Raw genomic sequence first — 56,928 nt, 5'->3', positions numbered from 1 at the left:
TCCTCTTATGGGTATGGGTGCTGCGCCCACTCAGTGCGGGAAGGGCCACAGGCGCAGTTTTTCCTTGGCGATCTGCCACAGGCGCGCCAGGCCGTGGGGTTCGACGATCAGGAAGAAGATGATCAGCCCGCCGAAGATGATGAGCTGCAGGTTGGACGCGAAGCCCGCACCCAGCGCATCGCCGAACAGCGCCGGCACGAGATTGTCGAGCAGGATGGGCAACAGCACGATGAAGGCCGCACCGAGGAAGGCGCCGAGGATGGAGCCGACGCCACCGATGATGATCATGAACAGGATCTTGAAGGACAGGTCGAGGTTGAAGCCCTCCGGCTCGACGGTGCCGATGTAAGTGTAGGCGTACAGCGCGCCGGCCACGCCGCAGTAGAAGGAACTCACCGCGAAGGCCAGCAGCTTGGTGCGCATCAGGCGGAAGCCGATCACCTGGGCCGCCACGTCCATGTCACGCACCGCCATCCAGGCCCGCCCGGTGGCCGAGCGCACCAGGTTCTTGGCGGCCAGCGCCAGCACCACGACGACGGCGAAGGTCAGCAGGTACTTGGCCTCCGGCGACACGAATGCATAACCGAGGATGCTCACCTCCTGGGCCGTCACCACCCCCGACGAGGAATGGTTGGAGAACCACGGAAACTTGACCAGCACCCACACGATGAAGAACTGGGCCGCCAGCGTCGCCACCGCCAGGTAGAAACCCTTGATGCGCAAGCTCGGCAGGCCGAACAGCACGCCCACCAGCGCTGCCGCCAGGCCGGCCAGCGCCAGTGCCAACAGGAAGGGCATGCCGTCCACGCGCAGGATGAAGTTGTAGGCCGCGAAGGCACCCACCGCCATGAAAGCCGCCGAGCCAAGGGACAGCTGGCCCGCGTAGCCGGTCAGGATGTTCAGGCCGATGGCGGCCAGCGAGAAGATCAGCACCGGCGTGAGGATCGCCTTCAGCCAGTATTCGTTGGCCAGCAGCGGCACCACCACGCCGAACACCAGCATCAGCAATGCAAAGCCGATCCGGTCCTGGCGGATCGGGAAGATCCGCCCGTCCTCGGCGTAACTGCTCTTGAACTGGCCGGCTTCACGGTAAAGCATGCATGCGCTCCCTGTTACTTGCCATTCGCTTACACCCGGTCGATGTGCCGTTCGCCGAACAGGCCCTCGGGCCGCACCAGCAGGAAGGCCAGCGCCAGCATGTAGGGAAACCAGCCTTCGATGCCGCCACCGACCAGCGGCCCCACATAGACCTCGGCCAGCTTCTCGGACGCGCCGATGATCAGCCCGCCGACGATGGCGCCCGGCACCGACGTGAAGCCGCCGAGGATCAGCACCGGCAGCGCCTTCAGCGCGGTGAAGGTGAGCGCGAACTGCACGCCGTTGCGGGCCCCCCAGATCATCCCGGCGACCAGTGCCACGAAGCCGGCCACCGCCCACACCACGCGCCAGATCGTCTGCAGCGGAATACCGATGGACAGGGCCGCCTGGTGGTCGTCGGCCACCGCCCGCAGCGCCCGGCCGACCTTGGTGTACTGGAACAGCACCGCCAGCAGCGCGACCAGCGACGCCGCCACGCCGGCCGCGAAGAGGTCGAACTTCGACACGCCGATCCCGTAGTCGTCCATCAGCCAGGCTATCGGCTCATCGACGATGCCCAGGTCGAGGCCACGCACGTTGGCGCCCCAGGCCATCTGGGCCAGCCCCTCCACCACGTAGGTGAGCCCGATAGTGGCCATGAACAGCGTGATCGGCGGCTGGTTGACCAGCGGCCGCAGCACGATGCGCTCGGTGGCGATGCCGAGCACCACCATCGTCGCGAAAGCCAGCAGGAAGGACAGCCAGAACACCGCCGCGCTGCCCGCCTCCATGCCGAAACGGGCCGGCAGCACTTCCTGGAAGCCGACGAAGCTCAGCGCGGCGAAGAACACCATCGCCCCCTGCGCAAAGTTGAAGACCCCCGAGGCCTTGTAGATCAGCACGAAGCCGAGGGCCACCAGCGCATACATCACGCCGGACAGCAGGCCGCCGATCAGCACCTCGATGAAGAACTGCATGTCCGCTCCTCCTTTCCGCCGCCAGCCGGGATGCGCTCGTCACGCCTCAATGGGCGCCGCCGAGATACGCCCGGATCACGTCCGGATCGTTCTTGACCTCATCCGGCAGGCCGTCGCCGATCTTGCGGCCATAGTCGAGGACCACCACCCGGTCGGAGATGTCCATCACCACCCCCATGTCGTGCTCGATCAGCACGATGGTGGTGCCGTAGTGATCGTTCACGTCGAGGATGAAGCGGCACATGTCCTGTTTCTCCTCCACGTTCATGCCGGCCATCGGCTCGTCCAGCAGCAGGATGTGCGGCTCGGCGGCCAGCGCGCGGGCCAGCTCGACACGCTTCTGCAGGCCGTAGGGCAAGCGGCCGACCGGCGTCTTGCGGATGGACTGGATCTCCAGGAACTCGATGATCTCCTCGACCTTCAGGCGGTGGGCAGTCTCCTCCCGCTGGGCGGCCCCCCAGTAGAAGGCGTGCTGCAGGAAATTGCAGCGCATCTTCAGGGCCCGCCCGGTCATGATGTTGTCGAGCACGGTCATGCCCTTGAACAGCGCGATGTTCTGGAAGGTGCGGGCGATGCCCTGCTCCGCCGCGTGGTGGGGCTCCATCCGGCGGCGCAGCTGGCCGCGGAAATGGATCTGCCCCTCCTGCGGGTGATACACGCCGTTGATCACGTTGAGCATGGAGCTCTTGCCGGCGCCGTTGGGGCCGATGATCGAGCGGATCTCGTGCTCGCGCACGTCGAAGCTGATGTCGGTGAGCGCCTTCACGCCGCCGAAACGCAGGGAGATGTTGCGCAGATCGACGATCACGTCGCCGCTTTGCCGGGCCATGGGCATGTCCTCCGGCTCAGGCGGCCTTCCGCGCCTGCGGCGGGAAGGTCTGCGCGTCCTCGATGCGCAGCTCGGCGGCCACCATGTTGCTGCGCCCGTCCTCGTAGCTCACCTGGGTCTCTATGTACTGGCTGGCCTTGCCGGCGTACAGCGCATCGACCAGCACCGCGTACTTCTCGGCGATGAAGTTGCGGCGCACCTTGCGAGTCCGCGTCAGTTCGCCGTCGTCGGCGTCCAGCTCCTTGTGCAGGATCAGGAAGCGGCAGACCTGGGCGGCGCCCATCGCCGCATCGCCGGCCAGATCGGCATTGACCTGCTCGACGCAGTCCTTCACCAGCGCATACACCGCCGCCTGGCCGGCCAGGTCGGTGTAGCCGGCGTAGGCCAGCCCACGGCGCTCGGCCCAGTTGCCGACCGCGTCGAGGTCGATGTTGATGAAGGCGGTAACGTGCTCGCGCCCGTTGCCGAAACACACCGCCTCCTTCACGTAAGGGAAGAACTTCAGCTTGTTCTCGATGTAGTTGGGGGCGAACATGCCGCCGCCGTTCAGGCGCCCCACGTCCTTGGCTCGGTCGATGATCTTCAGGTGGCCGTCGGCATCGAAGACGCCCGCATCGCCGGTCAGGAAGTAACCCTCGGCGTCGATCGCCTCGGCGGTGGCCTCCGGACGCTTGTAGTAGGCCTTCAGCAGCATCGGCCCGCGCACCAGGATCTCCCCGTTGTCGGCCAGCTTGACCTCCACCTGGGGCGCCGGCGTGCCCACCGAGTCGAACTTGATCTTCCCGTCCGGCTGCAGGCACACGTAGGCGCAGGTTTCGGTCTGGCCGTAGAGCTGCTTGAGGTTGATGCCGATGGAGCGGTAGAAGCGGAACAGGTCCGGCCCGATCGCCGCACCGGCAGTGTAGGCGACACGGATGCGGCTGAGGCCCAGCACGTTCTTCAGCGGCCCGTAGATCAGCACCTTGCCCAGCGCATAGCGCAGCCGGTCGGCCGCGGACACCGGCTTGCCGTCGAGAAGGTCCGCGCCGCAGCGCCGCGCCACGTCCATGAAATAGCCGAACAGCGCGCGCCTCGGACGGCTGGCGTCCTCCATGCGGATCATCACCTGGGTCAGCAGGTTCTCGAAGACCCGCGGCGGTGCGAAGTAGTAGGTCGGCCCGATCTCGCGCAGGTCGTTCATCACCGTCTCGGCGGATTCAGGGCAGTTGATCGTAAAGCCGGCCACCAGCGCCTGGGCGTAGGAGAACAGGTGGTCGCCGACCCAGGCCATCGGCAGGTAGGACAGGATGTCCTCGGTCTCGCCGAGCCGGTCGAAGGCGCAACCGCCCCGCGCCGCAGCGATGAAGGCCGCGTGGCTCTGGCACACGCCCTTCGGCTTGCCGGTCGTACCCGAGGTGTACAGCATCACCGCGATGTCCTCGGGGCTGCCCTTACCTAGTTCCTGATCGAAGAAGTCCGGGTGATGCTCGTCATGGATGCGACCCATTTCCAGCGCCTCGTCCATGCCGTGCAGGAAAGGCTGGCTATAGTGGCGCAGGCCGCGCGGGTCGTCATAGATGACGCGCTCGAGGCTGGGCAGGTCCGCCGCGATCTCGAGCAGCTTGTCCACCTGCTCCTGGTCCTCGACGCAGGCGAAGCGGATGTCCGCGTCCAGCATCACATAGGCCATCTCCTGGGCCACCGCATCCTGGTACATCATCACCGGGATGCCGCCCAGGCACTGGCAGGCTGCCACCGACCAGTACAGGCGCGGCCGGTTGTCCCCCACCACGGCCAACCGATCGCCGCGCTTGAAGCCCAGTTCAGCCAGCCCGCTGGCCAGCGCACGCACCCGAGCGGCGACATCCGCCCACGTGTAGGTCTGCCAGATCCCGTATTCCTTCTCGCGCATTGCCGGCCGCAGTGGCCGCTGCCGGGCATGCTCCATCAGCAGGCGCGGAAAGGTATCCAGGCTGGCGACGTCCGCAGCTGCCGCTCGGGTCGTGGCCATGCCCCCTCCTCCGGTTTGTCTCGATGTCGTCCCCCGCCGCTTCTACCGCCAATGCCCGTGGGCACCGCCGGTGGCTGCGAGTGGTCGTTTCGTCTCGGGGAGCAGTCTGGCAAAGCAAGTTTGCGCAACTGTTTTTCAAATGTACGGAATTGTGGCCGGGTCTGCGGCCCGGCTCAGGCCACCGCAGCGAGGCCGTTGCAATGGGGCGCAATGACGTAGCGGCCCCGCCCCTGGCCCTTGGCCACATACATGGCCTTGTCGGCGGCGAGCAGCATGCATTCCGGCGTACATTCACCGTCGCTGATGGCAATCCCGATGGAAACACCCAGCGTGCGCAGGCTGCTCTTGATGGCCAACGGATGGGACAGGGCCTCGATACAGCGGTTCGCCAACACTGCCGCCCCTTCCTCCGGACGAGATCCCAGATCGGTGGCCAGCATCACGAACTCGTCCCCTCCCACGCGAGCCAGCGTATCGCTCTGGCGCAGCACTGCCGACAGGCGCCGGGCTACCTCCACCAATGCGGCGTCGCCAGCCTCATGCCCAAGGCTGTCGTTGATCGGCTTGAAGCCATCCAGATCCAGGAACAACACGGCCATCTGCGTTCCGTTGCGTGCGGTGCGCGCCAGCCCCTGACGCATGCGGTCATCGAGCAGCATGCGGTTGGGCAGGCCCGTCAGGCCGTCGTGGTGGGCCATGCGCTGGAGCTCGGCCTGGCTGCAGACCAGCTTGTCGAGCAGTCGATTGAAGGCCTTGGTGAGGTGGCCGACCTCGTCATCCCGTACCACCGGCAGCGGCTTGAGCGGGATCTCGTCCTGGGTCATACGCTCGGCCAGGGTCGCGGCCCGATGCAGCGGACGCAGCGTAAACCGCACGAATACCCCTCCCACCAGCAACACAAGGGCCATCGCGGTGAAACTGTGGCGCACCACGTTGTCCTGGGCCCGGCGCACCGGAGCAAAAGCTTCCGTCGTCGGCATACGCGCCACGACGAACCAACCGGCACTCGGTACGCTGGCCATCGCCGACAATTCTTCGACCCCCTTGGCATTGATCGTCACGCCACTTCCACGGAAACCGGTCATCGCCCGATCGTGCAGCAGGTTGACGCCAGGCGGTGGCGTGGGCTTCAGCACCAGATCAGGATCGCCGGCGGCGACGAACAGCTTGTCGGCCGGGGAAACCAGCAGGAAGCCGCCGGTTTCGCCGATCCGCCCCTGGTTGATACGATCGAGGAAGTCCGGCGTACTCAACGCGGTCACGCCAACCAGCACCGCCTGGACATGGCCACTGCCATCCTTCAGCGGCACCCCCATCGGCAGCACCGGCTGTTTCGTGAATGTGCCGAACAGCGGTGCACCGACGCCTGCCTTGCCCTGCATGGCCCGCTGGAAACCGGGGTTATTCGCCGCCGAGGCGCCACGCCGGCCGGACACCCGCGGAAAATCGACGAGCACACGGCCATCGGTGGCGATCACCAGCAAACCAAGGTTGAACACCGGGTTCAGCTGATGCCGCTCGGCAAGCCAGGCCTCCAGCCTGGCAGGCTGGCCGAGCAGTTCCCGGGGCAGCGTGACCGCCAGCTGGTCAAGAAACTGACGGCGTTCGCGGATCTTGTAATCGACCTCCCGCGCCACTTCGTCGGCGAGGGCCATCTGTTGGGCCGAAACCAGTTGAGTCAGATCTTCACGCAGGTAGCGGGTCTGCATCACGTAGCGCGCCAAGCCGCCACCAATGACCAGCAGCATGCCGAACAGCACAAGACGGGTAACGAGACTGTTGGAGATGCGCCTGAGAGCCATCGGGCTATGTTAGCGGAGGGACGTGACAGCCTCCCCAACAAAAGTCATTCTTTTATCGAGAAAACACGGAGATATGGATCAGCCCGTCTATTCGGCGACCTCCGCCCAACGCTCGGAACGCAGCGCCCGGGCAATGGCCACCGCCCGTGCTTCCAGCAAAGCGTCGGCAGCACCGGCGGGGTCGTCTTCGTAATCGGCCAGCACGGCCGCTTCGTCGAGGACTTTGCAGGCATCCAGTGCCGTAGCGAGCATGGCGGCTTTCGGATAGGGACGGGTCGCCCGGCCGGGATAAGCCCGGAAGTCACAGGTACACAACAGCATCAGCTGTTCAAAGCGCTGTAACTGACCGAAGGCGTCGACCCGAACCAGCATCGCGGCAATGGACCCGGCCCGCATCTCCGCGGCGCGGTGCACACGCTCCACCTCCAGCAAAGCCAGCACGGCCAAGTCCCGGAACGCGGCCGGCACGCGGCAGCGCTCGGCAATCGCCTCTATGCGCGGCAAGCCGCGCTCCATGTGGCGGTAATGGGCCGGCAGGTGCTCCGGTGGTGAATCGGACTTGCCGACGTTGTAGAGCAACGCCGCGAAACGTACCGCCAGCGGTGCCTGGCGACGGGCCGCCTCGTCCACCACGCGGAACTGGTGCTCGCCAATATCCACGGTCGGCGGGTCGTCGGCGCTCTGGGGCATGCCGAACAGCGCATCCAGCTCAGGCAGCAGCACCTGGAGCGCCCGACTCTCGCGTAGCACCCACAGCATCCGCGACGGCGCGTCGCTCATCAGCCCACTCGCCAGTTCGGCCCAGGCCTGTGCGGGATCGAGATCGGCGAGCAGACCCTCGGCAACTTGGCGGCGCATCAGGGCCACCGTTTCCCGGTCCACCTCGCCGTCCTGGCTGGCCGCCGCCGCCGCGATGCGCAGCAGATTGACGGCCGGGCTCACCAGCAGGGGCGCGATGGGGCTGCGAGGCAGTTGAAAGCTCATGGATGGTCTCGCGAGGAATGACGGGTTTGCGACAGATGCCGGACGAATGTGTCGTGGGCACGCCCAAAAACCCATCACGACAGCATCGTGCGGGTGTTTGGAAAGACTCGCGGGAGCTAGAAGCAAGAAGAGGACCCAATGGCCCGCGTACGAAGCAGCCACGTTGCCCGGCGGCTCACGGCGATCGCCACCCCGCTGCACAGGGGTGGCGTCGCAAACATGCAGATGGCTATTCGCTACCGATAGGGCCGAGCTGCTTGCGGAGTTCGTCCCAAATGGACGGCGGCGGCGCGGAGGTCATCCCCATCCGTTCCTTGTCCATGTCGGTACGCACCGGACCCTGGGCCCCGTACCACTCATCAGCACCGTAGGACCGCGACTCCATTCCCTTGCTGGAGTCCGGACTGTGCATGGTTCCCATCGAGCGGCTGTCAGTGAGTTCCTTGATGCTGTCATTGAGGTCGGCGGCCTGAGCGGTGGCCAGCGGAATCAGCGCAAGGATGCTTCCGGTCAGAAGGCCAGCACCGATCTTGATCCAGTGATTGGATTTCATTTTGCCCTCCGTTGTGGTGATCCTCCCCGGAAAGAAGCAAGCAAGTGAGCAGTGCGCCACCGCTGCAGAGCGCATGGCCCATCGGCGGTGGTGTGCACGTCTTCATATTAGTCGACGAAATCAGTCGGATAAAACAACCGTTCGCCTTCGATCAGCGAGGGGCGTCCGGCGCGAGTGCATCTCCCAGCTCCAGCATGGCCAGCACGTCTCCCACCAGGGCACGATGCTCCTGCGGGGCGTTCCGGTACCAGTGGGTCAGGTAGGCGCGCAGGCTGCTGCGCGCATCGGCCGGGTCGAGGTTGAGGTAGGCCAGAGCCTGCCAGTTCTCGGGATTGCCGTCGAACAAGGGCAACAGCAGATTGGCCAGCACCTCATTCTTGTCACGCAGATAAGGGTTGCTGCGCAGCGCCTCCTCGTTGTCGCGCAACCAACCGGCCAACGGCGCGTTAGGCGGTAGCTGGCGGTGCCCTTCGGAGATCAGCAGGTCGAAGAAGCGGCGCAACGTGGCGGCCTCCCCCACCCACTCGGGTCCGGGCGGCGTGCTCTCCCAGCGCTGTGCAAGGCGTTTGAGGGTGAACAGCGAAGCCGTCTCGCACAGGGTCTCTTCGAACCACTGATTGGAGCGACTCGGCGCGGCCCCCGGCGCCACGTTCTCATCGTAGTTGGACAGCACATGGCACAGCTCGTGGGCGAACTCGTAGGCGTACAGGTGCCAGTTGTCGCCGCGCGCATGCAGGTGAATCCGGTATTCGCCCTGCGTCCCGCGGCCGTACAGCGCCACCGGCGGCCCGTCGGTATGGGTGACGACGATGGGCACCGCGAGGCGGCCCGGCAGGTTCGCCAGCAACTCGTCGGCCACCTCGTTGAGCACCGTTTCGATGGCCTCCTTGCGGGCACTGCCCCAGCCACCGCCCTGCACCTGGATATCCACACCGGGCTTGCGCAGCCCGGCCGCCTTCTTGGCCGCCGACGTCTCCATGCCGCTGCCGGCATGGGCCAGCGAGCACAGGATGGAAGCCATGATGAAGGGCAGGCGCATGCCACGCCGCAACCAGGCTTCCGGCACGCCCGCACGAAACGGCATCCGCTTCTTCTTGTGCATGAGACATTCCACTCCACATAGGCAAGGATGGCGCCCCGCTTCTTCAGGATAGATCGACAGCCGGTGTTCCGCGCTATCATCCGCGCCGCCGATGCAAACAACATTCCTCCCGATCCGATGAAGAACCGACTCCTCCGCTGGCTGACATTGCTGGCCCTGTGCTTGCCCTGCCTCCTTTCCCAGGCCGCCGACGCCCCGGCCACCGATGGCCACGCCCGCTTCGAAGCGGCGGCACAGAGCGCCCTCGCCGCCGTCCAGCCGGGTCCACGGGACATCCCGCTGGGCGAGCAAGGCAAGCTGCACCTGCCGGCCGGCTACGGCTTCATCCCGCAGGCCGAGGCGTCCGCACTGCTGGCCGCCCAGGGCAGCCACACCGGCCCCGGCTTCTACGGCCTGATCGTCAGCGACAAGCTGGAAGGCTTCCTGGCCCTCGAATACGAAGCCGCCGGCTACGTGAAGGACGAGGACGCCAAGGACTGGGACGCCGCCAAGCTGCTCGACAATCTGAAGGAAGGCACCGAGGCCGCCAACGAGGAACGCCGTAAGCTGGGCGTACCCGAGTTCAGCGTGGTCGGCTGGGTGGAGGCCCCCAACTACGATGTCGCCACCCACCGCCTGGTGTGGTCGGCGACCACTCGCGTCAAGGACGCCCAGGCCGGCCAGGACGGCGTGAACTACAACACCTACATGCTCGGCCGCGAGGGCTATTTCTCGATGAACCTCATCACCAGCCTGGCCCGCGTCGACCAGGAAAAACCCGCCGCCCGCGAACTGCTGGCAGCCCTCGAATTCAACGACGGCAAGCGCTACGCCGACTTCAACTCCTCAACCGACAAGGTCGCGGAGTACGGCCTCGCCGCTCTGGTCGGCGGCATCGCGGCAAAGAAGCTGGGCCTGCTGGCCTCCCTCGGCATCTTCCTGGCCAAGTTCTGGAAGGCCGGCGCGCTGACCGTCGTCGGCCTCGGCGCCGGCGTGCGCAAGCTGTTCGGCAAGAAGGACAGCGCGTGAAGCTGCTCCTGCTCCTCCTCAGCGGCGCCAAGTTCGGCAAGCTGCTGACCACCGGCGGCACCATGCTGCTGTCCCTTGGCGTATATGCGCTGATCTGGGGCTGGCGCTACGCCGCCGGTTTCATCGTGCTGCTGTTCTGCCACGAGATGGGCCACTACATCGCCGCCCGCCAGCGCGGCCTCAACGTCGGTGCGCCGACCTTCATCCCCTTCGTCGGCGCCTGGATCAACCTCAAGGAACAGCCGATGAACGCCGAGACCGAAGCCTACGTAGCGATGGCCGGCCCGCTGGCGGGCACCATCGCAGCCCTCGCCTGCTATTTCCTGGCCCGCTCGGAAGACAGCACGCTGCTGCTGGCGATCAGCTATTCCGGCTTCTTCCTGAACCTGTTCAACCTGATCCCGGTGCCGCCGCTGGACGGTGGGCGCATGACCGGCGTGGTGTCGCGCAAGTTCTGGATGCTCGGCGCACCGGCGCTGGTCGGCCTGTTCCTGTGGCGGCCGAGCCCGATGCTGATCCTCATCGCCTTCCTCGCCGCACCCCACGTGTGGAAGGCCTTCCGCGGCGAAGGCAGCGAGGCGCCCGGCTATTACGACACCCCGCCGGCCAAGCGCTTCGAGTACGCCGTGCTGTACCTGGGCCTGCTGGCCTACCTGGCGGTGATGACCTACGACGTGCACGAGATGCTGGGCGGCCTGCGCGCCCAGCACTGAACACCAACCTCAGGTCGTCGCTGTCGCGCGGGTGCGCAGGGCCTGCTCGATGTCGTCGGCCCACGCCAGCGCCTCGCCCCCGGCAGCCCGCACCGTGCGGATCAGCGCCAGGTTGCGGGCGGTGCTTTCCGGCTCCCAGTTTTCGCGCACCGCGGCCAGCGCCTTACCGGTCGCGGCCTGCGCGGCAGCCTCGTCACGGGCCAGCACGGCCAGCTCGACCAACGTGGCGAAATCCCAGTAATCCGGCGCGCCTCTGGCGATGCGCTGCTTCACCGCGTAGGTGACTACCGGCAGCAGTTCGACACGCCGCGGGTCCGGCGGGCTGGCCAGCTCCATCAGCTTCACCGCATTGATGCCCGGAAAGGCGTCGCGCCAATCGGCTTCGAAGCCCTGCAGATAGGCGTCGATGGCCTTGCCCAGCCAGCCGCAGGCAGCCATTGCGTTGCCGGCCTCCGTCTCGGCCTCCCAGCGGTCCTTGTAAACGCGCCCAAGCAGACTATTGGTTTCGCTGCTCGGACCGCAACGGGCGATCAGTTCCAGGAAGATGGCCTCCGCCTCGTCCCTACGGCCCAGGCGATTGAGGGCAAAACCGTATTGCTCCCGCACCAGCGTGCTATGGGCCAGCGGCTTGGCCATGTCCGCCACCAGCGCCACCATGCCCTGCCAATCTCCGACCGCCCGGTAGGACAGCAGCAGGTCGATCACCACGCCAGCCTCGGCGTCGGACAAATCGCCGAGGGTCAGCGCCGCCGCCTGCACGGCATCCTTGCCGGCACGCCGCGCCGCCGCCAGCGTGTTGCGGGCCTCCAGGGCATAGCACACCTGGTCGCGGAAAACGTCGGTCTTCAGGCGTGCGATGTCCGGCACCACATGGTCCTCCAGCAACTGGAACACCCGGCTGTCGCAGCGCGGCGCGTCCTGGCCGTGCCGCGCCTCGTCGAGGAGACGGGTCAGCGCTGCGGCAGCGGCAGCCGGATCGGCCGGCACGCCGCCGGCCACCAGCTCATAACGGAGCGTATGCAGCGGCGCCACGTCGAAGGGCAAGGCGCCCGTGTCGCCGAAGAGCATCACCGTCGTCGCCGGCCGCCTGCCGTGACGCAGCCCCAACTCGTAGAAGACGTTCGGGCTGGCCAAGGTCAGGTCGGCCACCGCGAAGTCGCACAGGATCAGGCGTTCGTGCGCCGCCTTGTGGATCGTCCCACCGACGGCCCCCCCATCCTCCCGCAGGGCTTCCATGCCGGCCGCCTCGATGGCAGGCCGGATCAGCGCGCTGTAGACGGCGTCGAAATCCACCGTCCGGCCAGAAGGAGTGGTCTTCCTGCCAATGGGTATCAACACGAAGCACAGCGGTCTCATCATGCCTCCTTCATGCCATACAATTAAAACGTAAAGACATACAACATCACCATAAAAAACAACCGCGCAACTCAAGGCTACGGGTCTGGCCGGCACATCGCAGGACTCAACCGTAATCCGGGCCTTCCTGAAACAATGCCCATTTTGGGCATTTAAAAATGCGGCATCGCACAAAACACATCCTGCCGATTCTAAGCATCGTGTAATGTATGCAAACGACCTAACGCTGCAAACAGGAAGTGTCGCCGCCGCATCGCCCCCCAGTTTCTTTCCGAGGAGTTCCCATGTCGATCGCTTCGTCGCCGAAAGCACCTCCCCTGCCTGGTTTCAAGAACGTGGATCTCAGCCAGAGCTCGGTTTCGGGCCTGTCGTCCGGTGCCTTCATGACGGTCCAGCTCCATCTGGCCCACTCGTCCACCTTCGTCGGCGCCGGCGTCATCGCCGGCGGCCCCTTCCGCTGCGCTGAAACCTACCGCGCAGCAGCCATCGCGGAAGATTCGGCGATCCTCAATGCAGTCTCCATCTGCATGAATCCGCTCATTCCCCAGACCGCCCCCGATCCGGCCCGGCTGGCGCGCAACGCCCGGGCCTGTGCCGACAAGGGCGAGATCGACCCGGTATCCCACCTGGCCAACGACCGGGTCTATATCTTTACCGGCAGCCGGGACACGGTCGTCAATTCCACCGTGGTGGACACCACCCGCCGCTTCTACGAACACCTGGGCGTCGCAGCGGACAACATCCGCTACGAAAGCGGCGTACCCGCCGGCCACTCGATCATCACCACCAATCCCGAGGATAATCCCCTCGCCGCCAACCGGCCGCCCTACATCAACCAGGGCGACTTCGTGCAAAGCTGGCGGATCCTCGAGCACATCTACGGCCCGCTCAATCCCCCCAGTGAGCGCCTGTCGGGCCGCATCATCCGCTTCGACCAGCGCGAGTTCTTCAACGGAGAGTCCCGGGCCAGCATGAGCGACTACGGCTACGCCTATGTGCCCAAAGCCGTGGAGGAAGGGGCTCCGGCCCGCGTGCATATCGCCCTGCACGGCTGCAAGCAGGGCTACGCCTACGTGAACTACGTCAACGGCCGTCCCGACCTGGAAAACGGCCTGCCCTACGGCAACCGCTACTTCACCACCACCGGCTACAACGAGCTGGCCGACGCCAACGATCTGATCATCCTCTACCCCCAGGCCCAGGGCACCGACAACGGTGCGACGCAAAATCCCGAAGGTTGCTGGGACTGGTGGGGCTACACCAGCACCAGCGCCCGCGAGCCCGACTACTACTCCCAGCAGGCCATCCAGATCCGGGCCATCCACGGCATGCTGCAGCGCCTGGGCACCCCTTGAACGAACCTCCGCAAAGGACACCACCATGCTGCAAGCCCTGACCCAGTTCGCCCATGCACCGGTCGACCAGTTACAGACCCTGCATCACCTCCAGGCCGACCTGATCCGCAAGTTCATCGCCCCCACCGCCGGCACCGACAGCCACCCCGTACCGGCATTCGCGCTGGGCAGCCATGCGGAGCACATCCGGCAAGCCCTCGGCGACGTGGCCCTGCGCCAGCTGAGAAACCTGCAGAACGTACTACCGGCCGCCGTCAAGCTCAGTCAGGACGTCGGGGTCTGTTACGACCTGTTCGCCTTCCAGAAAGCCTTCCTTGAACGCCTGTCCGGCCTGCAGACCCAATGGTTCGAAGGGCTCGAGAGCATCGCCCAGGAGGCCGGCGAGATCCGGCAGGTGAATACGGCCTCCAAGTTGATCGCCCAGGAATACAACCTGTACGCCCAGTTTTCCGCACTGCTGATGGGCCAGGTGAGCGCCGTCGCCGAACTGGTCGAGAACGCCCAGATCGATTTCGGCTATCTGATAGCTCAGACAACGGAAGAAAACTGAGGCGGCAGAGGCAAACGGACGCGCATCCCATGCGGTGCGTGTCCCGGAAAGAGCGGCGGCATTGGCTGATGCCCCCACCGGCTATCCCCGCAGCCTCGACACCTCAGGCGCGGCAGCGCAGCCAGGTGGCAAGATCGGCCGCACTCAGCGGCGGCGAGTAGAAATAGCCTTGCGCGATGCCGCAACCCAGCGCCTTCAACAGCGCAGCCTGCTGTGCGTTCTCGACACCTTCGGCGATCAGGGCCAGGCCCAGGCTCTGGCCGAGGGCGACGATAGTGCGGACGATCTCCGCATCCTCTGCGTCGCGGTCCGCGGCCATCACGAAGGAGCGGTCGATCTTCAGCACGTCGAGCGGCAGGCGCCGCAGGTAGGCGAGACTGGAGTAGCCGGTGCCGAAATCATCCACCGCGACGCTCACGCCGAGCTCCCGCAGGCGGCCGAGGAGGACGGCGGCGCTGGCCGGATTGGCCATCACCGTGCTTTCGGTCAGTTCGATTTCGAGGTCGGCCGGCGCGATACCGTGCCGCCGCACCAGGGCCGCGATGCGCTCGGCCAGGTCACCGCTGTCGAGCTGGCGGGCCGACACATTGACGGCGATCGGCAGGCGCCAGCCCTCGTGCTGCCAGCAGGTGGACTGGCGGCAGGCCTCGTCGAGGACCCAGTCGCCGAGGGCGACGATCAGGCCGCTTTCCTCGGCCACCGGAATGAACTCGGCCGGCACCAGCAGGCCATGGTCCGGATGGCGCCAGCGCACCAGGGCCTCGACGCCGACCACCTCCCCAGTGCAGAGCGACACCTTGGGCTGGTAATGCAGCACCAGCTGACCACCGGCGACCGCCCGACGCAAATCCATCTCCATGTTCAGGCGGTGGCTGGTGCGGACGAGCATGTCCTCCTGGAAGAAGCGGTAGGTGTTGCGGCCAGCGGCCTTGGCGGCATACATCGCCATATCTGCGCGCTTCATCAGCTCGTGCGGATCGGCGCCGTCCTCGGGGAAGAAGGCCATGCCCATCGACGCGCCGATTTCCACACTATGGCCGCGCAACTGCATCGGACGGCTGATCTCGGCGATCAGCTGCCCGGCCAGGCTGGCACAGTGGCGCGTCTCGTCGAGATCTTCCATCAGCACCACGAACTCGTCGCCGCCGAGCCGGGCCACGGTGTCCATCGCCCGCAGGCGGCCCTGGATGCGCCGCGCTACCTCCTGCAGCAGCAGATCGCCGACGTCGTGGCCGAGGCCGTCATTGACGCTCTTGAAGCGGTCGAGGTCGATGAAGGTCACCGACAGCCGGCGCCCCTCGCGCTGGCTGCGGTGGATTGCGTGCTGCAGGCGCTCGAGGATCAGTGCACGGTTGGGCAGGCCGGTCAGCGCATCATGGAAAGCCAGGTGCTGGATCCGCTCATCCTTGCGGCGCATGTCGGTAACGTCGTGGAAGACCGCCACGTAGCGCACCGGCTGGCCGTCGTCATCATCGATGCGGTTGATCGTGGTCCATTGCAGGTAGGCTTCGCCGTCCTTGTTGCGGTTCCAGACTTCGCCCTGCCAGTGCGCCTCGTCGTGCAGCCGGCGCCACATTTCGCGATAGAAGCCGGCGTCATGGTGCTCCGAGCGCAGCAGGCTGGGCTTCCGCCCGAGCACCTCGGCGGCGCTGTAGCCGGTGATCTTGCCGAAAGCCGGATTGACCGACAGGATGACGCCCTCTGCGTCGGTGATCATCACCCCCTCGGCGGAGTTGTGAAAGACGCTCGCCGCGAGGCGCAATTGCTCCTCGGTCCGCTTGCGGTCGGTCATGTCGCGGCCGACGCCGAGCACGCTGACCACGCCCTCGCTCTGCGCCCGCTCCGGCACCATGCGGATCATGTGGTAGCGCGGCCGCCCGTCCGGCCCCGGAAAGATCAGGTCGAAGTCGCGGCTCTCGCCGCTACGGGCCACCTCGCGCACAGCCTCGAGCAGCCCGTCGAAACGCCCGTCCGGCCACAGAATCTGCGGCGACTGGCCCAGCACCTCGTCGACTGCGAAGCCCAGGGTCTTTTCCAGCGAGCGGTTCGCGTAAATGATCCGCCCTTCGCAGTCCCAACGCGCGATGTTGTCCGGCACGTTGTCGGCAAGGGAACGGAAGGCCCATTCCCTTTCAACCAGTTCCTGCGCCGCGCGGCGCGGCTCGGTGACGTCCTGCAACATCAGCAGCAGGTGAGGCTCGCCGCAGCTGAAGAAGGGTGAGCATTGCGCGCGAACCCACACCTCCTTCCCGAAGGTGCTGACGAAACGCGACTCCGTCTCGAGCCTGCCCCCTTCGGCCTGCACCCGGGTGACCAACTCGTACAGACCGCCCCGGTGCCAGGAGGCAATGTGGTGGAAATTCTGTCCCAGCAGCTGCTCCCGCGTACCGCCTGTCAGCTGAGCGACGGCCGGGTTGGCCAGCACGCACTGCCCGTCCTGGCGATAGGCGAGCACGCCGACCGACGACGTCGCCAGGATGTTCTCGTTGAGCGCCAGCGCCTCCCGTAGTTGTTCCTTGGTCTCGTGCAGCTTGCGGGTGCGCTCCTCGACGCTCTGCTCGAGGCGCTGGTTGAAGGCACCGAGAGCCGCCTCGGCGAGCTTGCGCTCGGTGATGTCGGTGGCGATGCCGCAGACGGCGTAGATCTGGCCGGCCCTGTCGCGCAGCGGCACCTTCAGCGACAGCATCGTGTGGATGCCGTCGTCCATCGGCACGAGTTCCTCGAACTCACGCGCCTCACCGCTCTCCAGCACCGCCAGGTCGGCCGCGCGCACCGCCTCGGCGACTTCGGGCGCGAACAGGTCGAAATCGCTGCGGCCACGCAGGCTGTCGTTGGTGACGTGGTGCAGGTCGCAGTAGCGCCGATTGACCAGCAGGTAGCGGCCGTCGCGGTCCTTCACGAAAATCACCGCGGTGGTGTTGTCGATGATCGAATTCAGCAGCTCCTGGCTATGTGCCAGCGCCTCCTGTGCCCCCTTTAGGTCGCTGATGTCGGTGCAGATGCCGAGGACCTTGTCACACCGCCCGTCGTCCTCGATCAACGGTGTCTTGGTGGTGCTGAACCAATGCACCGAGCCATCGGAGAATGACACCGGCTCGGCGACGATCAGCTTGCTCCGCCGCTGGTCGATCACCTCGCGATCGTCGCGCAGGAAGGCTTCCAGCTCCTCGGCGTTGGAATGGAAGTGGGCATTGCTGCGCCCTTCGACATCCGCCACTCCCAGGCCGTAAGCCGCCGCCAGCGCGGCATTGGCGAGCAGGAAGATGCCGTCGCGGTCCTTCACGAAAATCATGCTTGGACAGCTGTCGATCACCTGGCGCAGGAAATCCCGCTGCTGGCACAGGCCGTCGCCGATGAGTTTTTCGTTCGTCATTCTGCCCTTGCGCTCGAATGCCCATAATGGTTTTCGGCCCTGATCTTCATGCCTATTCCACCCCCCAGGCAAGCAGCGCCGCGCGCCGCCCCTGCAATCGGTCACACTATGACACTCGGCCCGGCCCTTCCCAAAAAGAAAAAGCGGCGCCGATCGGCGCCGCTTTCTCCTGCTGTTCCCCTCTTGCCGAGAGGTCTTCTTGTAAGCCTTACATGCTGCGGCGGTACTGGCCGCCCACTTGGTACAGGGCACCGGTGATCTGGCCGAGGGAGCAGTATTTCACCGCCTCCACCAGCACTGCGAAGACGTTGCCGTTCTCGATGACGGTCTGCTTGAGCTTGGCCAGCCACTTGGGCGCTTCCTCGGCGTTGCGGGCCTGGAAGTCGGCCAGGCGGGTGAGCTGGCTCTGCTTCTCGTCCTCGGAGGAACGGGCCAGCTCGATTTCCTGCTGAGCCATGCCCTTCGGGTTAAGGAAGGTATTCACGCCGATGATCGGGTAGGAGCCGTCGTGCTTCTTGTGCTCGTAGTACAGCGACTCTTCCTGGATCTTGCCGCGCTGGAAGCCGGTTTCCATCGCGCCGAGCACGCCGCCGCGGGAGCTGATGGCTTCGAACTCCTTGAGCACCGCCTCTTCGACCAGGTCGGTGAGCTCTTCGATGATGAAGGCGCCCTGATTCGGGTTCTCGTTCTTGGCGAGGCCCCATTCGCGGTTGATGATCAGCTGGATCGCCATTGCGCGGCGCACCGATTCCTCGGTCGGCGTGGTGATCGCCTCGTCGTAGGCGTTGGTGTGCAGCGAATTGCAGTTGTCGTAGATGGCGATCAGCGCCTGCAGCGTGGTGCGGATGTCGTTGAAGTCCATTTCCTGGGCGTGCAGCGAGCGGCCGGAGGTCTGGACGTGGTACTTCAGCTTCTGGCTGCGCTCGTTTGCACCGTACTTGTTCTTCATCGCCACAGCCCAGATGCGGCGGGCGACGCGGCCGATCACCGAGTATTCCGGATCCATGCCGTTGCTGAAGAAGAAGGACAGGTTCGGCGCGAAATCGTCGATATGCATGCCGCGGGCCAAGTAGCTTTCCACGTAGGTGAAGCCATTGGACAGCGTGAAGGCGAGCTGGCTGATCGGGTTCGCACCGGCTTCGGCAATGTGGTAGCCGGAGATCGACACCGAGTAGAAGTTCTGCACCTTGTTATGCACGAAGAACTCCTGGATGTCGCCCATCATCTTCAGCGCGAACTCGGTGCTGAAGATGCAGGTGTTCTGGCCCTGGTCTTCCTTCAGGATGTCGGCCTGCACGGTACCGCGCACGCTGGCCAGCACCCATTCGCGGATTTTGTCGGCTTCCTCTTCGGTCGGCTCACGGTCGTTCTGGGCCTTGAATTTGGCCAGTTGCTGGGCCAGCGCGGTGTTGAAGAACATCGCCAGGATGATCGGCGCCGGGCCGTTGATGGTCATCGACACGGAGGTGGTCGGGTTGACCAGGTCGAAGCCGTCGTACAGCACCTTCATGTCGTCCAGCGTGGCGATGGACACGCCGGAGTTGCCAATCTTGCCGTAGATGTCCGGACGCGGATCCGGGTCGCAGCCGTACAGCGTCACCGAGTCGAAGGCGGTGGAGAGGCGGTGCGCCGGCATGCCTTCGGACACCTTCTTGAAGCGGCGGTTGGTGCGGAAGGCGTCGCCTTCGCCGGCAAACATGCGGGTCGGGTCCTCGCCCTCGCGCTTGAAGGCGAACACGCCGGCGGTGTAGGGGAAGGAGCCGGGGACGTTTTCCTTCATCAGGAACTTGAGGGTCTCGCCGTCATCCTCGAAGCGCGGCAGGGACACCTTGCGGATCTTGGTGCCGGACAGGGATTCGCTGGTCAGCTGGGTGCGGATCTCCTTGTCGCGGATCTTCACCACATACTCGTCGGCAGCGTACAGCTCGACGGTCTTCGGCCACATGTCGAGGAGCTTCCTGGAGGTGCCGGTCAGCTCACCGTCCTTCCACTCGATGAGCTCATCGAAGCTTCCCGCGTCCTTCTTGCAGCCTTCGAAGAGCTGTTTGGAAATGCGCAGGGCCTGGCGCTCGCGGGCCACCTTGGCCTGGTCGGCCGTGTGTTTGTGGTAGCCGCGCACGGAATCAGCGATCTCGGCCAGGTAGCGGGCACGCTCGGCGGGAACGATGGCACGGCCGCGGCTGGAGGCCTTGACGCTGACCAGCGGCAGCTTGGGCGCAGCCAGCTTGAGGCCCTTGGCGGACAGCAGCGGGGCGATGGCCTGGTACAGCGCGGTGACACCGTCGTCGTTGAAGCGGGCGGCCATGGTGCCGAACACCGGCATCTGCTCGGTGGGCGTGGAGAACAGCTCGCGGTTGCGCTGGTACTGCTTGCGCACGTCGCGCAGCGCATCCTCGGAGCCCTTGCGGTCGAACTTGTTGATCGCCACGAAATCGGCGAAATCGAGCATGTCGATCTTCTCGAGCTGGCTGGCGGCACCGAACTCGGGGGTCATCACGTACAGGGACACATCGACGAAGGGCACGATGGCCGCATCGCCCTGGCCGATGCCGGAGGTCTCGACGATGATCAGGTCGAAGCCGGCCAGGCGGGTGGCGGCGATGACTTCGGGCAGCGCGGCGGAGACCTCCTTGCCGGTGTCGCGGGTGGCCAGCGAGCGCATGAAGATGTTCGGGTGCTCGATGGCGTTCATGCGGATACGGTCGCCGAGCAGCGCGCCGCCGGTACGCTTGCGGGACGGGTCGATGGAGACGATGGCCAGCTTGACCTGGTCGTCCTGGTCGAGGCGGAAGCGGCGCACCAGCTCGTCGGTGAGGCTGGACTTGCCGGCGCCGCCGGTACCGGTGATGCCGAGGGCCGGCACCTTCAGATCCTTGGCGGCCTCGATCAACGCGGCCTTCACCGCGTCCGGATAGGCGCCGTTCTCGAGGCCGGTGATGACCTTCGAGAGCGTGCGGCGATCGCCGGATTGCAGTGCGGCAATGACCGCCTCGGCACCTTGCGGACCGGCGTGGCTCAGGTCCTGATCACAGCGTTCGACGACGTCGTTGATCATGCCCTGCAGGCCGAGGATGGCGCCGTCTTCCGGCGAGTAGATGCGGGTCACGCCGTAGTCGTGGAGTTCCTTGATCTCGGCCGGCACGATCACGCCGCCGCCGCCGCCGAAGACCTTGATGTTCTCGCCGCCGTTCTCGCGCAGCAGGTCGATCATGTACTTGAAGAACTCCACGTGGCCGCCCTGGTAGGACGTGATCGCGATGCCCTGCACGTCTTCCTGCAGCGCGGCATTGACGATCTCGCCCACCGAACGGTTGTGCCCGAGGTGGATCACCTCGGAGCCGGTGGACTGAAGAATCCGCCGCATGATGTTGATCGACGCGTCGTGGCCATCGAACAGTGCCGCCGCGGTGACGAAACGCACCTTGTTCTTGGGCTTGTAAGCGACGAGCTTGTTGGCAACGCTCAGGTCGGTCATGGTTGTCTCCCCCACATCATGTTTGTCGATGCGTTCATGGTAGAAGCGGGCGGCGGCATCCGCCATTGCCGTTGTCGACGGGATTCGTGCAAAATCCGCCAAGCTGCATTTTCACCTTTCCGTTCGTACGCCAGGGAGCCGAAACCCTCTTGAGCACCAGTCAGTCCCGTAAACGTGCCACTGTTTCAATGGGTTTCGTGAGTGGCATGCTGTTTGGCATGCTGCATCGCAACATCGACACAGCGCCGCTGCTCGCCGGCCTCGACATCAATCTTGCAGACGCGGCCAGTCGCGTGCCAGTGGACCGCTACGCCACGCTGTACAACCTGGTGATCAGCGAACTGCAGGACGAGGGCTTCGGCCTGTTCTCAATGCCGATGCGGCCGGGCAGCTTCGAGTTCCTGTGCCGCGGCATGCTCGGCGCACCAACGCTGGCCGACGCCCTCGACCGGGCGCGCCGCTTCCTGTCCATCGTGCTGCCCGACCTGGCGGTCGGCGTGCAGCGCCAGGACAACCGCGCGGAGCTGCACATCACCGAGCTCGTGCCGGTGGCCGCCACACCGGACGACCCGGCCCGGGTCTTCGCCTTCGAATGGCTGCTGCGCCTGCTGCACAGCCTGTCGTGCTGGCTCGTCGGGCGCGGGCTGGCCCTCGACGCGGTGGATTTCCCCTTCGCCCGCCCCGCCCATGCCGACGACTACGCGCTGGTTTACACGGAACGTTCCGCCTTCGTGACCGGCACACGGCTGGTGGCCCGCTTCAACGCCACCCTCCTCGACCTGCCGATCCGCCGCGACGAAGCCGCGCTGGCGGCCTTCCTGGACGGCGCGCCGGGACGCATCAGCATGCTCTACCGGCGCGACCGCAATACCGTCACGCGGGTCCGCGACCTGATCCGCCACGCGCTGCCGGTGAGCCTGTCCCAGGACGACGTGGCCGGCCGCCTGCACATGTCGCCGCGCACGCTGCATCGCCGCCTGGAAGAAGAAGGCTCCAGCTTCCGCGGCATCAAGGAAGCCCTGCGCCGAGACCTGGCCCTGTCGCGCCTTACCAAGACCCGCCAGTCCATCGCCCAGGTTGCCACCGACCTCGGCTACGCCGACACCTCGGCCTTCTATCGGGCTTTCACCGGATGGACCGGCATGTCGCCGGAACGCTACCGGCGCCAGCTGGCCCACGACGAAGCGGTCAACTGCAACGACAAAGCCTAGAATGGCAGGTCGGCCCAGAACATTCCCTTTTCATGCCTCGCGTTTACGAACCCCTGACCGAAGAGCTGCTACGCGAAGCGGACGAGTTGCTGCCCACCCTCATCCGCAATGCGCTGATCGGCATCTACATCATCCAGGACGATCTGTTCCGCTACGCCAATCCGCGCTTCGCAGAGATGTTCGGCTACACGCAGACAGAAATCTGCGGCCGCCTGGGCCCCACCGCGCTGATCATGCCGGAAGACCGCTGCAAGGTCAGCGAGGCCATCTCCCGGCGCCTCCACCATGGAGCCGACACCGCCCACTACACCTTCCGCGGGCGGCGCAAGGACGGCAGCCAGATCGAGCTGGAGGTGTTCGGCAACCGCACCGAGTTTGACGGCCGCCCGGCCATCATCGGCATGCTGGTGGACATCACCGCCCGCTGTACTGCCGAACGGACCGCCCGCGAACAGCTGCACTTCATCGGCCAGCTCATCGAGGCGATTCCCAGCCCGCTGTTCTTCAAGGACGAACACGCCCGCTACGTGGGCTGCAACAAGGCCTTCGAAGCCTTCCTCGGCAAGCAGCGGCACGAGCTCGTCGGCCGCTCGGTGTTCGAGATCTCTCCGCCGGAGCTGGCGGCCCGCTACCACGAGGCCGACCAGGCCCTGTTCGACCATCCCGGCGTGCAGACCTACGAGGCGCTGGTCTCGTCAGCGGACGGCCGCAACCGGGACGTGATCTTCAACAAGGCCACCTATTTCAAGTCGGATGGCAGCCTCGGCGGCCTGGTCGGCGTAATCACCGACATCACCGACCGCAAGCAGACCGAAGCCCTGATCTGGATGCAGGCCAACTACGACCCGCTCACCGGCCTGCCCAACCGCCGCCTGCTCAACGACCGCCTGGCCGAGCTGATGAAGCAGTCCCACCGTACCCACGACTGCGTGGCGGTGATGTTCATCGACCTGGACCGCTTCAAGGAGGTCAACGACACCCTCGGCCATGAAGCCGGCGACCGACTGCTCGTCGAGGCGGCGCGCCGCATCGTCAGCTGCGTGCGCGAATCCGACACGGTGGCGCGCCAGGGCGGCGACGAATTCACCGTGCTGCTGCCCGGCCTCGCCGACGAGGCACCGATCGAGCGCATCGCCGAGGACATCATCGACACCCTCGCCCAGCCCTTCCAGCTCGGCCACGACATCGCCTACGTGTCGGCCAGCGTCGGCATCACGCTGTTCCCGAAGGACGCCGACACCCCGGCCAACATCCTGAAGAACGCCGACCAGGCCATGTACCACGCCAAGGACGAGGGCCGGAACCGCTTCAGCTACTTCTCGCCGCGCATGCAGGAAGCCGCACTGCAGCGCCTGCAGTTGGGCAAGGACCTGCGCCACGCCCTCGACCGGGGCCAGCTGAGCCTGCACTACCAGCCCATCCTGCGCCTCGCCGACGGCCATTTCCACAAGGCCGAAGCCTTACTGCGCTGGAACCACCCGCAGCGCGGCGCCGTATCGCCGGCCGAATTCGTGCCAGTGGCCGAGGAGCTGGGCCTCATCGACACCATCGGCACCTGGGTCTTCCGCGAGGCCATCGACATGGTGGCGCGCTGGCGCTCAACGGTGCCACCCGAACTGGCCGACAGTCTGCAGATCACCGTCAATGCGTCGCCGCGCCAGTTCGCCAAGGGTCGCTCGCTGGCCGTCCTGCTCGACGAACTCACCGAGAGGAACGTGCCCGGCGCCAGCATCGCCATCGAGATCACCGAGGGCCTGCTGCTCGACGAGCACCCGTCAGTCACCGCCCAGCTGGCCTGCCTCAGCGCCGCCGGCATCCAGATCTCCATCGACGACTTCGGCACCGGCTACTCGGCGATGGCCTACCTCAAGCGAATGGACATCGACACCCTCAAGATCGACCGTTCCTTCGTGCGCGACCTGACCACCGACCCCAGCGACCTGGCGATCACCGAGGCGATCATCGCGATGGCCCACAAGCTCGACCTCGAAGTGGTCGCCGAAGGCATCGAGAGCGAAGCCCAGCGCGAACGCCTGGCCGCTGCCGGCTGCGACTACGGCCAGGGCTACCTGTTCTCGCGGCCGTTGCCGGAAGACGCCTTCTTCGACTACATCGCCCGCCACTGCCGATGACGTCCCGCCTGCCGCCCGCCAACCCCGGCAAGCCCGCCACGCCGGAAGAGCTGCGGCGCTACGACCTGCTGCTGGCCGGCTTCGACCTGCTCGACCAGGCCATCGCGGTGTTCGATGCGGCCCCCAAGCTGGTCACCTGGAACAAGGCACTGCTGCGCCTGCTCGATTTTCCGGAAGACATGGTGCGGGTCGGCACGCCCTTCGAAGACTTTGTGCGCTTCAACGCACAGCGCGGCGAATATGGGCTTGGCGGACGCGGCGGCAACGAAGCCGACGTGGAGCGCCTGGTCGCCGAACGCATGGCCTCGGTGCGCTCCTTCCAGCCCCACCAGGCCGAACGCATCCGTCCCAACGGCCAGGTGCTGTCGATCCGCGGCGTGCCGATCCCGAACCTGGGCTTCGTGACCCTGTGGACCGACATCACCGAGCAGCGCCGCTACGAGCGCCTCATCGAAAGCCAGAACGCCGCTCTCGAAACCCGCGTCAGCGCACGCACGGCGGAACTGGAAGCAGCCACCGCACGCCTCGACGCGCTGGCCGGCCAGCTGGCCCGCAGCGAGGAACGCCTGCGCCTGATCATGGACGCAATCCCGGCGCTGATCGCCTACGTGGACGCCGACGAGCGCTACATCTTCGCCAACCGCGGCTACACCGAATGGTTCGGCATCGACCCGACGCGGATCATCGGGCGCAGCATCGCCGAGGTCTTCGGCCCCGAGGCCTACGCGCAGATCCGGCCCTACATCGGGCAGGCGGCCACCGGCGAGCAGGTCAGCTACGAGTATTCGCGCCTCAACCCGGCCGGCCGCCAGGTCCATGCGCGCAGCGCGCTGGTGCCCGAGGTCTCGCCGAACGGCGGCGTGCAGGGCTACTTCGTGCTGTCCATCGACATCACCGAGCAGAAAGCCAGCCAGGCCGCGCTGATCCAGGCCCAGAAGATGGAAGCGGTCGGCCAGCTCACCGGTGGCCTGGCCCACGACTTCAACAACCTGCTCACCATCATCACCGGCAACCTGGCCACGCTGCGCGACAAACTGCCGGCCCACCAGGGCTACGACGACTACCTGGAGCCGGCCTTGTCGGCGGCGCGGCGCGGCGCCGAACTGATCCGCCGCCTGCTGACCTTCTCCCGCCAGCAGCCGCTGGAACCCTGCCCGGTGGAAGTCGGCGCGCTGGTGCATGGCATGACCTCGCTGCTGTCGCGCTCCCTCACCGAGCGCATCCACATGCAGCTCGACCTGCCGGCGGACAAGCTCTACGCGTTGGTCGATCCCCACCAGCTGGAAAGCGCCCTCCTCAACCTGGCCATCAACGCCCGCGACGCGATGCCCGACGGCGGCGAGCTGCGCATCGCCGTGACGCAGCGCCAGGTCACACCGAACATCGCCCAGCAGGCCGAGGTCCCCCCCGGCGACTACGTGCAGTTCGACGTCTCCGACACCGGCTCGGGCATTGCGCCAGAGCTGCTGCCGCGCCTCTTCGAACCCTTCTTCACCACCAAGGCCTTCGGCGCCGGCAGCGGCCTCGGCCTGGCCATGGTGTACGGTTTCATCCGTCAGTCCGGCGGCAACATCCGCGTGCTCAGCACGCCGGGCACCGGCACCAACGTGCGCTTCATCGTACCAATGACCGACGCGCCGGCGCCGACACCCGGCCCCGCAGCCCCGGCCGCGACGGCCACCGAGAACGCCCACCGCCTGGTGCTGCTGGTCGAGGACGAGCCCGCAGTGCGCAAGGTCATCCGCCAGCAGCTCACCGAACTGGGCTATCCGGTCCTCGAAGCCGGCAACGGCATCGAGGCGAAGGCAATGCTGGAGGCGGTGGAGGACATCGCGCTGCTGGTCTCCGACACCGTCATGCCCAGCCTCGGCGGGCGGGAACTGGCCGCCGCTGCCCGCGCACTGCGCCCCGCGCTGCCAATCCTGCTGATCACCGGCTACGCCACCGGCGAACCGCCGGCCGGCATGCCCGACATCCCGACCCTGCGCAAACCCTTCGAGCGCAGCGCCCTGGCCGCAGCCCTCACCGCCCTCGACCATCCGGAGACTCCGGCACCATGACCGCCGCCGACAAGGACAGCCCCCTGATCTTCATTGTCGAAGACGAAGCCGACATCGCCCGCCTGATCGCCAGCAGCCTCGCCGAGTACGGTTTCCGCAGCGAGAGCTTCGGCACCGGCCGCGCACTGCTGGCGCGGGCCCGCCGCGTGCAGCCGGAGCTGGCCATCCTCGACCTCGGCCTGCCCGACATGGACGGCCTGCAGGTGCTGCGCGAACTGCAGGAGCAGCACCCCTGCGCAGCCCTGATCCTGACCGGCCGCGACGGCCTCACCGACCGGGTGCTGGGCCTGGAACTGGGCGCCGACGACTACCTGGTCAAGCCCTTCGAGCCCCGCGAGCTGGTGGCCCGCGTGCGCTCCATCCTGCGCCGCTACCAGAAGGCTGCCGCGCAGGAGCCCGGGAGCCACAGCGGCGCACACTTCGCCGGCTGGCACTTCGACCTCGGCCGCCTCCACCTCAGCGCCACCGACGGCCGCGAAGTCACGCTGTCGGCCGCCGAGGCGGCGCTGCTGCAGACCCTGCTGAAGCGCCCCAACAAGATCCTGACCCGCGAACAGCTGATCGGCGAGCGCGACCTCGACCCCTTCGACCGCAGCATCGACGTGCGCATCTCGCGCCTGCGCCGCAAGCTCGAGGACGATCCGCAGGACCCGAAGATCATCAAGACGGTATACGGCGCCGGCTACCTGCTGTGCGCCGCCGTGGCCTGGGAGTGATCCCGCCCGGCCGCCGACTCCCGTAGAATGCCGGCTCCTTTAGGAGGGAAAAACCAATCATGACAAGACCATTCAAAGTACTCGGCGTCCAGCAGATCGCCATCGGCGGCCCGTCCAAGGACCGCCTGCGCACCCTGTGGGTGGACATGTTCGGCCTCGAAGTCACCGGCACTTTCAAGTCGGAACGGGAGAACGTGGACGAGGACATCACCGCCATGGGCAAGGGCCCGTTCAAGGTCGAAGTCGACCTGATGCAGCCCCTCGACCCCGACAAGAAGCCGGCCGTGCACACCACCCCGCTGAACCACGTGGGCCTGTGGATCGACGACCTGCCGAAGGCCGTCGAGTGGCTGAGCGCCAACGGCGTGCGCTTTGCGCCGGGCGGCATCCGCAAGGGCGCCGCCGGTTTCGACATCACCTTCCTCCACCCCAAGGGCAACGAAGAATTCCCCATCGGTGGTGAAGGTGTGCTGGTCGAACTGGTCCAGGCCCCGCAGGAAGTGATCGACGCCTTCGCCAAACTGGCCGGCTGATCACCCGCAGCAAACGACGAAGGGCCGGCCCTCTTGCGGAGACCGGCCCTTCGCACGTCTAGCGCCGATTACAGCGATTTGGCCTGGAAGGTATTGCAGTCCTTCACCTGGCCGCTCTCCATGCCCCGCTTGAACCAGCGCACCCGCTGCTCCGACGAACCGTGGGTGAAGCTGTCCGGCACCGCGTAGCCCTTGGCCTGTTTCTGCAGCGTGTCGTCGCCAATCGCGGTGGCGGCGCGCAGCGCCTCCTCCAGGTCGCCCTGGTCGAGGATGTGGCGGGCCGTATCGGCGTTCTTGGCCCACACCCCGGCCAGACAGTCCGCCTGCAACTCAAGGCGCACCGACAGCGCATTCGCCTCCCGCTCGCCGGCCCGCTCCCGCGCCGCCTGCACCTTGGCCGACACGCCGAGCAGGTTCTGCACGTGGTGCCCGACCTCGTGGGCGATCACATAGGCCTGGGCGAAATCCCCCGGCGCCTTGAAGCGCGTCTTCAGTTCCTGATAGAAACCCAGGTCGATATAGACCTTGTGGTCCGCCGGGCAGTAGAACGGCCCCATCGCCGCCTGTCCGGTACCGCAGGCGGTGCGGGTAACACCGGTGAACAGCACCAGCTTCGGATCCTCGTACTGCTTGCCGGCCTGGCGGAAGATCTGCTGCCAGGTGTCCTCGGTCTCGGCCAGCACCTTGCGCACGAACTTGGTCTCCGCGTCGTTGGCCGGCGGGCGGTGTTGCTGCTGCGCCGCCGACGGTGGCGGGGCCGACACATGGGACGCCTGGTTCAGCACAACCCGCGGATCGATGCCGAAATACATCGCCACCAGCGCCAGCACCACGGTGCCGACGCCGATGCCGCCCACGGGCAAGCCACCGCCCCCGCCACCGCGCCGATCCTCGACGTTGTCGCTTTCCCGGCTGTCGTCCAAACGCATAAAGCCTCCTTCAAGACCTGCAATACCTTGTCGCGCTGCAACATTTTCCTTGTGCAGTGGGCGCATTATGGCTATAGTCCGCGGTCCGGTGCAAAAAAGCGGTTTCGCACCGAGTCACATCGTCCCTGACCTTCTTATATCTCCCGTATTAGACGTGAGGTTGTCCTGATCGGTTAGTGCCGATATGCCAGTCAGGCAGCCATTCAGTCGCACGCGTTTTCGCGTGGCGGCGCGTTGCCGTTTTTTCTTCGCGGGCACCGCATCCGCAATACAAAAGATAAGGAAGCGAACATGGATTTCGCCACTCTCGGGCTCTCCGAACAGATCGTCAAAGCCGTTGCCGACGCCGGCTACACCGAACCCACCCCGGTTCAGCAAGCCGCCATTCCGGCCGCCCTCGCCGGCAAGGATCTCGTGGTCTCCAGCCAGACCGGCTCCGGCAAGACGGCAGCCTTCATGCTGCCGTCCCTGCAGCGCCTGACCACCGAATCCACCATCAAGGCCCGCGGCCCCCGCGTGCTGGTGCTCACCCCCACCCGCGAACTGGCCGTTCAGGTCACCGACGCGTGCAAGGGCTACGGCAAGAACCTGCGCTACGCGAAGGCCGTCAGCGTGGTCGGCGGCATGCCCTACCCGGTGCAGAACAAGCTGCTGTCCAGCCCCTATGAAATCCTGGTGGCCACCCCTGGCCGTCTGATGGACCAGATGAACAGCGGCCGCATCGACTTCGCCCGCCTGGAGATCCTGATCCTCGACGAAGCCGACCGCATGCTCGACATGGGCTTCGTGGACGACATCGAGGCCATCGTCGCCAAGCTGCCGGCCGATCGCCAGACGCTGTTCTTCTCGGCCACCCTCGACGGTCAGGTCGCGCGCATGATGCAGCGCCTGCTGAAGGATCCGGAGCGCATCGAGATCGCCTCCGCGCAGACCCGCCACGAGAACATCGAACAGCGTCTGCTGGTCGCCGACGACATCAGCCACAAGAACCGTCTGCTCGACGGCATCCTGCGTGACGTGGGCGTCGAACAGGCCATCGTGTTCACCGCCACCAAGCGCGACGCCGATGCCCTGACGCTGAACCTGGAATCCCAGGGCCACTCCGTTGCCGCCCTGCACGGCGACATGAACCAGCGCATGCGCACCCGCACGCTGGACCAGTTGCGTCGCGGCCACCTGCGCGTGCTGATCGCCACCGACGTCGCCGCCCGCGGCATCGACGTGCGCACCATCAGCCACGTGATCAACTACGACCTGCCGAAGGTCGCCGCCGACTACGTGCACCGCATCGGCCGTACCGGCCGCGGCGGCGCCAGCGGCATCGCCATCAGCCTGGCCGAGCGCCGCGACGTGCGCCTGCTGCGCGCCATCGAACGCTACACCCGCCAACCGCTGGCCGTGCACACCCTGCCCGGTCTCGAGCCGCGTACCACGCTGCCGGCCGACGAGCGCCGCCCCGGTGGTCCGCGCCGTGACGGCCGCGGCTACGGCAACGGCGGCGGTGGCCGCTTCGGCGACAAGCGCCCGTCCGGCGGCTTCGGCAGTGGCGCGGGTCGTTTCGACCGCGAACGCCGTGACGACAACCGTGGAGAAGGCCGCAGCGCCAGCCCGTGGGCCGGCAACGGCGAAGGCCGCCGCGATTTCCGCGACGCCCCCCGCCGCGCCGATGGCGCCAGCGCCCCGCGCCATCCGGAACACCGTACCGAGTTCCCCCACGTGGCCAAGCGCAGCTCCAGCCACCACAATGCCGGTGGCTTCGGCGGCGGACGCAGCGAAGGCACCGGCGGCAAGCCGCGCGCTGGCCGCACCTTCAACCGCGACCGCTGACACCGCAGCGACGCCGGGCCACGGCCCGGCTCGCGGCACATGACAAGGGGGCGCCCACGGGCGCCCCCTTGTCATGCGTGCATCCCCCATATCCCGACGAGAGCAAGACAGGGCGCCCTTCCCCGAGCGCAAGACGGAGACAGGAATAGCATCAAAAGACCCCTCAATTCCTGAGGTGGATCAACTGCCGGCCATCTATGATGGAATACAGTTTTCGGCACGCATCATTCGAGCCTGCCCGACACTCATTCCAAAGGGGGAAAAAACCATGAAAATCTCCAGTCCCGTCATCGGCGAAATCGAAGTCTCGCCCGAACGCATCATCGAATTCCCGAACGGCCTGCCTGGCTTCGAAGCCACCCACCAATTCACGCTGCTGCACCCTGAAGGCGACGACGCTCCGAACATCTTCGTATTACAAGGCGTGGACAACCCCGAAGTGACCTTCACCGTCACTACACCGGATGTGCTCGGACTGAACTATGAATTCACGCTGACCGACGACGAAGTCGACGCGCTCCAGCTCGGCAATCCGGACGATGTCAGCGTGCTGCTGATCGTCCGCAACAACGACACGGGGGCCGTCGCCCCGCAAGCCAACGTAATGGCGCCGCTGGTCATCAATACCGCTACCCGTCGCGCGGTCCAGAAGATCATCGGCCGCGTCGACACCAGCGTGACCCTGCGCGCCGTCTGAGCGCGCCCAGCATCACACAGGCGGCCTCCCGCCCTGCCCGGCAGGGCCGGAGGCCGTTTCATTCAGTACAGCAAATAATCCCGCCGTTCTTCGTCCCACACCTTTTCGTCGCCCAGCGCCAGCGCATCCAGGTCGCCGGGGCGCGTCGTCGCATCATCCACCCACTCGCGCAGGATCTCCGAGCCGTTGATCAGGTCGATGGCCAGGCGGTCGTGCTCGTACTCGTAGGGGAAATCCCGCCACAGCGGGTAGTCCCGGCGCACCCGGCGGATCGCCTTGAAGGCCAGCGCCTGCAGGCGCCACGGGCGGAAGGCTGCGTGATCGTAATGGGTCGGGTCTTCCACGTGGATCTGCACGCCCTGGCACAGCTTGCCGGCATGCTTGTGGAAGGTCGGCTCGAACCAGCATTCGCGCAGCTTGCAGCCGGCCAGCCAGTTGGGCGCGAAGGCCGCCATCTCGGCCAGCACCTTGCGGGCGTCCAGGTCCGGCGCGCCGAACAGTTCCAGCGGGCGGGTGGTGCCGCGCCCTTCGGACAGCGTCGTGCCCTCCAGCATCACGGTGCCGGCATAGGCCCGCGCCATCGACAGGTTGGGCGCGTTGGGGCTCGGGTTGATCCAGCTGCGCTCGCCCAGCGGCCAACCATAGCCGGGCGCCGCCTCGGGCTGCCAGCCCTCCATCGTGATCACCTGGCAATCCACGTCGAGCTTCAGCGTGGCGACGAACCAGCGGGCCAGCTCGCCCATCGTCAGGCCGTGGCGCATCGGCAGCGGGCCGGCGCCGACGAAGCTCTCCCAGCCCGGCTGCAGCAACGTCCCCTCGACGGGACGCCCGGCCGGGTTCGGGCGGTCCAGCACCCACACGCTCTTGCCGTGGCGGGCGGCCGCCTCCAGCACATAGCGCAGCGTAGTGATGAAGGTGTAGATGCGGCAGCCCAGGTCCTGCAGGTCCACCAGCAGCACGTCGAAGCGGTCCATCATCGGCGCCGTCGGCCGGCGCACTTCGCCGTACAGACTGAACACCGGGATGCCGTGCCGGGGGTCGAAGAAATCCGACGACTCCACCATGTTGTCCTGCTTGTCGCCGCGCAGCCCGTGCTGGGGGCCGAAGGCCGCCGACAGCTGGATGTCGGGCAGGGCCGCCAGCGCGTCGAGGGAGTGGGTCAGGTCACGGGTGACGGAAGCCGGATGGGCCAGCAGCGCGACCCGCTTGCCGGCCAGCGGACGGCGCAGTTCGGGGTCGGCAAGCAGGCGGTCGAGACCGAAACGGATCATGGTGTCGGAGCCTTGAGAGCGGCGGCAAAACCGTCGCGGTGATGAAAGTCGGGCTGGCCCGGCGGATGCGCCAGCGCCCAGTAACTGTGATGGCCGTCGCCATGCTCGACGACGGCGGTGATGCCCAGCTGCAGTTCGCCGGCCGGCAGGCTGGCCGCTTCGAGTTGCGCCTCCAGGCTCAGCACGCCGGCATCGCGGGTAATGACGAGCCGCGGCGCCGGGCCGACCGGCGAGGGCACACGCCCCCGGTAGGTGGCGAAATCGAAGCGCGCCCACTGGCAGTTCGGGGAAAAATTGAATTCCCGATAGGCGTCCGAGGCATCCGCACAGACGAACACCTCGAAACAGGTATAGGCCCACAGGCGCTCCGGCGGCAAGGACGTGGCAACCTCCGGAATACGTAGCGCATCCAGATCGCCTTCCAGCCGGTAAGACACGCGCAGGCCACCGTCGGCACTGCGCTCGAATTCCACGTGAATTGCCCGCACACCATCGGCCGGCGTATCCGGATGGCAAACCAGTGTGACGGAAGAGGAGGCGGTCATGGCGTGGCAGCAAGCTCGGGGGCGTGCAGTTTAGCGGTTCTGCCGCGACAGGTTAAACTCCCGCGGGCCGGCACGGTCCATTCCATTCGTGTCCTTGTAGCGATTCCCATGTCCGCCTCCCATTCCCCCGTCCAGCGCAGCTTCACCGACCGCCTGCGCCAGATCGCCCTCTTCGAGATCGGCGGCCTGCTGCTGATCACGCCGCCCTACATCTGGCTGTCCGGCCAGCCGGGCCGCGACTCCTTCGTGCTGATGGCCATCCTGGCGGTCATCGCCGCCATCTGGAACGGCAGCTTCAACACCGCCTTCGACTGGCTGGAAGGCCGCCTCACCGGCCGCACCGCGGATCGCCGCCCGTGGCGGCTGCGGGCCATTCACGCCATCGGCTTCGAGGGCGGGCTGTTCATGCTGACGCTGCCAGTGGTGATGCTGTGGACCGGCATGGACTGGCTCAGCGCCCTGGTCGCCGACATCAGCATCGCGCTGGCCTACGTGGTGTATGCCTTCGGCTTCAACCTGGCCTACGACCGGGCCTTTCCGATCGTCGCCGGCGCCGGCCGCTGAACGCCGCTGCAGGCGGCCGACGAAGCGCGGGCGGGCCGCTATAATCCGCCCCTTCGCTTCCGCCGGAAACCTGCCGTGTCCGACCGCCTCAAAGTCCTTCCCCAATACCTGATCCCCAAGCAGGCCCTCACCGTGCTGGCCGGCAAGCTGGCCAGCACCCGGGCCGGCGGCCTCACCACCAGCGTGATCCGCTGGTTCGTCGGCCGCTACGGGGTGAACATGGACGAGGCAGCCAACCCGAACATCGCCAGCTACGCCAGCTTCAACGATTTCTTCACCCGCCCGCTGAAGGCCGGCGCCCGCCCCCACGCCGACGCCGACTTCATCTGCCCGGTGGATGGCGCGATCAGCCAATTCGGCCGCATCGACCGCGACCAGATCTTCCAGGCCAAGGGGCACTCCTACTCCACCCACGCGCTGGTCGGCGGCGACCGGGACCTGGCGGTCCAGTTCCAGGACGGCGAGTTCGCGACGCTCTACCTCAGCCCGCGGGACTACCACCGCATCCACATGCCCTGCGACGGCCGCCTGACCCGCATGATCTACGTGCCCGGCGCGCTGTTCTCGGTCAATCCGACCACCGCCCGCGGCGTGCCCGGCCTGTTCGCCCGCAACGAGCGGGTGGTGTGCGTCTTCGAGAACGACGAAATCGGCCCCTTCGTGCTGGTGCTGGTCGGCGCGACCATCGTCGGCAGCATGGCCACCGTGTGGCACGGCCAGATCAACCCGCCGCGCCCCGGCAAGATCCGCGAATGGGATTACCCGGCCGGCCAGGTCACGCTGAAGAAGGGCGACGAGATGGGTCGCTTCCTGCTCGGTTCTACTGTGGTAATGCTGTTCCCCAAGAAACGCCTGTCCTTCACCGAGGCCTGGGCCCCGGCCCGGCCGATCCGCCTCGGCGAGGCGATGGGCAGCCGGCCGCGCTGAACCACAGCGGCCTCAGTGGCGCAGGCGCAGGATGCGCCACGCGCCGGCCAGCACCATCGCACCGATGATGCTGGCCACCACCCAGTCCGGCCACGGGCTGCCGAGCCAGGCCACCAGGCCGCCGGCGACGATCACACCCAGGTTGGCCAGCGCATCGTTGGCGGTGAAGATGTAGCTCGCCTTCATGTGTGCACCACCGTCCCGGTGGCCGGCGATCAGCACCATGCAGGCCACGTTGGCGACCAGCGCCAGCAGCGACACGCCCATCATCGCACCGGCCAGGGTTTCCGAGCCGTAGAGCACGTGGTCCGCCACCTGCACGAACAGCCCCAACCCGAGCACCAGCTGCAGCACCCCGGCCAGGCGCGCCGCCTTCAACTGCAGCGCTGCCCCGCGCCCAACCGCGTACAAGGCCACCGCATACACCGCCGCATCAGCAAACATGTCCAGGCCATCGGCGAGCAGGCCGGACGACTCCGCCCACCAGCCGGCCAGCCCCTCGACCACGAACATCGCGGCGTTGATGACGAGCAGCCAGCGCAGCGCCCGCCGCTCGGCAGCCGGATCCTCCACCCGCGCCGCCGGTGCCCCGGCGGCCAGACCACTGGCGAGGCGCTCCGCCCCCATGCCCAGGCGGGCGATGCGCGCTTCGACCTCGTCGGCCGCCACCGCGTGCCAGACAGTAACGGTACGCGCCGCCAGGTCGAACTCCAGCCCATGGGCCAGCCCGTCCAGCTCCATGCGCACCAGCGCCTCCTCGGCCGGGCAGTCCATGTCGCCGACGCGGAAGGTCGACTTCAGCGTGGCCTCGCCGCCGGGCCGGCTCGGTTCATCCAGCCCGACCAATTGCGGACCGCCTGCCCCACAACTGCAGCCACCGGAGCAGGAAGAAGTCGTTTCAGCCATTGCAAGCATCTCGAAGTGATTCTGCCCCGATGGTAGCCTGTCGGCCTCCCAGTCCGCAGCCTGCTATCGATGAACGCCCCGCTGATCCGCTACGTCGAACCGGTCTTCCGCCCGCCCAGCGAGGCGGAGTCCCTGATCCTGCCGGTCACCGACGGCTGTTCGTGGAACCAGTGCACTTTCTGCGAGATGTACACCGCGCCGCAGAAGGCCTTCCGCGCCCGCGGCGAGGACGAAGTGCTGGACAGCATCCGGCGCATCGGCGAGCGCTACGGCAAGCAGGTCCGCCGGGTCTTCCTCGCCGACGGCGATGCGCTGGTGCTGCCGACCCGCCGCCTGCTGGCAATCCTGGAGGCAATCCGCACTCACCTGCCCAGCGTGCATCGTGTCTCCAGCTACTGCCTGGCCCGCAACCTGAAGAAGAAGACCGTCGCCGAGCTTGCCAGCCTGCGCGAAGCCGGCCTGCGCATGGTCTACCTGGGCGCCGAATCCGGCGACGACGCGGTACTGGCGAAAGTGAACAAGGGCGAGAGCTTCGATTCGACACGGGACGCCCTGGACAAGCTCGGCGAGGCCGGCATCACCCGCTCGGTGATGATGCTCAACGGCCTCGGCGGACAGATCCTCAGCGAGCAGCATGCCGACAACTCGGCCCGCCTCGCCAACGCCACCCAGCCGGAATTCCTGTCCACGCTGGTGGTGAGCTTCCCGACCGGCGAAGCCCGCTTCCGCGCCGGTTTTCCAGAATGGGAACCCCTCGATCAGGCCGGCCTGTTCCGCGAAATGGAACGCTTCCTGAGCCAGCTCGAACTGCGCCGCACGGTGTTCCGCTCCGACCACGCCAGCAACTGGCTGGTCCTGAAAGGCACCCTCGGCGCCGACAAAGCCCGCCTGCTCGCCGAAGTCCGCAACGCCATCGCCACACCGGCGGCAGTCGGGCTGCGGCCGGCCTGGGCGCGGGGGCTGTGAGCATGGCCTTCCAGCAGATCCTCGAATTCCGCACCCGTGGCCGCGGCAGCCTCGACATCACCGCGCAGGTTGCCGACGTGGTGGCCAGCGCCGGCATCGCCACCGGCCTCGCCCATGTCTTCGTGCAGCACACCAGTTGCTCGCTGATGATCACCGAGAACGCCGACCCGGACGTGCGCCGCGACCTCGAAACGGTCTTCGGCCGGCTCGCCCCCGACGGTGACCCGGCCTACCGCCACGCCCAGGAAGGCGACGACGACATGGCCGCCCATGCCCGCAGCGTGCTGTCGGATGTCAGCCTGAGCGTGCCTATCGGCCAGGGCCGCCTGCTGCTGGGCACCTGGCAGAGCCTCTTCCTGTGGGAACACCGCAGCAGCGCCCACAGCCGGCGCGTGGTGGTCACCGTCATCGGCTAAGCGGCGCCCCACCCCCAAGCCCGTCACGGGAAGCCACACGCCGAGGTGCTATGCTCTTCGGATTCGTCGCCGGCACCGCCCGCCGGCCGCGCTGTTCCCCGGAGCCCATCCATGACCTGCGTCTTCCCCTTGCGCCTCGGCAGCGCCGCCATCCTGCTGGCCCTCGCCGCCCCGTCCGGCTTCGCCCAGACCCCGAGCCCGAGCACCGCCAAACCGGCCACGGCCGTTGCCGCGCCGAAAACCGCCGCCGCCACCACACCGGCCAGCACGACCGCCAAGCCCGCGGCGCCTGCCGCGCCAGTCGCCGCGGCAAGTCCAGCCGCAGCCGCAAAACCTGCCCCGGGTGCCACACCGACGGCCCCGGCCGCACCGACCGCCGCCGGCAGCACACCGGCCGACTCGGCAGCACCGCCTCCTGCCCCGCCTCCGCCTCCGCTGTCCGACGTCATCTTCACAAACGGTGACATCGTCACCCTCGACGACAAGCGCCCCACCGCGCAGGCCATCGCGATCAAGGGCAGCAAGATCATCGCCGTCGGTACCAGCAAGGCCATCCTGGCACGCTGGAAGAGCGAAGGCACGGAAGTCGTCGACCTGGCTGGCAAGACCCTGGTGCCTGGCTTCATCGACGCCTGGGGCGAGCTGTCCCGTCTCGGCCTGTATTCGGTGGCGGCGCAGCTGCAGTCCCCGCCCGAAGGTCGCGTCACCGACGGCACCGTGTTGCTGCGCGAACTGCGCGACTGGTCCAAGGGCGACATGGCCAAGCGGCTGGGCTGGGTCGTCGGCTTCGGCTACGACGAGAGCCGCCTGCGTGAACTGCGTGCGCCGAGCCGCAACGAGCTCGACAACATTTCATCCGACCGGCCGGTGATCATCGTGGACCGCACGGGCACCCGCCTGGTCGCCAACAGCCGCGCGCTGGCGCTGGCCGGCATCGACCGCAACAGCATTGACCCGCCGGGCGGCCGCATCGGCCGCTGGCCCGGCTCGAAGGAGCCGGACGGCAGTCTGGAAGGCGCCGCCGCCACCGCGTTGCTCGGAGCCCTGCCGCAACTCGGCAAGGACGAACGCCAGGCGCTGATCCAGCAAGGCCAGACCCTCTACCTGCGCAACGGCTACACCACTGCGGTGGAGGCTCGCGCCACTGCCGACGACTTGGCGCTGTACACTCAGGCCGCCGATGCCGGCGCCTTGAAGCTCGACGTGTCGGTCTATGCGGAAGCCGGCAGCGCTGCCGCCGCCCTCAAAGCTCACAAACAGATCGGCGCCAAGTACTACAAAGGCCACCTGCGCCTGGCCGGCGTGTCCTTCACCCTCGACGGCACCGCCGAAGACCGCAGCGCCTGGCTCACCCAGCCCTACCAGCTGCCTCCACCCGGCAAACCGACCCGCTACGCCGGCTACCCGCTGCTCGGCGAGGACACCGTCGACACACTGTTCAACAGCGCCTACGCCAACGGTTGGCAGGTGGCCGTGCAGGCCAACGGGGACGCGGCCATCGACCAGTTCATCAATGGCCTGAAGAACGCCACCGAGAAGCACCCGGGCAAGGACCGCCGCCCGCTGCTGGTCGGTGCCGCGACGATCCGCGACGACCAGCTCGATGCCCTGAAGACCCTCGGCGTCAGCGTGTCCCTGGCCCCCCAGCGCCTCAACCTCAGCCTCGACACGCTGACCCGCGACGCCCTCGGCGCCGAACGGACGGCGCGCTTCAGCCCCACCGCTGCAGCCCTCGGCCGCGGCCTGCCGCTGACGCTGCACAACGACGCCGCCCTCGTCGAACCGGCACCGCTGGAGGTGCTGGCGGCTGCCGTGAAGCGGCCGGTGGGCACCGATCAGCAGATCCCGGCGCTGGAAGCCCTGAAAGCCATCACGCTGAACGCAGCGCGCCAGCTCGGCGAAGAGAAGATCAAGGGCAGCATCGCCGTCGGCAAACTCGCAGACCTCTCGGTGCTGTCGGCTAATCCGCTCAAGACCCCGACGGACAAGCTCGGCGACATCCGCGTGATCGGCACCGTCAAGGAAGGCGCCACGGTCTTCGGCGGTGCAGACGGCGGTGTGCCGATCACGCGCTGACAAGCAGGCCGTAGCCCCGGCGGGGCTGCGGCCGAGTCCGGCTCAACGCAGCGCGGACAGGTACTGGACCACGGCCTCGATGTTCTGCGCGCCGATGCCGGTCACCGCGGCCGTCATCGGCGGGTAGATCCGCTCGCCGCTCATCGTCAGGTAGCGGGTCAGGCTACGGCGCAGGTATTCGGACTGCTGCCCCGCCAGGCGCGGGAAGGTTTCGCCCCCCTTGGCCTCGGCACCGTGGCAGCGCGCGCAGTTCTTCTCGAACAGGGCCTTGCCCTCGGCGGCCCGCGGCCCGCCCATGGAGACCGCCGGCACCACCGGCTGGGCCGCGTAGAACACCGCGATGGCCGCCTTTTCGTCGTCCTTGAGTACCTTCATCAGCCCCTGCATGAAGGGGTCCTTGCGCTTACCGGTGAGGAAGGCATCGATCTGGTTGAGCACATAGGCTGGGTGCTGGCCGGCCAGATTGGGCACCTCGGTGTATTTGCTAAGACCTGTATCCCCGTGGCAGTTCGCGCAGAAGAACGACGCCTTGCGGCCAGCCTCCTGCGTCGCCTTCTGCTCGGCCGGCGGGCTCTTGATGATCCGCTCCAGTTGCCCGCGCCCCCCTGGCGCCGCGCTCGGCACCTCCGTCTGCGCCACCACCGGCACCGTCGCCGCCAACATTGACAGGCCCAGCAGCGCCCGCAGCAAACCGGCCCCGACAGGCCTCTTCCGTTCGATCGACATCGCGCTATTCCCTTTGTTGTTATTCAAAAGTCGTATTCGACGACCGCTTTCGATTGTAATCCTTTGACATAAGCCCGAGCGACATCCGCAACGCGATAAAAACAATCTGGCCCCGCGCCACTACAATCGCGCCTTCCCGTTCCATCGCCAGATCCCGCGCCCATGCCGTCCATCTCCATTCCCGCCTCCGTCGCCATCATCGGGGGTGGCCCCGCCGGCCTGATGGCCGCCGAAACCGCCGCGGCCGCCGGCCTGCAGGTGGATGTCTTCGACGCCATGCCGTCGGTCGGGCGCAAGTTCCTGCTGGCCGGTCGCGGCGGCCTCAACATCACCCACTCGGAGCCCTTTGCGGCCTTCGCCGGCCGCTACGGCCAGCGCCGGGCGCAGATCGAGCCGATGATCGCGGCTTTTGGGCCGCAGGCCCTGCGCGAGTGGGTCGAAGGGCTCGGCGTGTCCACCTTCGTCGGCAGTTCCGGGCGCGTCTTCCCGGCCGAGATGAAAGCCGCGCCGCTGCTGCGCGCATGGCTGCAGCGCCTGCGCGAAGCCGGGGTGCGCTTCCATGTACGCCACCGGTGGACCGGCTGGAACGCCGACGGCTGCCTGCTGTTCACGACCCCCAACGGCCTCCGCCAGCACCAGGCAGACGCCTGCGTGCTGGCCCTCGGCGGCGGCAGCTGGGCGCGCCTGGGCTCGGATGGCACATGGGTCCCGGCCCTGACCCGGCTCGGCGTGGGCGTCGCGCCGCTGCGCCCGGCCAACTGCGGGTTCATCACCGCATCGCCCCGCACCGACGGTGCCGAGGGCTGGAGCGCCCACTTCCGCGAGCGCTTCGCCGGACAGCCCCTCAAGTCGGTGAGCATCCGCGTGGAAGGCGCCGACGCCCCCCCGCGCCCCGGTGAAGCGATGATCACCGCCAACGGCATCGAAGGCAGCCTGATCTACGCCCTGTCCGCGTCCATCCGTGAGCGCATCGAGCAGGACGGCAGCGCCACGCTGTCGATCGACCTGGCCCCCGGGCGCTCGGCGGAGCGGGTTGCCGCCGAGGTGGCCCACCCCCGCGGCGCCCGCTCCCTCGCCAGCCACCTTCAGAGCCGCGTCGGCATCGCCGGCATCAAGATGGCGCTGCTGAGGGAATGCGTGAGTGCGGACGTGCTGGACGACCCAGCCAGTCTGGCTGCGGCCATCAAGGCGCTGCCGCTACGCCTCATCGCCCCGCGCCCACTGGACGAGGCGATCAGCAGCGCCGGCGGCGTGCTGTTCGAGGAGATGGATGAGCATCTGATGCTGCTCAAACGCCCAGGCGTGTTCTGCGCGGGTGAGATGCTCGACTGGGAAGCCCCGACCGGCGGCTACCTGCTCACCGCCTGCTTTGCCAGTGGGATCACGGCGGGAACCGGCGTTATCAAATGGCTGGGGAGAAACCTAAAGTTAGGTGTTTTTCCGTCGTAAGAGTCGCTCTCGTCCACAAATCGGGCACATACGAGAGCATCGCTAAGACCCCGCTCTCCGCCCTACCCCGATTCGTACCCCGCCTGCCAGCTGGAGCCGTCATCATGAATCTCACTAAACGCCTTATCGCAGCGCTCAGCGCCGCACTTTTCGCTCTCCTGCTCGTCGGGGGCATGGGCGTCTGGCAACTGCAGCAGGCCAATGCCCGCTTCGACTACATGCAGGCCAATACCTTTCCGAGCTTGAGGGCCCTGCTGGAAGCCAGGAGCTTTCTGACAACCAGCCGAATCGGGACATACCAGCACGCGCTGGCTGTCGATGAAGCACATAGGAAAGAGATAGAACAAACAATCCGTGTGGCGGACGACAAATTCGATGCGACGCTCAAGCACTATGAGAGTGAATTGGTTTCCGATGCCACCGACCGCCAGCTTCTGGAGGCCGACCGGGCGGCCATGGCGGCCTATCGGACCAAGCGCGCGGAGTATTTTCAGATCCTCAACAGCGGTGACATGGGCGCCGTCCGCAACTTTTTGCGTGGCTCACTGAAAGACGCCGCTGCAACGGCCCGCGACGCGCTGGCCAAGCATGAGGACTACAACTACAGCTTCGCCGAGCAACTCAAGAAGGACAATGTCGCAGACTACAATGCCGCGCTATGGACTGTTGGTGGCATCCTCGCGGCAGCCTTCAGCATCGTCGGCATCATGGCCTATCTCTTGATCCAGAATTTGCGCGACAGCCTTGCCAGCATTCGCAACACACTGGTGCACGTCAATGAATCGCAGGACTTCACCATCCGTGCGCCGGTCAAGCGCATGGATGAAATCGGCGAGACCGCCACGGCCTTCAACCAGTTGCTGTCCAAGTTGCAGGACAACTTCCGCAGCCTCACCGAAGGCGCCCGCTCGGTCGCTGACGCCAGCCGCGAGATGACCCACGCGTCGAAGCAGGTATCGGGCGCCGCCGGCACGCAAAGCGAAGCCTCTTCGGCGATTGCCGCGACGGTCGAGGAGATGACGGTCAGCGTCACCCATGTCGGTGACCGCGCCCACGAAGCCCACGAACTGGCCGACCGTTCTGGCGAGATGGCCCGCGCCGGCTCCTCAACCATCGACCGGACGATCGCCGATATCCGCAGCATCTCTTCATCCGTCAGTGCCGCCGCCGAATCCCTGCGCGAGCTGGGCGCCCAGGGCGAGCGGGTCGGCTCGGTGGTTCAGGTCATCAAGGAAGTGGCCGACCAGACCAACCTGCTGGCCCTCAACGCAGCCATCGAGGCCGCCCGCGCAGGCGAGCAGGGCCGCGGTTTCGCGGTGGTAGCCGATGAAGTGCGCAAGCTGGCCGAGCGCACCGCCAGTTCGACGCAGGAGATCTCCTCCACCATCGAGGCCATGCGCCGTCACTCCGAACAGGCCGCCCACGAGATGGAGGACGCCGAGAGTCTGGTCACCCAGAGCGTCAAACGGGCCGACGACACGGACAAGGCCATCAAGGAAATCGGCACCGCCGCCAGCGGCACCGCCCGCATGGTGTCCGAGATCTCCGACGCAATCCGCGAACAGGGCGCGGCCAGCACCAACATCGCCGTACAGATCGAGCGCATCGCGCAGATGGCCGAAGAGGCTGCGGCCGCAGCAGAACAGTCTTCCAGCACCGCCCGCCGCCTCGACGAACAGGCCCAGCGCCAGATCGCCACGCTGCAGTTGTACAAGGTCTAAGCTTCCGGCGGCGTCCATTCGGCGCCCTGCCCGCGGACAGGATGAGTGCTAGACTGCCCTTCTCCTACCGCGATGGAGGCGCCGATGAACAGCAAACCCCTCGAATTCTGGTTCGAATTCGCCAGTTCATATTCCTACCTGAGCGTGATGCGCATCGAGGCGCTGGCGAAAGAGGCTGGCGTCAAGCTGGCGTGGCGGCCCTTCCTGCTTGGGCCGGTGTTCCTGTCCTTGGGCTGGAACGACTCACCGTTCAACATCTATCCCCCCAAAGGCCGCTACATGTGGCGCGACCTGGCCCGGTTGTCGGCCCGTTACGGCCTGCCGTTCCAGGTGCCGTCGCGTTTTCCGCGCAACGGCTTGCTGGCCGCCCGGGTCGCGCTGACCGGAGCCAACCAGCCATGGATCGGCAACTTCACCCGGGCAACGATGCGGGCCAATTTTGCCGAGGACCGGGACATTGCCGATCCGGCGGTGATCCGCGACATTCTCGAAACGCTGGAACTACCCGCCGACACGATCCTCACCGAAGCGGAAAGCCCCGAGAACAAACTGGCCTTGCGCAGCCAGACCGAACAGGCGGCCGAACGGGGCCTGTTTGGTGCCCCGAGCTTCATCACGCCGGACGGGGAGCTGTTCTGGGGCAACGACCGGCTGGAGGACGCGCTGGCCTGGGCGGCATCGCCCCCACCTCGCGCCAACTCAGCGGCCGGGCATTAGAGGTTCGGCGGCTTTCGCGGGAGTCTTGGCCCCATCGGCCTGCTTGAGCTTTTCCGCCTTCTCGGCACGTTTTTCCGCGGCCTTGGCTGCCCGCTCCTTGTAGGCACGACGGTCGCTCTCGGCCTGACTGGCACGCTGCGCCGCCGCCGCGGCCTCGGCGGCCCGGCGCCGCGCATCTGCGGCTTCCTTGGACTGACGGGCCTCGGCCTCGTGCAGCGCGCGGGACTTGCCTTCCTGCTCGCGCTCGATGCGCCCGGCGTCCTTGTCCGCCAGAGCGCGCAGGCGCGCTTCGCTGTCGGCACGATTGCGGGCCTCCTGCTCGGCCTTTTCGACAGCCTTCTGCGGCGCCTGCTCGACCTGCCCTGCCATACGTTCAGCGTAACGACGGTTCTTTTCAGCCAGCTCGATGCGCCCCGCCTCCAGATCGAGGGCACGTGCCTGACGGGTGTCCTCAACGTGGCGCTGGCGCACGCGATCGATGCAGCTGTTCACCAGAAAACGTTCGTAGCAGGCGATCTCGTCCGCCTTGAAGCGGACCTCGGCGGCTTCGCGCAAGGCCTTCGCCTCCTCGCGCATCTTCTCCGCACGAGCCTTTTCCGCGCCTTCATCGACGGGGGATTCCTGGGCTTGCACGGTCCCCTGGCACAACAGCGCCAACAACAACACGGACAGACTGGCGGAAAGGGACGATCGGCGGAACGGACGGCTTCGATGCATTGGACGACAGGGCTGGACACGACGGAACTGCTTACAATACCGGATTTCCTGCCCGCTTACCGCTTCCGCTGCCGTGATCCAGTTCCGCAATCTCCGCCTCGCCCGGGGCGTAAAGACTCTCATCGAAGGCGCCAGCCTGCAGATCCACCCTGGCTGGAAGGTCGGCCTCACCGGTGCCAACGGCTGCGGCAAATCCAGCCTGTTCGGCATGCTGCGCGGTGAGCTCCACCAGGATTCCGGCGACCTGGAGATGCCCGCGTCGTGGACCATTGCCCACGTAGCCCAGGAAACCCCGGCCCTGCCGCGCCCCGCCATCGAATACGTGCTCGACGGTGACGCCGAGCTGCGCCGCATCGAAGTCGCGCTGGAAAAGGCCGAAGCCGCCCACGACGGCGAGGAGATCGGCCACCTCCACGGCCGCCTGCAGGAGATCGGCGGTTACGCGGCCCGCGCCCGCGCCGCCGCGCTGATGGACGGTCTGGGCTTCAAGGTTGCCGAGATGGAACGCCCGGTAGCGGACTTCTCCGGCGGCTGGCGCATGCGCCTCAACCTGGCCCAGGCGCTGATGTGCCGCTCCGACCTGCTGCTACTCGACGAACCGACCAACCACCTCGACCTGGACGCGGTCATCTGGCTGGAACAGTGGCTCACCGACTACCGCGGCACGCTGGTGCTGATCTCCCACGACCGCGACTTCCTCGACGCAGTCGTGAACCAGATCGCCCACATCGAGAACCAGCAGCTCACCCTGTACACCGGTGGCTACTCCAACTTCGAACGCCAGCGCGCCGAACGCCTGTCCCAGCAGCAGGCAATGTTCGAGAAGCAGCAGCGCGAGCGCGCCCACCTGCAGAAATACGTGGACCGCTTCCGCGCCCAGGCCACCAAGGCCCGCCAGGCCCAGAGCCGCATCAAGGCGCTGGAGCGGATGGAGGTCATCGCCGCCGCCCACATCGACAACCCGTTCACCTTCAGCTTCCGCGACTGCACCGCCGCCCCCGATCCGCTACTGCAGATCGAGGATGCCGCCGCCGGCTACGTGGACAAGCCGATCCTGTCGGACATGAAGCTGACCATCCGCCCCGGCGAGCGCATCGGCCTGCTCGGCCGCAACGGCGCCGGCAAATCCACGCTGATCAAGCTGCTGTCCGGTGGCCTGCAGCCGACGGCCGGTGTGCGCCGGGAGGGCAAGGGCCTGCAGCTCGGCTACTTTGCCCAGCACGCGCTGGAGAGCCTGCGCCCGGACGAATCGCCGCTGCAGCACATGTTGCGCCTCGACCCGCAGACCCGCGAGCAGGAGCTGCGCAACTACCTGGGCGGCTTCGACTTCAACGGCGACATGGCCACCACGCCCTGCGGCCCCTTCTCCGGCGGCGAGAAATCCCGCCTGGCGCTGGCCATCCTGATCTGGAACCAGCCTAACCTGCTGCTGCTCGACGAACCGACCAACCACCTCGACCTGGAAATGCGCCACGCCCTCACGCTGGCCCTGCAGGACTACGAGGGCGGCATGGTCATCGTGTCCCACGACCGAGCCCTGCTGCGCGCCACCTGCGACCGCTTCCTGCTCGTCGATGGCGGCCGCCTGACACCCTTCGACGGCGACCTGGACGACTACAAGGCCTGGTTGGCCCAGCAACGCGCCGCCGATGCCGCCGCCGGCCAGTGCCCGGATAAAGCCGCCGACAAGGCCAGCCGCAAGGCCGACCGCGAAGCCGCCGCCGCCGACCGCCAGGCCCGCCTGGCCGCCCGCCGGCCACTGGTCAAGGAGCTGGAGCAGCTCGACAAGAAGCTCACCCCGTGGAACGCAGAAAAGGCCAAGCTGGATGAACGTCTCGCCGACCCGGACCTGTACACCGGCCCCGACGCCGGCGAGGTGCCCAAGCTGCTCAAGCGCCAGGCCGAACTCAGCGAGAAGATCGACGAAGCCGAACTGCGCTGGCTCGAACTGCATGAAGCCCTCGATGCCATTCCGGCTGACTAAACCGGCCGACTCGACACTCACCACGCAATCCCGCTGAAGCCGTCGCAGTCTCTTTGCTAGAATCACGGATTCGCCAAATCAACCGCCGTAACCTGGAGCTTTTGCCGTGCAACTCGTCTGTCTCGACCTCGAAGGTGTTCTCGTCCCCGAAATCTGGATCGAATTCGCGGAGCGCACCGGCATTCCCGAACTGCGTCGCACCACCCGCGACGAGCCGGACTACGACAAGCTCATGAAGTACCGCCTGGACCTGCTCAAGCAGCACAAGCTGGGCCTGCCGGACATCCAGAAGGTGATCTCCGAGATGGGCCCCGAGCCCGGCGCCAAGGACTTCCTCGACGCCCTGCGCAAGGATTTCCAGGTCATCATCCTGTCCGACACCTTCTACGAATTCGCGATGCCGCTGATGGAACAGCTCGGCATGCCGACCCTGTTCTGCCACAAGCTCGAAGCCGACGCAGAGGGCTATCTGGTGAACTACCACCTGCGCATGGCCAACCAGAAGAAGGAAGCCGTCCAGCGCTTCAAGGAAATCAACTTCAAGGTCATCGCCGCCGGCGACTCCTACAACGACACCGCGATGCTCAAGGAAGCCCACGCCGGCATCCTGTTCCGTGCGCCGGACAACGTCATCGCCGAGTTCCCGCAATTCCCGGTGGAGCGCGAGTACAGCGGCCTGGCCGCCCAGATCCGCGCCGCCTCCGCCCGCATCTGATCCCATCCGATACGCCGGTCGCGGCCCCGTGGCCGGCGGCCGGTGCCTGAGCCCATCATGCACCGCGAACGCTTCTACACCCTCTCCGCCTCCTGCCCCGACCGCACTGGCATCGTCGCCAAGGTGTCCGGCTTCATCGCCGAACACAAGGGCTGGATCCTCGAAACCGCGCTCCACGCCGAACCTGCCGTCGACAGCGAGCACCGCGGGCGCTACTTCATGCGCATCGAGATCAAGGCCGATTCGCTGCCCTTCATGCTCACCGAGTTCCGCGAGCGCTTCCGCCCGATCGCCGAAGAGCTCAACATGGACTGGAAGATCACCGACTCGGCGGTCAAGAAGCGCGTGGTGATCCTCGTCTCCAAGCAGGAACACTGCCTCTACGATCTGCTGGCGCGTTGGCAGTCAAAGGAACTGGACATCGAGATCCCCTGCGTGATCTCCAACCACGACACCTTCCGCGGCTTCGTCGAGTGGCACGGCATTCCCTTCCACCACGTTCCCGTCACCCCGGACAACAAGGCCCAGGCCTATGCCGAGGTACAGCGCCTGTTCGAGGAATCCCACGGCGACACGATGGTGCTGGCCCGCTACATGCAGATCCTGTCGCCGGAGCTGTGCGCGGCCCATCCGGGCAAGATCATCAACATCCACCACAGCTTCCTGCCCAGCTTCGTCGGCGCCAAGCCCTACCACCAGGCCTACGCCAAGGGCGTCAAGCTGATCGGCGCGACCTGCCATTACGTGACGGCCGACCTCGACCAGGGCCCGATCGTCGAACAGGACGTGATCCGCATCGACCATTCCGACTCGGTGGACGACATGGTCCGCTACGGCAAGGACATCGAGAAGGCCGTGCTGGCCCGCGGCCTGCGCTACCACCTGGAAGATCGGGTGCTGGTGCACGGCAACAAGACCGTCGTGTTCCGCTGAAAGTCAGTCCGCTCCGTAAAAAACGACGAAGGCCGGCGGATCGCCGGCTTTTTCACGTCTGCCGCGTAGCTACAGCAAGCGCATCCCCGCCGCGAAATCCAGCTTCCTCTCCACCACCGCATCCCGGGCGAAACTGGCCAGGAAGGCGCTGCGCCGGGTCCCGACGGCCGTCGGGGTCGAGAATTCAATCAGCGGGACGTTCAACGCATCGTCCTTGTCCGCCTCGACCAGCACGTTCATCGCATTCACGCGCAGTGCCAGGCGCCGGGCGTGGATGATCCGCTCCGCCGCCAGCAGGGTCTCGATCACCGCGGCCAACACCATTTCCAGGCCTGCACCGGAGACGCTCCTTTCGACCAGAGCAGCTTCATTGTCGGCTAGCTGACGCCGCAGTCCATCCAGATCGCGGCCGCGCCAGGAATGGCATTCCAGCGCATCCAGGCCCGGCCGACTCCGCTCCAGCAGGCTCAGGCGCGTCTGCAGCAGCTGATGATCGAAGGGCAACTGGTCGCTCTGCCGCTGCCGCACGGCAATCTCCTGCAGCGCGGCCATCACCAAACCTTCTAACACCAGTTCGTGGATGCGCCGGAACAGCGCTGCCTCATCCGCGGCAAATGCAAACAGCCGGAAATGCTGGAAGCTGACCGTGGTCTGTGGCACATCCTGACGCAGTTGGTCACCCTCCAGCACAATGCCCAGCACGTTCTGCTCGACCCGCGTCGCGGCCACCATGCAGCAGACGCGCTCGAGCCCAACTGCCGCAGGCGAAGCCAGGAAGTCCTGGAGATCCACACTGGCCGATAACGTCTCCGCCACATCCGCCGGCCGGGCAAAGACAGTACGCAACACGGGGTTCTGCGACCAGGCCTGGGAATTCATCTCCACGCATGGCGGAATGCACGCCACCACCTGATCCGCATACTTCAGTGCATGGGTCACTGCCGGACATAGCCGCGAGGAGGCGTCATCCAGAAACTGCAAACGCGGATCGATGCTGCCGATAACCCGCGCCACGGCCGCCTGCAGGCGCTCGTCGCCGGCACATGACGCCGAACGCCCGCCCAGCAACCAGTCAAAAAAACCCATTTCTTCAATCCTCGATGACGCCAGCGGGAAGCATACAAACAAAAACGGGCGCCGCAGCGCCCGTTTTCGTGATGAAACGACCTACCGGAATTACTGGTGGTAAGCAGTTTCGCCGTGGGAGGTGATGTCCAGACCTTCGCGCTCTTCGTCTTCCGGCACGCGCAGGCCGATGAACATGTCGACCAGCTTGTAGGAAATGAAGGCCACGACAGCAGACCACACGACGGTGGTGCCGACGGCGGTCAGCTGAACGATGACCTGGTCGCTGATGGAGTAGGTATCGGCAGCCTTGTTGGCCACGTAGTCCCAGATGCCGACGCCGCCCAGGGACGGGGAGGCGAACACACCGGTCAGGATGGCACCGAGGATACCGCCGACGCCATGCACGCCGAACACGTCCAGGGAGTCGTCAGCACCCAGCATACGCTTCAGGCCATTGACGCCCCACAGGCAGACCACGCCAGCCAGCAGGCCGATCACGATCGCACCGACGACACCGACGAAGCCGCAGGCCGGGGTGATCGCCACCAGGCCGGCCACTGCGCCGGACGCAGCGCCCAGACCGGACGGCTTGCCCTTGATGATCCATTCAGCCAGCAACCAGGCAACAGCAGCAGCAGCGGTGGCAACCCAGGTATTCACAAAGGCCAGCGCGGCAGAGCCGTTGGCTTCCAGCGCAGAGCCGGCGTTGAAACCGAACCAGCCCACCCACAGCAGGGAGGCACCGACGATGGTCAGGGTCAGGCTGTGCGGAGCGAAGGACTCGCGACCGAAACCGACGCGCTTGCCAACCAGGAAGGCACCCACCAGGCCAGCCACGGCAGCGTTGATGTGCACCACGGTGCCACCGGCGAAGTCGAGGGCGCCCTTCTGGAACAGGAAGCCAGCCGTCGCGTTGGCGGCATCGGCCGCTTCAGCGGTGGTGTAGGCATCCGGACCCGCCCAGTACCAGACCATGTGAGCCATCGGCAGGTAGCTGAAGGTAAACCACAGCACGGAGAACAGCAGCACGGCGGAGAACTTGATGCGCTCGGCGAAGGCGCCGAGGATCAGAGCCACGGTAATGGCGGCAAAGGCACCCTGGAAGGCCACGTAGATGAACTCGGAGATGACGACACCCTTCGAGAAGGTGGCGGCGACCGAATCCGGCGTGATGCCCTTCAGCAGAACCTTGTCGAGACCGCCGAAGAAGGCGCTGCCCTCGGTAAAGGCGATCGAGTAGCCGTACAGCACCCACAGCACGCTGATCAGCGAAAACACCGTGAACACCTGCAGCAGCACGGACAGCATGTTCTTGGTACGAACTAGGCCACCATAGAACAGGGCCAGGCCGGGAACAGACATCATGATGACGAGGGCGGTAGCCACGATCAGCCAGGCGTTGTCACCCTTGTTGGGCACCGGAGCCGGTGCGGCAGCGGCGGCTTCAGCCGGTTTGGCCTCAGCAGCGGCAGCCGGCGCGGCGGCAACTGGTGCTTCGGCCGGCTTGGCGGTGGCAGCCGCCTCTGCGGGGGCGGTCACCGCGGGAGCGGCGGTCGGCGCGGCCGGAGCGTCCTTGTCCTGGGCCAGCGCATGGCCCGCAAATCCGACCGTCAGGGTCGTCAGCAGGGCAGCGAAGATTTTTTTCATGATGGGAAGCTCCCTTACAGCGCTTCGGCACCGGACTCGCCGGTACGGATGCGGATGGCTTGTTCGAGATCGAACACGAAGATCTTGCCGTCACCGATCTTGCCGGTGCTGGCAGATTTTTCGATGGCTTCGATGACCTGGTCAAGGATCTCGGTCTTGACGGCAGCCTCGATCTTCACCTTGGGCAGGAAATCGACCACGTATTCCGCGCCGCGGTACAGCTCGGTATGGCCCTTCTGACGGCCAAAGCCCTTCACCTCGGTCACCGTGATGCCTTGCACGCCAATGGCGGACAGGGCCTCACGCACTTCGTCGAGCTTGAAGGGCTTGATGATGGCAGTTACGAGTTTCATGGTTGGGTCCTCTTGCAAGGCGACCCGAACGAGCCGCCGCGCGGTTACGGGGGGAAGTTAGAACGTACGGGTGATGGTCAGCTGCACGCGGTCCTTGCCCAGATCCTTGCCGAAGGCGTTGGTGTAGAAGGCCTGGCTGGCGTTGGTGTTGATGTAGTTCAGGCCGACAACGACACCCGCCGCGATATCCTTGGTCACGCCCAGCTTGTAGTCGGTGTAGGAGGCGCCGCTGTTGTCACCGTGGATCTTCTGGCGACCGACATGGCCGATCAGGTTGAGGCCCGGGGCCAGCTCGTAAGTGGCGGTGAGGTCGAGGTAACCGGAGTTCTTGGAGTCGGTCCAGCCGAACAGGTCACTAAAGGAGTGGGAGTACTTCAAGGTCAGGAAGGTCCAGGAACCGGCGATGTAGCCTTCGATGGTGTTCGGGTTGTTGCCGTAGCCGGAACCCGGGTAGAAGTACTGCAGCAGACCCACGTCATAGCCGAAGTCGCCGACGGTGTTCTTGAAGCCGCCGTAGAAGTCCATCTCGATGCTGTTGCTGACCGTCGGGCTGCCATCGGTCAGCCAGGACACGTTGGACGCCCAGGTGCCGACGTACAGACCGCTGGAATGCGCGTAGTCGAAACCACCCTGAATGGCCGGCTTGCGATTGGTCTGACCGATACCGCGGTAGATGTACTCCGACGCCAGCGTGACGTTGCTGGTGAAGGTGTGCTCCGGAGCGGGAGCGGCATCTTCAGCGCTCGCCAGGGACGGCAGAGCGGCACAGGCTGCGATCAGGGCAGAAGCGATAACGGTCTTGCGCATGATTGGGTTCTCCTAGTATTAAAAGTTGGCTCACACGTTTTAGCAATCACCATGCCAGTTTTAAAAAACTCATTATTTCAATGGGTTGATATACAAAATGGGCTTCTGCTGCAGCGCAGAAAAAAATCATTCCGCACCACTTTGGGAGTACGCACCAATCGGGGGCGCCGTGTTGGTGCATGGGGCACGGCAACGGCCACTGGAGTCCAATGCTAAACTTGAACACAACTTGGATTTTTCCCCTTTTCCCGTGAGGAACGCTGCCATGGCCAATCCCAAAATCCTCGATGAAATCGGTTCGAAGGTTTCCGAACTCCTCGCCAACAGCCCCGCCAAGGATCTCGAAAAGAACGCCCGCGCGCTGCTAGCCAGTGGTTTCTCCAGGCTCGACCTGGTGACCCGCGAGGAATTCGACCTGCAGAAGGAAACCCTCGCCCGCTACCGCGACAAGCTGACCGAACTCGAACACCGGGTCGCCCAGCTGGAATCGGAGCTGGCATCACGTCCGCCGGCAGAGGCGGGTTGAACCTTCCCACCGTTCCGACGGTCATTCAAGGGCGCCCCCGGCGCCCTTTTTCATGCCAGCCCCAAAGCAATTACAACTCGCCATTTCGGTTTACCGGAGACATCCCTTGAAGAAGCTGCTCGCTCTGCTGGCCGTCGCCAGCGCCCCGGCATTCGCCGCCCCGGTCAGTTACACGATCGACTCCAACCACACCTACCCGCTGTTCGAAACGGACCACCTCGGCTTCTCGACCCAGCGCGGGCGCTTCAACAAGACCAGCGGCAAGATCGTCCTCGACACCGCCGCCCATCGGGGCTCGGTGGAGGTCAGCATCGACGCGAGCTCCATCGACATGGGCTTCGCCAAATGGAACGAGAACATGCGTGGCGAGGGCTTCTTCAACACCGACGCCTACCCGACGATCAGCTTCAAGGCCGAGCGCTTCAACTTCGACGGCGACAAGCCGGTGACCGCCGAAGGCAGCCTGACCCTGCTCGGCATCACCAAACCCCTGCAACTCACCCTGTCCCGCTTTCACTGTGCCCCCCACCCGCTCAACAAGCGTGAAACCTGTGGCGCCGACATCACCGCCCGCCTGAAGCGTTCTGACTTCGGCATGACCAAGAACATCCCGTCGGTCAGCGACGAGGTTCGCCTCGTGATCTCGGTCGAAGCCTACCGCGACTCTCAATGACAATGAACTAAACCCGGGGCAACACCTGGGCTAGACTGCCGGTTTATTCCAAAAAAATACGCCGTGAGTATAGCCCTTGTGACAAGCCGCGCCCTCGTCGGCCTGCTCGCCCCGGAGGTCACAGTCGAGGTGCATCTGGCCAACGGACTGCCCGCCTTCACGCTGGTCGGTCTGCCCGATGTGGAAGTCCGCGAAGCCCGCGACCGCGTGCGCGCCGCACTGCAGACCGGGCAGTTCGAGTTCCCCCAGCGGCGTATCACAGTCAACCTGGCGCCGGCCGACCTGCCAAAGGAAGGCGGTTGCTTCGACCTCCCCATTGCGCTGGGCATCCTCGCCGCCTCCGGCCAGATCCCCGCCAAGCAGCTGGACCGCTACGAGTTCGCCGGGGAACTGTCCCTCACCGGTGAACTGCGGCCGGTGCGCGGCGCACTGGCGCTGGCCCGGCAGGCCGCCCACAGCGGGCGCACGCTGATCCTGCCGATCGCCAACGCCCCCGAAGCGGCGCTGGTGCACAACGTGCAGATGCTGCCGGCGCGCAGCCTGTCGGCCGTAGCCGCCCACCTGTGCGGACACACGCTCCTCGCCCCCCACGACGGCGAGACGCTGGCGCTACCGGCGGCCTATCCCGACCTGGCCGACGTCAAGGGCCAGGCCCACGCCCGCCGGGCCCTGGAGGTTGCCGCCAGCGGCCAGCACTCCCTGCTGCTTTACGGCCCGCCGGGCACCGGAAAATCCATGCTGGCCCAACGCCTGCCCGGCCTTCTGCCACCGATGGACGACCAGGAGGCACTGGAAAGCGCAGTCGTGCAGTCCATCGAAGGCAGCTTCCGCCCCGAGCGCTGGCGCCAGCGTCCCCTGAGAACGCCCCACCACACTTCGTCGACGGCGGCCTTGGTCGGTGGCGGCGGCACGCCCCGTCCAGGCGAGATCAGCCTCGCCCACAACGGAGTACTCTACCTCGACGAACTGCCCGAGTTCGATCGCCGCGTGCTCGAGGCCCTGCGCGAACCGCTGGAAAGCGGCCACATCACGATTTCCCGCGCCGCCCGCCGGGCGGAGTTTCCGGCCCGCTTCCAGCTCGTCGCCGCAATGAACCCCTGCCCCTGCGGCTACCACGGCCATCCGGACGGCCGCTGCCGGTGTACGCCGGAGCAAGTCCGGCGTTATCGCCAGCGCCTGTCCGGCCCGCTGCTGGACCGCATCGACCTGGTGCTGGAAGTGCCGGCCCTGTCTGTTTCCGAACTGCAAACCACAGCCGGCGGCGAAAGCTCGGCGGTGGTGCGGGAACGGGTCGCCCGGGCGTGGGCCATCCAGCAGGCTCGACAAGGCATGCCCAACGCACGCCTCGACGCGGCCGGTGTCGACCGCTGGTGCCGGCCGGATGCTACCGCCGACGCGCTGCTGCGCACCGCCATCGAACGCCTGGGCCTGTCGGCGCGCGCCTACCATCGCATCCTGAAAGTGGCGCGTACAATCGCCGACATGAACGGCACCGACAATATCGGCGCCCCCCACGTGGCCGAAGCGGTACAGAGCCGCCGCGGCCCGGGGGAATTCAGCTGAACACGAACAGGAGTCTCCCTTGGCATCGACCCTCTCTTCCGGCCTCCCCCGCGCCAGGAACTGGCGCCTGTGGCTCGCCGGTTTCCTCGTCCTGGTGGTGGCCCTCGCCGCCGGCTACACCTGGCTGACCCTCAACTGGAGCTATTCATCCGGCGAACGGGCAGGCTACGTGCAGAAGTTTTCCCAGAAGGGCTGGCTGTGCAAGACCTGGGAGGGAGAACTGGCGATCGTCGCGATTCCCGGCAGCCTGCCGGAGATCTTCAAGTTCACCGTACGCGACGACAACGTCGCCACCGCCATCAACACGGAGATGGGCAAACGGGTCGCACTCTCCTACGAACAGCATGTGGGCATCCCGTCCACCTGCTTCGGTGAAACCGGTTACTACGTCACCAAGATCCACGCCGTCGAGTAAAGCACCTCATCCCATGCCCTATGCCCAGTTGGCGGCGCTGCTCGCAGCGCTCGCCACTGTCGGTCCGTTCTCGATCGACACCTATCTCCCGGCCCTGCAAGCCATCGGCGCCGACCTGCACGTCAGCCCCGTCGAAGTCCAGCAGACCCTCACCGCCTACATGCTGCCGATGGGCGCGATGGTGCTGTGGCATGGCGCCCTGTCCGACGCCTACGGGCGCAAGCGCGTGATCGTCATCTCGATGCTGCTGTTCACGCTGGCCTCGCTGGTCTGCGTGTTCGCTGGCGGCATCCAGACCCTGTTGCTCGGCCGCGGGCTGCAGGGCATCAGCGCTGGCGCCGGCATGGTGGTCGGCCGCGCAGTGGTGCGCGACCTGATGGAAGGCCCGCGCGCCCAGCGCATGATGAGCCATGTCAGCATGGCCTTCGCCCTCGGCCCGGCCATCGCCCCCATCCTCGGCGGCTGGATTTACAGCACCTTCGGCTGGCGCGCGGTATTCGTCTTCCTGGCCTTGCTGGGCCTCATGCTGGCCAGCCTGTGTGCGTGGAAGCTGCCGGAAACCCATCCGCCGGCGGCCCGCCACCCGCTCCATCCGGGTCCGCTGGCGCGACGCTACGCGCAGGTCTTCCGCACACCGGGCTTCCTGCTGCTGACCTTCGCCGTCGGCCTCAACTTCAACGGCTTCTTCATCTACGTGCTGTCGGCACCAGTGTTCCTGATGCGCCACCTGCACTTGCCGGAAACCGGGTTCGGATGGTTCTTCATCCCCTGTGTGCTGGGCATGATGGGCGGCTCGGCGCTGTCAGCGCGGCTGGCCGGGAGGCTGTCGCAGGCGCGCACCATAGCCCTCGGCTATGGAGTGATGATTACCGCGGCCGTGTTCAACCTGGGGCTGTCCTTCCTGATACCCGCCGGCCTGCCCCACTCGGTGGTGCCGATCGCCCTCTACAACTTCGGCATGGCCATTGCGATGCCGAGCCTGACGCTGCTGGCGCTGGACCACTTCCCGGCCCAGCGCGGCGTCGCGTCGAGCTGTCAGAGCTTCCTGCAGATGCTGGTCAGCGCCGGCGCCGCTGGCGTGCTGGCCCCCGCCCTGTGGAACACGGTGCCGGGGCTGGCAAGCGGCGCGGCAGGCTGCCTGCTGCTCGGCATGGGGTGCTTCCTGCTGTGGTGGCATTTCTACCATCGCAACAGCCGTGCAGCCGCGGCACAGCCCCTCGAAGCGGCAAGCTCCGACGAGCCCTAGCCGAAACGGGGCGCTCAGCCCTTGGCCAGCTCCCGCTCGGCCCAGAACAGCGCCGTGATGGTCTTGGCGTCGGTGATGCGGCCATCGAAAACCGCCTCGCGGGCCTCCTCCAGGCTGAGGGTCAGGATTTCCAGGAACTCCCCGTCATCCCAGGCGTGGCCGACATGCTCCAGGCCAGTGGCCAGGAAAATCTCGATGCGCTCGTTGGAGTAGCCGATGCACGGGTGCATGACGCCCAGGTAGCGCCACTGCTCGGAGACGTAACCGGTTTCCTCCTGCAGTTCGCGGCGGGCGCAGTCGAGGATGTCCTCGTCCGGATCGAGCTTGCCGGCCGGCAGTTCCAGGAAGGCGCGCCCCACCGGGTAACGGAACTGGCGCTCGAAAACCAGGCGACCATCCGCCAGCACCGGGATCACCACCACCGCCCCCGGGTGCTTGATGTACTCACGTACCCCGTCCTTGCCGTCAGGCAGGCGCACTTGGTCCCGGTAAACCTTCAGCAGGCGCCCCTCGAACACCACCTCTGACGACAACTGCGCTTCGTGCAGCGGATCCGACATCCCACTCTCCTTCTCGCTCAAGCAAATTCGATAAGAGCCGAAGCATGGCATCCCGGACATGGAGCTGACCAGCCCATCCGGCATAATCGGAGCCGTTTCCTTCTCTCCGCCTGCAAGTGCCCACGTCCTTTCCCCGCCTGCGCGACCACCTGCTCGACCCCAGCGGCGGCCTGGTGTACCACCTGCGC

General features: G+C 66.4%; 50 protein-coding genes (1 of these 50 cut by a window edge). 28 read left to right on the top strand and 22 right to left on the bottom strand.

From position 1 onward, the window contains the following. Positions 1-30: 30 nt before the first annotated feature. From AC1PQG_RS02095 to AC1PQG_RS02060, 8 genes are all read right to left on the bottom strand, one after another. On the bottom strand, positions 31-1,098 hold the full coding sequence (locus tag AC1PQG_RS02095; protein WP_481121025.1) for a branched-chain amino acid ABC transporter permease: 1,068 nt from the start codon (positions 1,096-1,098) through the stop codon (positions 31-33). 29 nt (positions 1,099-1,127) lie between these two features. Continuing rightward, positions 1,128-2,054: a branched-chain amino acid ABC transporter permease gene (locus AC1PQG_RS02090; RefSeq protein ID WP_481121024.1), complete on the bottom strand. Its 927-nt coding sequence runs from the start codon at positions 2,052-2,054 to the stop codon at positions 1,128-1,130. A 46-nt stretch (positions 2,055-2,100) separates the two neighbouring features. Beyond that, on the bottom strand, positions 2,101-2,883 hold the full coding sequence (locus AC1PQG_RS02085; RefSeq protein ID WP_481121023.1) for an ABC transporter ATP-binding protein: 783 nt from the start codon (positions 2,881-2,883) through the stop codon (positions 2,101-2,103). A 16-nt stretch (positions 2,884-2,899) separates the two neighbouring features. Beyond that, positions 2,900-4,873: an AMP-dependent synthetase/ligase gene (locus tag AC1PQG_RS02080; RefSeq protein WP_481121022.1), complete on the bottom strand. Its 1,974-nt coding sequence runs from the start codon at positions 4,871-4,873 to the stop codon at positions 2,900-2,902. Positions 4,874-5,046: 173 nt separating this feature from the next. Continuing rightward, positions 5,047-6,675: a diguanylate cyclase domain-containing protein gene (locus AC1PQG_RS02075; protein ID WP_481121021.1), complete on the bottom strand. Its 1,629-nt coding sequence runs from the start codon at positions 6,673-6,675 to the stop codon at positions 5,047-5,049. An 87-nt stretch (positions 6,676-6,762) separates the two neighbouring features. Beyond that, positions 6,763-7,659, bottom strand: coding sequence for a tRNA nucleotidyltransferase/poly(A) polymerase-related protein (locus AC1PQG_RS02070; RefSeq protein ID WP_481121020.1), 897 nt, complete (start codon positions 7,657-7,659; stop codon positions 6,763-6,765). A gap of 229 nt (positions 7,660-7,888) precedes the next feature. Beyond that, positions 7,889-8,212 (bottom strand): hypothetical protein, encoded by a 324-nt coding sequence (locus AC1PQG_RS02065; protein WP_481121019.1) that lies wholly within the window; start codon positions 8,210-8,212, stop codon positions 7,889-7,891. Between the two features lie 151 nt (positions 8,213-8,363). Next, entirely contained in the window at positions 8,364-9,314 is a 951-nt protein-coding gene (locus AC1PQG_RS02060) for a hypothetical protein (protein ID WP_481121018.1), read from the bottom strand. 63 nt (positions 9,315-9,377) lie between these two features. Between AC1PQG_RS02060 and AC1PQG_RS02055 the strand changes: the two genes are divergently transcribed. Both AC1PQG_RS02055 and AC1PQG_RS02050 read left to right on the top strand, forming a co-directional pair. Then, positions 9,378-10,322, top strand: a complete 945-nt coding sequence (locus AC1PQG_RS02055) for a DUF2167 domain-containing protein (RefSeq protein ID WP_481121017.1) — start codon at positions 9,378-9,380, stop codon at positions 10,320-10,322. Beyond that, complete coding sequence (locus AC1PQG_RS02050; RefSeq protein ID WP_481121016.1) at positions 10,319-11,035, top strand: site-2 protease family protein; 717 nt, start codon at positions 10,319-10,321, stop codon at positions 11,033-11,035. Before AC1PQG_RS02055 ends, AC1PQG_RS02050 begins: the two co-directional genes overlap by 4 nt. 9 nt (positions 11,036-11,044) lie before the next feature. Here AC1PQG_RS02050 and AC1PQG_RS02045 read toward each other — a convergent pair whose 3' ends face one another. Beyond that, on the bottom strand, positions 11,045-12,394 hold the full coding sequence (locus AC1PQG_RS02045) for a TRAFs-binding domain-containing protein (RefSeq protein ID WP_481121015.1): 1,350 nt from the start codon (positions 12,392-12,394) through the stop codon (positions 11,045-11,047). Positions 12,395-12,675: 281 nt separating this feature from the next. On the opposite strand from AC1PQG_RS02045, the gene AC1PQG_RS02040 reads away from it, so the two are divergent. Both AC1PQG_RS02040 and AC1PQG_RS02035 read left to right on the top strand, forming a co-directional pair. Further along, positions 12,676-13,746, top strand: coding sequence for an extracellular catalytic domain type 2 short-chain-length polyhydroxyalkanoate depolymerase (locus AC1PQG_RS02040; RefSeq protein WP_481121014.1), 1,071 nt, complete (start codon positions 12,676-12,678; stop codon positions 13,744-13,746). A 25-nt stretch (positions 13,747-13,771) separates the two neighbouring features. Further along, positions 13,772-14,296 carry a hypothetical protein gene (locus AC1PQG_RS02035; protein WP_481121013.1) on the top strand — a complete coding sequence of 175 codons (525 nt, stop codon included), beginning with the start codon at positions 13,772-13,774 and terminating at the stop codon, positions 14,294-14,296. Positions 14,297-14,399: 103 nt separating this feature from the next. Here the strand turns inward: AC1PQG_RS02035 and AC1PQG_RS02030 are convergent, their stop codons facing one another. Together AC1PQG_RS02030 and icmF are read right to left on the bottom strand one after the other, a co-directional pair. Beyond that, on the bottom strand, positions 14,400-17,669 hold the full coding sequence (locus tag AC1PQG_RS02030; protein ID WP_481121012.1) for a sensor domain-containing protein: 3,270 nt from the start codon (positions 17,667-17,669) through the stop codon (positions 14,400-14,402). Positions 17,670-17,877: 208 nt separating this feature from the next. After that, positions 17,878-21,144 carry a fused isobutyryl-CoA mutase/GTPase IcmF gene (gene icmF, locus AC1PQG_RS02025; protein ID WP_481121011.1) on the bottom strand — a complete coding sequence of 1,089 codons (3,267 nt, stop codon included), beginning with the start codon at positions 21,142-21,144 and terminating at the stop codon, positions 17,878-17,880. A gap of 206 nt (positions 21,145-21,350) precedes the next feature. Here icmF and AC1PQG_RS02020 point away from each other — a divergent pair, with 206 nt between their 5' ends. Genes AC1PQG_RS02020 through AC1PQG_RS02000 form a run of 5 tightly spaced genes read left to right on the top strand, consistent with a single transcriptional unit; the run spans position 21,351 to position 27,796 of the window. Next, positions 21,351-22,355 carry an AraC family transcriptional regulator gene (locus AC1PQG_RS02020; protein ID WP_481121010.1) on the top strand — a complete coding sequence of 335 codons (1,005 nt, stop codon included), beginning with the start codon at positions 21,351-21,353 and terminating at the stop codon, positions 22,353-22,355. Positions 22,356-22,387: 32 nt separating this feature from the next. After that, on the top strand, positions 22,388-24,487 hold the full coding sequence (locus tag AC1PQG_RS02015) for a putative bifunctional diguanylate cyclase/phosphodiesterase (RefSeq protein ID WP_481121009.1): 2,100 nt from the start codon (positions 22,388-22,390) through the stop codon (positions 24,485-24,487). Further along, positions 24,484-26,547: a hybrid sensor histidine kinase/response regulator gene (locus tag AC1PQG_RS02010; protein WP_481121008.1), complete on the top strand. Its 2,064-nt coding sequence runs from the start codon at positions 24,484-24,486 to the stop codon at positions 26,545-26,547. Before AC1PQG_RS02015 ends, AC1PQG_RS02010 begins: the two co-directional genes overlap by 4 nt. Further along, the gene (locus tag AC1PQG_RS02005; protein ID WP_481121007.1) at positions 26,544-27,263 is read left to right on the top strand and encodes a response regulator transcription factor; all 720 of its coding nucleotides are present in this window, start codon (positions 26,544-26,546) and stop codon (positions 27,261-27,263) included. Before AC1PQG_RS02010 ends, AC1PQG_RS02005 begins: the two co-directional genes overlap by 4 nt. Before the next feature lie 56 nt (positions 27,264-27,319). Next, a complete protein-coding gene (locus tag AC1PQG_RS02000) occupies positions 27,320-27,796 on the top strand; it encodes a VOC family protein (protein WP_481122956.1) in 477 nt (158 codons plus the stop codon). 68 nt (positions 27,797-27,864) lie between these two features. Here AC1PQG_RS02000 and ypfJ read toward each other — a convergent pair whose 3' ends face one another. Then, positions 27,865-28,725: a KPN_02809 family neutral zinc metallopeptidase gene (gene ypfJ, locus AC1PQG_RS01995; protein ID WP_481121006.1), complete on the bottom strand. Its 861-nt coding sequence runs from the start codon at positions 28,723-28,725 to the stop codon at positions 27,865-27,867. Positions 28,726-29,016: 291 nt separating this feature from the next. On the opposite strand from ypfJ, the gene AC1PQG_RS01990 reads away from it, so the two are divergent. Then, positions 29,017-30,552 (top strand): DEAD/DEAH box helicase, encoded by a 1,536-nt coding sequence (locus AC1PQG_RS01990; protein ID WP_481121005.1) that lies wholly within the window; start codon positions 29,017-29,019, stop codon positions 30,550-30,552. Positions 30,553-30,820: 268 nt separating this feature from the next. After that, on the top strand, positions 30,821-31,249 hold the full coding sequence (gene fliW, locus AC1PQG_RS01985; protein WP_481121004.1) for a flagellar assembly protein FliW: 429 nt from the start codon (positions 30,821-30,823) through the stop codon (positions 31,247-31,249). Between the two features lie 62 nt (positions 31,250-31,311). On the opposite strand, the gene AC1PQG_RS01980 is transcribed toward fliW, so the two are convergent. Both AC1PQG_RS01980 and AC1PQG_RS01975 read right to left on the bottom strand, forming a co-directional pair. Continuing rightward, the gene (locus AC1PQG_RS01980) at positions 31,312-32,520 is read right to left on the bottom strand and encodes an exo-beta-N-acetylmuramidase NamZ family protein (RefSeq protein WP_481121003.1); all 1,209 of its coding nucleotides are present in this window, start codon (positions 32,518-32,520) and stop codon (positions 31,312-31,314) included. Continuing rightward, positions 32,517-33,065 (bottom strand): DOMON-like domain-containing protein, encoded by a 549-nt coding sequence (locus tag AC1PQG_RS01975; RefSeq protein ID WP_481121002.1) that lies wholly within the window; start codon positions 33,063-33,065, stop codon positions 32,517-32,519. The genes AC1PQG_RS01980 and AC1PQG_RS01975 overlap by 4 nt, the downstream gene beginning before the upstream one ends. Before the next feature lie 108 nt (positions 33,066-33,173). Here AC1PQG_RS01975 and AC1PQG_RS01970 point away from each other — a divergent pair, with 108 nt between their 5' ends. Together AC1PQG_RS01970 and asd are read left to right on the top strand one after the other, a co-directional pair. Then, positions 33,174-33,629 carry a PACE efflux transporter gene (locus AC1PQG_RS01970; RefSeq protein ID WP_481121001.1) on the top strand — a complete coding sequence of 152 codons (456 nt, stop codon included), beginning with the start codon at positions 33,174-33,176 and terminating at the stop codon, positions 33,627-33,629. Positions 33,630-33,704: 75 nt separating this feature from the next. Then, positions 33,705-34,556, top strand: coding sequence for an archaetidylserine decarboxylase (asd, locus tag AC1PQG_RS01965; protein ID WP_481121000.1), 852 nt, complete (start codon positions 33,705-33,707; stop codon positions 34,554-34,556). 12 nt (positions 34,557-34,568) lie between these two features. On the opposite strand, the gene AC1PQG_RS01960 is transcribed toward asd, so the two are convergent. Beyond that, on the bottom strand, positions 34,569-35,462 hold the full coding sequence (locus AC1PQG_RS01960) for a cation efflux transmembrane domain-containing protein (RefSeq protein WP_481120999.1): 894 nt from the start codon (positions 35,460-35,462) through the stop codon (positions 34,569-34,571). Between the two features lie 69 nt (positions 35,463-35,531). Here AC1PQG_RS01960 and AC1PQG_RS01955 point away from each other — a divergent pair, with 69 nt between their 5' ends. From AC1PQG_RS01955 to AC1PQG_RS01945, 3 genes are all read left to right on the top strand, one after another. After that, a complete protein-coding gene (locus AC1PQG_RS01955; RefSeq protein WP_481120998.1) occupies positions 35,532-36,428 on the top strand; it encodes a radical SAM protein in 897 nt (298 codons plus the stop codon). 2 nt (positions 36,429-36,430) lie between these two features. Beyond that, complete coding sequence (locus AC1PQG_RS01950; protein ID WP_481122955.1) at positions 36,431-36,844, top strand: secondary thiamine-phosphate synthase enzyme YjbQ; 414 nt, start codon at positions 36,431-36,433, stop codon at positions 36,842-36,844. Positions 36,845-36,955: 111 nt separating this feature from the next. Further along, the gene (locus tag AC1PQG_RS01945) at positions 36,956-38,920 is read left to right on the top strand and encodes an amidohydrolase (protein ID WP_481120997.1); all 1,965 of its coding nucleotides are present in this window, start codon (positions 36,956-36,958) and stop codon (positions 38,918-38,920) included. A 42-nt stretch (positions 38,921-38,962) separates the two neighbouring features. Here AC1PQG_RS01945 and AC1PQG_RS01940 read toward each other — a convergent pair whose 3' ends face one another. Continuing rightward, on the bottom strand, positions 38,963-39,646 hold the full coding sequence (locus AC1PQG_RS01940; RefSeq protein ID WP_481120996.1) for a c-type cytochrome: 684 nt from the start codon (positions 39,644-39,646) through the stop codon (positions 38,963-38,965). 162 nt (positions 39,647-39,808) lie between these two features. Here AC1PQG_RS01940 and AC1PQG_RS01935 point away from each other — a divergent pair, with 162 nt between their 5' ends. The 3 genes from AC1PQG_RS01935 (at position 39,809) to AC1PQG_RS01925 (ending at position 43,533) form a co-directional block, all read left to right on the top strand. Beyond that, positions 39,809-41,095, top strand: coding sequence for a TIGR03862 family flavoprotein (locus tag AC1PQG_RS01935; protein ID WP_481120995.1), 1,287 nt, complete (start codon positions 39,809-39,811; stop codon positions 41,093-41,095). Positions 41,096-41,199: 104 nt separating this feature from the next. Next, the gene (locus tag AC1PQG_RS01930; protein WP_481120994.1) at positions 41,200-42,816 is read left to right on the top strand and encodes a methyl-accepting chemotaxis protein; all 1,617 of its coding nucleotides are present in this window, start codon (positions 41,200-41,202) and stop codon (positions 42,814-42,816) included. An 84-nt stretch (positions 42,817-42,900) separates the two neighbouring features. Next, a complete protein-coding gene (locus tag AC1PQG_RS01925) occupies positions 42,901-43,533 on the top strand; it encodes a DsbA family protein (RefSeq protein WP_481120993.1) in 633 nt (210 codons plus the stop codon). Here the strand turns inward: AC1PQG_RS01925 and AC1PQG_RS01920 are convergent. Further along, complete coding sequence (locus AC1PQG_RS01920; protein WP_481120992.1) at positions 43,516-44,166, bottom strand: hypothetical protein; 651 nt, start codon at positions 44,164-44,166, stop codon at positions 43,516-43,518. The genes AC1PQG_RS01925 and AC1PQG_RS01920 overlap by 18 nt on opposite strands. A 157-nt stretch (positions 44,167-44,323) precedes the next feature. Here AC1PQG_RS01920 and AC1PQG_RS01915 point away from each other — a divergent pair, with 157 nt between their 5' ends. The 3 genes from AC1PQG_RS01915 (at position 44,324) to purU (ending at position 47,882) form a co-directional block, all read left to right on the top strand. Further along, a complete protein-coding gene (locus AC1PQG_RS01915) occupies positions 44,324-46,234 on the top strand; it encodes an ATP-binding cassette domain-containing protein (protein ID WP_481120991.1) in 1,911 nt (636 codons plus the stop codon). Positions 46,235-46,340: 106 nt separating this feature from the next. Then, on the top strand, positions 46,341-46,949 hold the full coding sequence (thrH, locus tag AC1PQG_RS01910; RefSeq protein WP_374482233.1) for a bifunctional phosphoserine phosphatase/homoserine phosphotransferase ThrH: 609 nt from the start codon (positions 46,341-46,343) through the stop codon (positions 46,947-46,949). 57 nt (positions 46,950-47,006) lie between these two features. Beyond that, on the top strand, positions 47,007-47,882 hold the full coding sequence (gene purU / locus AC1PQG_RS01905; protein ID WP_481120990.1) for a formyltetrahydrofolate deformylase: 876 nt from the start codon (positions 47,007-47,009) through the stop codon (positions 47,880-47,882). Positions 47,883-47,951: 69 nt separating this feature from the next. Here the strand turns inward: purU and AC1PQG_RS01900 are convergent, their stop codons facing one another. The 4 genes from AC1PQG_RS01900 to AC1PQG_RS01885 form a co-directional block, all read right to left on the bottom strand. Continuing rightward, the gene (locus AC1PQG_RS01900; RefSeq protein WP_481120989.1) at positions 47,952-48,968 is read right to left on the bottom strand and encodes a hypothetical protein; all 1,017 of its coding nucleotides are present in this window, start codon (positions 48,966-48,968) and stop codon (positions 47,952-47,954) included. A 90-nt stretch (positions 48,969-49,058) separates the two neighbouring features. Beyond that, complete coding sequence (gene amt / locus AC1PQG_RS01895) at positions 49,059-50,597, bottom strand: ammonium transporter (protein WP_481120988.1); 1,539 nt, start codon at positions 50,595-50,597, stop codon at positions 49,059-49,061. A gap of 14 nt (positions 50,598-50,611) precedes the next feature. Further along, positions 50,612-50,950, bottom strand: a complete 339-nt coding sequence (gene glnK / locus AC1PQG_RS01890) for a P-II family nitrogen regulator (RefSeq protein WP_079434291.1) — start codon at positions 50,948-50,950, stop codon at positions 50,612-50,614. Positions 50,951-51,007: 57 nt separating this feature from the next. After that, positions 51,008-51,757: a TorF family putative porin gene (locus tag AC1PQG_RS01885; protein WP_481117200.1), complete on the bottom strand. Its 750-nt coding sequence runs from the start codon at positions 51,755-51,757 to the stop codon at positions 51,008-51,010. Between the two features lie 265 nt (positions 51,758-52,022). On the opposite strand from AC1PQG_RS01885, the gene AC1PQG_RS01880 reads away from it, so the two are divergent. The 5 genes from AC1PQG_RS01880 (at position 52,023) to AC1PQG_RS01860 (ending at position 56,180) form a co-directional block, all read left to right on the top strand. Further along, a complete protein-coding gene (locus AC1PQG_RS01880) occupies positions 52,023-52,283 on the top strand; it encodes an accessory factor UbiK family protein (protein ID WP_481120987.1) in 261 nt (86 codons plus the stop codon). Between the two features lie 106 nt (positions 52,284-52,389). After that, positions 52,390-52,956, top strand: coding sequence for a YceI family protein (locus tag AC1PQG_RS01875; RefSeq protein WP_481120986.1), 567 nt, complete (start codon positions 52,390-52,392; stop codon positions 52,954-52,956). A 63-nt stretch (positions 52,957-53,019) separates the two neighbouring features. Then, positions 53,020-54,519, top strand: a complete 1,500-nt coding sequence (locus tag AC1PQG_RS01870) for a YifB family Mg chelatase-like AAA ATPase (protein ID WP_481120985.1) — start codon at positions 53,020-53,022, stop codon at positions 54,517-54,519. A 19-nt stretch (positions 54,520-54,538) separates the two neighbouring features. Next, positions 54,539-54,934 carry a hypothetical protein gene (locus AC1PQG_RS01865; RefSeq protein WP_481120984.1) on the top strand — a complete coding sequence of 132 codons (396 nt, stop codon included), beginning with the start codon at positions 54,539-54,541 and terminating at the stop codon, positions 54,932-54,934. Between the two features lie 13 nt (positions 54,935-54,947). After that, positions 54,948-56,180: a multidrug effflux MFS transporter gene (locus AC1PQG_RS01860; protein ID WP_481120983.1), complete on the top strand. Its 1,233-nt coding sequence runs from the start codon at positions 54,948-54,950 to the stop codon at positions 56,178-56,180. Between the two features lie 14 nt (positions 56,181-56,194). On the opposite strand, the gene AC1PQG_RS01855 is transcribed toward AC1PQG_RS01860, so the two are convergent. Beyond that, entirely contained in the window at positions 56,195-56,740 is a 546-nt protein-coding gene (locus tag AC1PQG_RS01855) for an NUDIX domain-containing protein (protein ID WP_481120982.1), read from the bottom strand. A 116-nt stretch (positions 56,741-56,856) separates the two neighbouring features. On the opposite strand from AC1PQG_RS01855, the gene AC1PQG_RS01850 reads away from it, so the two are divergent. After that, positions 56,857-56,928, top strand: partial view of a hypothetical protein gene (locus tag AC1PQG_RS01850; RefSeq protein WP_481120981.1) — the 5' end (the start) only. It continues 687 nt past the right edge of the window; the window shows 72 of its 759 coding nt (coding positions 1-72); it begins with the start codon at positions 56,857-56,859; the stop codon falls past the right edge of the window.

The organism is Zoogloea sp. GDB6 (assembly GCF_056724105.1).
This window is presented reverse-complemented; position numbering and strand designations above follow the sequence as displayed.

Excerpts from the sequence above, each read along its gene's own strand:
- AC1PQG_RS02095 (WP_481121025.1), bottom strand. The coding sequence starts at position 1,098 with ATGCTTTACCGTGAAGCCGGCCAGTTCAAGAGCAGTTACGCCGAGGAC.
- AC1PQG_RS02090 (WP_481121024.1), bottom strand. The coding sequence starts at position 2,054 with ATGCAGTTCTTCATCGAGGTGCTGATCGGCGGCCTGCTGTCCGGCGTG.
- AC1PQG_RS02085 (WP_481121023.1), bottom strand. The coding sequence starts at position 2,883 with ATGGCCCGGCAAAGCGGCGACGTGATCGTCGATCTGCGCAACATCTCC.
- AC1PQG_RS02080 (WP_481121022.1), bottom strand. The coding sequence starts at position 4,873 with ATGGCCACGACCCGAGCGGCAGCTGCGGACGTCGCCAGCCTGGATACC.
- AC1PQG_RS02075 (WP_481121021.1), bottom strand. The coding sequence starts at position 6,675 with ATGGCTCTCAGGCGCATCTCCAACAGTCTCGTTACCCGTCTTGTGCTG.
- AC1PQG_RS02070 (WP_481121020.1), bottom strand. The coding sequence starts at position 7,659 with ATGAGCTTTCAACTGCCTCGCAGCCCCATCGCGCCCCTGCTGGTGAGC.
- AC1PQG_RS02065 (WP_481121019.1), bottom strand. The coding sequence starts at position 8,212 with ATGAAATCCAATCACTGGATCAAGATCGGTGCTGGCCTTCTGACCGGA.
- AC1PQG_RS02060 (WP_481121018.1), bottom strand. The coding sequence starts at position 9,314 with ATGCACAAGAAGAAGCGGATGCCGTTTCGTGCGGGCGTGCCGGAAGCC.
- AC1PQG_RS02045 (WP_481121015.1), bottom strand. The coding sequence starts at position 12,394 with ATGATGAGACCGCTGTGCTTCGTGTTGATACCCATTGGCAGGAAGACC.
- AC1PQG_RS02040 (WP_481121014.1), top strand. The coding sequence starts at position 12,676 with ATGTCGATCGCTTCGTCGCCGAAAGCACCTCCCCTGCCTGGTTTCAAG.
- AC1PQG_RS02035 (WP_481121013.1), top strand. The coding sequence starts at position 13,772 with ATGCTGCAAGCCCTGACCCAGTTCGCCCATGCACCGGTCGACCAGTTA.
- AC1PQG_RS02030 (WP_481121012.1), bottom strand. The coding sequence starts at position 17,669 with ATGACGAACGAAAAACTCATCGGCGACGGCCTGTGCCAGCAGCGGGAT.
- icmF (WP_481121011.1), bottom strand. The coding sequence starts at position 21,144 with ATGACCGACCTGAGCGTTGCCAACAAGCTCGTCGCTTACAAGCCCAAG.
- AC1PQG_RS02020 (WP_481121010.1), top strand. The coding sequence starts at position 21,351 with ATGCTGTTTGGCATGCTGCATCGCAACATCGACACAGCGCCGCTGCTC.
- AC1PQG_RS02015 (WP_481121009.1), top strand. The coding sequence starts at position 22,388 with ATGCCTCGCGTTTACGAACCCCTGACCGAAGAGCTGCTACGCGAAGCG.
- AC1PQG_RS02010 (WP_481121008.1), top strand. The coding sequence starts at position 24,484 with ATGACGTCCCGCCTGCCGCCCGCCAACCCCGGCAAGCCCGCCACGCCG.
- AC1PQG_RS02005 (WP_481121007.1), top strand. The coding sequence starts at position 26,544 with ATGACCGCCGCCGACAAGGACAGCCCCCTGATCTTCATTGTCGAAGAC.
- ypfJ (WP_481121006.1), bottom strand. The coding sequence starts at position 28,725 with ATGCGTTTGGACGACAGCCGGGAAAGCGACAACGTCGAGGATCGGCGC.
- AC1PQG_RS01990 (WP_481121005.1), top strand. The coding sequence starts at position 29,017 with ATGGATTTCGCCACTCTCGGGCTCTCCGAACAGATCGTCAAAGCCGTT.
- fliW (WP_481121004.1), top strand. The coding sequence starts at position 30,821 with ATGAAAATCTCCAGTCCCGTCATCGGCGAAATCGAAGTCTCGCCCGAA.
- AC1PQG_RS01980 (WP_481121003.1), bottom strand. The coding sequence starts at position 32,520 with ATGATCCGTTTCGGTCTCGACCGCCTGCTTGCCGACCCCGAACTGCGC.
- AC1PQG_RS01975 (WP_481121002.1), bottom strand. The coding sequence starts at position 33,065 with ATGACCGCCTCCTCTTCCGTCACACTGGTTTGCCATCCGGATACGCCG.
- AC1PQG_RS01970 (WP_481121001.1), top strand. The coding sequence starts at position 33,174 with ATGTCCGCCTCCCATTCCCCCGTCCAGCGCAGCTTCACCGACCGCCTG.
- AC1PQG_RS01960 (WP_481120999.1), bottom strand. The coding sequence starts at position 35,462 with ATGGCTGAAACGACTTCTTCCTGCTCCGGTGGCTGCAGTTGTGGGGCA.
- AC1PQG_RS01955 (WP_481120998.1), top strand. The coding sequence starts at position 35,532 with ATGAACGCCCCGCTGATCCGCTACGTCGAACCGGTCTTCCGCCCGCCC.
- AC1PQG_RS01950 (WP_481122955.1), top strand. The coding sequence starts at position 36,431 with ATGGCCTTCCAGCAGATCCTCGAATTCCGCACCCGTGGCCGCGGCAGC.
- AC1PQG_RS01945 (WP_481120997.1), top strand. The coding sequence starts at position 36,956 with ATGACCTGCGTCTTCCCCTTGCGCCTCGGCAGCGCCGCCATCCTGCTG.
- AC1PQG_RS01940 (WP_481120996.1), bottom strand. The coding sequence starts at position 39,646 with ATGTCGATCGAACGGAAGAGGCCTGTCGGGGCCGGTTTGCTGCGGGCG.
- AC1PQG_RS01935 (WP_481120995.1), top strand. The coding sequence starts at position 39,809 with ATGCCGTCCATCTCCATTCCCGCCTCCGTCGCCATCATCGGGGGTGGC.
- AC1PQG_RS01930 (WP_481120994.1), top strand. The coding sequence starts at position 41,200 with ATGAATCTCACTAAACGCCTTATCGCAGCGCTCAGCGCCGCACTTTTC.
- AC1PQG_RS01925 (WP_481120993.1), top strand. The coding sequence starts at position 42,901 with ATGAACAGCAAACCCCTCGAATTCTGGTTCGAATTCGCCAGTTCATAT.
- purU (WP_481120990.1), top strand. The coding sequence starts at position 47,007 with ATGCACCGCGAACGCTTCTACACCCTCTCCGCCTCCTGCCCCGACCGC.
- AC1PQG_RS01900 (WP_481120989.1), bottom strand. The coding sequence starts at position 48,968 with ATGGGTTTTTTTGACTGGTTGCTGGGCGGGCGTTCGGCGTCATGTGCC.
- amt (WP_481120988.1), bottom strand. The coding sequence starts at position 50,597 with ATGAAAAAAATCTTCGCTGCCCTGCTGACGACCCTGACGGTCGGATTT.
- glnK (WP_079434291.1), bottom strand. The coding sequence starts at position 50,950 with ATGAAACTCGTAACTGCCATCATCAAGCCCTTCAAGCTCGACGAAGTG.
- AC1PQG_RS01885 (WP_481117200.1), bottom strand. The coding sequence starts at position 51,757 with ATGCGCAAGACCGTTATCGCTTCTGCCCTGATCGCAGCCTGTGCCGCT.
- AC1PQG_RS01880 (WP_481120987.1), top strand. The coding sequence starts at position 52,023 with ATGGCCAATCCCAAAATCCTCGATGAAATCGGTTCGAAGGTTTCCGAA.
- AC1PQG_RS01860 (WP_481120983.1), top strand. The coding sequence starts at position 54,948 with ATGCCCTATGCCCAGTTGGCGGCGCTGCTCGCAGCGCTCGCCACTGTC.
- AC1PQG_RS01855 (WP_481120982.1), bottom strand. The coding sequence starts at position 56,740 with ATGTCGGATCCGCTGCACGAAGCGCAGTTGTCGTCAGAGGTGGTGTTC.